The organism is Hymenobacter nivis, assembly GCF_006439025.1.
In the GTDB taxonomy this organism is placed as follows: domain Bacteria; phylum Bacteroidota; class Bacteroidia; order Cytophagales; family Hymenobacteraceae; genus Hymenobacter; species Hymenobacter nivis_A.
This window is the reverse complement of record NZ_RCYZ01000005.1, coordinates 1-56,590: the sequence shown is the minus strand read 5'-3', so window position 1 is coordinate 56,590 and position 56,590 is coordinate 1. Positions and strand designations below refer to the sequence as shown.

Genomic DNA, 56,590 nt, shown 5'->3' with positions numbered 1-56,590 from the left:
GGTGGCAGTATCGTAGCAATAGCCGCTTTGGGGGCCGCCAATTGCTGCGGGCGGGGCTGCTGATAGGCTAGCTTCGCCCCAGTCGTTTTCCGCTTGCTTTTCACTCTTATTTTTCTATTCCCTATCCACGTGTTGCCGTCTATACCGCTTACCGAACCTCACGAGCTCACCACGCTCATCGACCACCGCCGGGTGCAGACGCTGGAGAAGTACGAGCTGAGCATTCTCGAAACGCTCATGCCCGGCGACCAGGTAGCGCAGTCGTACAGCGACCTGGTGCTGACCAACATGCTGCGCGGCAAAAAGGTAATGCACCTGCGCGACCAGCAGGCCTTCGCCTACCTGCCCGGCCATACCATGGTGGTGCCCCCAAACCTGAAGATGCTGATTGACTTCCCCGAGGCCTCGGACGAAAACCCAACCCAGTGTGTGGCCCTTGCCATCGACCGGCTACAAGTCATCGACACGGTTGACTACCTCAACGAGTTTTACCCGCGCACCGAGGGCGAGAAGTGGAACCTCAGCCTCAGCCAGCACGCGTTTTATAACAACGAGGAAATCACGGCGCTCATCTACAAGCTGGTACGCATCGGCTTCGATAACTCCCAGAACAAGGACATGCTGGCCGACTTCGCGGTGAAGGAATTGCTGCTGCGCCTGATGCAGCTGCAACGCCTGCACCTGACCGAACACAACACGGCGGTGCTGGCCACCTCCAACCGCTTTGCCCACACGCTGCACTACATCAAGGAGAACCTGGCCGAGAAAATCAGCGTCGAGGAGCTGAGCGCGCAGGCCTACATGAGTAAGGCCAACTTCTTCCGCGCTTTCAAGCAGGAGTTCGGCCTCTCGCCCATCGACTACATCATCAAGGCGCGGATGCGGCTGGCCAAGCGCTGCCTGCAAAACCCGGCCATCAGCATCACCGAGATTTGCTTTAAGGCCGGCTTCAGCAATCTGGCGTACTTCACCCGCATGTTCCGGCAGCTGGAGCACATGACGCCCACCGAGTACCGGGCAGTTAGCCAAGGGCACGCGTAAGGTTGCTCCGGTTGGTAAGCCGCTGCCAGGCCGTGCTTTGTTCACCAGCCAAGCGTGGCGCTACAGTTGGCGGCGCACCCGGCTCAACGACTCGGGCGTAATTCCCAGGTAGGAGGCAATTACGTGCTGCGGTACCCGCTGCACAATAGTGGGGTACTTGCCTAGAAAGTGCTGGTACTTCTCCGTCGCCGTCTGGCTCAGCGAGGCGTTCACCCGCTCCTGCAACACCACGTAGCGACTCTGCATCAGCAACCGGAAGTAGCGCTCGAACACGGGGCACGCGGCGTAGATGGTTTCCAGGTCGGCCTGGTCGAGCAGCAGCAGCTGCGAGTCTTCCAGCGCGTCAATGTTCATCGTGCTGGGCTGCCGCGTAAGCAGGCTGTAGAGGTCCGATATCCACCAGTCTTCCGGCGCAAATTGCAGCGTGTGCTCGTGCCCCTCATTGGTGAGCGAGTAGCTGCGCAGGCAGCCCTGCGTAACGAAAGCGTAGTAGCTGCATACTTCACCCGCCTGAAGCAGGTGCTGGCGCTTACGCAGGGCCAGCGGGCGCAGGTACCCGCAGAAAGTAGTAAAGTCGGCGTCGGTTAGCGGCACGCGCACTTGTAGGTGGGCACGCAGCAGGTCGTAAGCGGGACTATGGTTAGGAGGAGTAGACGTTTCAGTCACTGTTCTTAGTATTTCGGCAGAACTGGTGGCCAGGCACGCCTTTGTAAGCCGTGCCTCCGGTTTATAGTCGGCATTGGCTACTAGCCCGGTCCGGGCAACTTGTCCCCGGCTACTAACTGCAATTTGCCTGTGGAGAGTACCAAAGGTATTGCCAGCAAGGTACGCTGACTGCACAGAAGACCTTTCGGAGCCATTGCATAGGTGACTACCGACAAGTCCTATTAGGTAGGATAAGAGTTAAAAATCGTACTTATCTTCCAATTAAGTGAATCAGAAAACAAGTTATGATAACCTTCACTTATCATAACTTGATATCGAAAGCCACTGCATACGGTGGCTTTTTTCTTTGCCCCGATAGCTGGCGATGAGAAGGCGCGTCGTTCCTGATGCGAACGGAAATTGACGACAACCGGTGTAGCAGCGCATGCTTTGCCGAAGCCTTCGTTCCTTGATTTATTCCTCCGCCTAGGCCACCCACGGGCCCCGCTAGGCCGGTGCTACCCCCTCGCGCTCCTGCCCAGCGCGCAGCCACGCCATGGCTTCGGCTTCGCTTTCAAAGAGCTGCGGGAAGGCATCCACCACGGCTTCGCGGCGAAAATAGAGTTCCATCGCGTCGCTCTCGGCCGCCGGGCGCTGGTGTGGTCCCGCTAGGTAGGCCGTGAACAAGGGCCCGCCGAGCGCGGCCGCAATCCGGGGCGAAAACTGGTCGCGAAACCACGCGTTCAGGTCAGGGCCAGCCACGGGGCGGCGGCGCAGGTCTAGCAGCCAAAAGCGGCAGTTGCCGTGGGCTTGGGCCGCGGCCAGCATGGCCTCGTAGGTGCCTTGCAACTCCGGCGGCGGTAGGTCCTGTAGCCACCGGCCGATGATGAGTCCCAAATCAGGGCGGTACTCGAGGGAGAAGGCGTTGGACGGAAAAACGGACATAACGGCTATAAATAGGTAGGAATGCAGGGGAAAGCCCGGCCACACGGCCCTCGGCAGGGCGTGACCGCGTTGGCGTCCCGCACCGGCCGCACGGGGCCTAGCCGGTCGCGCGGCTCAGGCGGGGAGCGCCGCGGGCAGGTAGTGGTGTAGGAGCGCCGCGAGCTCCGTTATATCCAGCGGTTTGGTCTTGACTTCCACGGCCAGGGCCTGCGCCCGTTTGCGCGCGGGCGTCTCGTGCGCCCCCGAAAGGACGATGACCGTCATGGCCTGCTGGTGGGCAGGGGGCAGCTGGCGCTGGTGTTCTAAAAACTCGAGGCCGTCCATGACCGGCATCTGCAAGTCGAGGAGCACGAGCAGCGGCACCGGCGGGGTAGTGCCGTGGCAATGCGCGTCGACGAGCGCCAGGGCGGCTTGCCCGTCCGCCGCTTCCAGCACTTGCCCGCGCACTTGCAAATGCGTCAGCCAGCGCCGCAAGGTCAGCCGCGTTGCTTCGTCGTCATCCACCACTAAAATCATTGCTTCCGTCATCGGGTACGCTCTACGTGCATTCGAAGCGTTCGACTGAGTCTGAGCCGCTGCTGGCGCAAACCAACCAGCATATCCGCGCCCACGACGGCCGCGCCCCCTCGTTAGGTAGTGCAGGGGGCTAGCCGGGTAAGCTTATCGGAGCTCTTTGATTTTCAAACTGCGAAAGGAGACGCGGTTCCCGTGGTCTTGCAGCAATAAGTGCCCGGCGGGGGCCTTGGCGAAGTGCGGCCAGACGTGGTATTTACTCCCGGCCACCAAGGCTTCAAAGGCCGGCGAGCCCCGTTCGTATGCCAGCACTTTTACCCCATTCAGATAATGTTCGACGTGATTCGTCGGGTAGACCACCACGCGCCCCACGTTCCAGGCCCCGATGGGTCGCTGGCAGGCCGCCGGTTTCACCGCCGGAACTAGGTCGTAGAGCGAAGCCAGGGTGCGGTCGCCGTTGATGCCGAGCTTGGCGTCGGGATGCCGGGCATCGTCCAGCAATTGGTACTCCAGGCCAATGGGCGAGCCCGGCGTTTGTTCGGCCAGGGTCACAAAATAGATAACGCCACTGTTGGCCCCGGGGGTGAGTTGAAACTCGAAGGAGAAGTCGAAGGCCCGGTACTGGGCCGTCGTAATAATGTCTCCGCCGTTGGCCGATTCCTTTCCGTCGGCCGCGAGCGTGGTCAGCTCGCCATTCTCTATTTGCCAGCCGTGCGTGGGAAACGCGGCGCCCTTGGCGCTGCGCCAGCCGGTGGCCGTTTGGCCATCGAACAGCAAGCGCCAGCCCTGGCGGCGCGCGGCCGCCGTCAACGTATTCGGCGCCGGCTCGGCGGCGGGCGTAGCGGCCCCTGGCTTGGCCGGCAAGGTCAGCGTGCCCAACAGGAGCGCGGCTCCCAACAGACACTGCGCAACAGGACGGGCCGGGGAAAGTATATGTCGCATCGCTTGGGGGAAGGAACCGCTACGAAAGTAGTGCGTTGCCGCCTAGTGGGGACTACCCCTGCCACGAGCTGTATGTGTAGCGCGACGAGCTTCGTCAAGGCGAAAGACTAGCCGGTTAGTGCGAGCCCTGCGTTTACCTCAACTCACAATAAGGACTGATAAGACCCTATTATCAGCATTGAGTTTGACAACCCGATGTCCGGAAGTTTAGGTACGATAAGGCTTACTTATCGTACCTAAACTTCCGGGCGTACATTTGACGGATAAAATCTGTTTTTCCCGGTTTGGACCGGTCGAAACCGGGTATTGCTACTCAGTATATATATAGGCACCAGTTGTCGGCTCCTGGCTGACCGCGACGCCTGCCCGAATGATGGAACTAAAGGGAAAGAAAGAACTGCTCACAACTATTGCGACTTCGATGCCGGCCCTGGCCCTGGCCGACCTCTCGGGCAACGTGGCCCCCGACGTGGCGCGCTTTCTGGAACTTGGTCTGGAGGGCGCGGAGAATACCCGCCTGGCGTACGCGACCGACTTGGTCACATTTGAAGCATACTGCCTGGCGCACCAGCTCACCCCGTACCCGGCCGCCGTCACGACGCTCGCCGGCTATGTCGCCCACCTGGCCAACCTGCCGCGCAAGCTGGCCACTATTACCCGACACCTGGCCGCTATTCAGAAGAAGCATCAGATGCTCGGGCTCCCCACGGCCGTGGGCTCCCCTTCTCTGGACGTGGTGCTGAAAGGCGTGGCCCGCGTGGTAGGCAAGCGGCAAAAACAAGCGCCAGCTTTCTCCGTGGCCGACCTCAAGAACGCTATCAAGGCGCTCGACCTGGAAACCGCGGCCGGCGTGCGGGATAGGGCTCTACTACTGCTTGGCTTCGCAGGAGCCTTCCGGCGCTCGGAGTTAGTGGCGCTTGACTTGGAACAAATTGAGTTGACGGATGCGGCCCTAGTGCTGCACATGGCCAGAAGCAAAACCAACCAGACAGGCGAAGTCGAAGACAAAGCCGTATTCTACGCCGGCAACCCGCTGTTCTGCCCCGTGCGGGCTTTTCAGGACTGGCATAGGCTGCTGGGCCGCACCTCGGGCCCAGTATTCGTATCGTTAGTGCGCGGTAAGACGGTCGGCGAAGCGGTGCCGACCACGAAGCGTCTTTCCGATGTGCGGGTAAACCGGCTGGTCAAGCTGCATCTAGGGGATAAGTATTCAGCACACTCCCTGCGAGCCTCGTTTATTACCACAGCCAAGCTCAATGGTCAATCCAATGAGTTTATTAAGAATCAGACCAAGCAAAAGACTGACGTAATGATTAGCCGCTACTCCCGCTTGGGGGACGTTATCAAATACAATGCAGCTTACTCGCTGGGCCTCTAGTTATCCAGAAGTCCAATGCTTTGAAAGCTTTAGCTCAGCCGTACTTTGCGGAAAGTTAGAGAAACGCGACGCTGGCGAGCACTGCGCGTTCCATTGACCATGTCTGCCTTAACGGGTTTAATGCCATGTTTCCATTGAAATCGAGCCTCCTCCTGAAGTATGATAGCACTGCCTGGCATCAAGACTTGGTCAAAGGTTATGGTTGGGTCATCAGCTCGTGACAGATTCATGATACAAGTAGAACCTAAGCTAATGGAAATGACTGTATCATCAAAACAAGGAGTACAGTCAATATGAGGAGCTATGCCTTGTCCGGGTTCGTACTCATTGACAATCACTTGGTCTGGGGGCGCATCAACGAAATATCCGGCAGCATGAAATTGCTCAGCATAATATTCACACCAAGTTGGCAATGGTCCTAAGTACTGAGCACGGTCAATGCGACGACTTTTATAATCGTACCGGTAACCGTAATGCTGTACCCGGCGCTTTAAATCATCCATCCAGGGGCTACTGTCAATTAGCTCTAACAGACGCGCTTGTAAGCGTGTAGTAATAAAATCAGGCAGATACTGCAAGCCCTTAATAGACGTGTCAACGCTGATTTGTCCGCCAATCGCACCACTTGGCTGCGTCAAGGCTAACACCTTATCCTCATTCTTGAAAAGAGAGTAATTCATAGTAGACCTCCTCTATACTTGGGGCTGCTCCTGACCTTGCGTTATTCTTATAGTATACCTGAGCCACAGACTGCTCTAATGTGCGGATAAACGGCAACCTACTTTTCCACTCGATATACTTCAGATTCCGGTCAGCCCGATTTGGATTCTGGAACACAAAAAACATTTTGGCATCTCGGCACCTCTGGCGCAGTGTACTTACAAACAAGGCGAGGTCGTCAACGTTCAATGAAGTGCTAGCAAAAAGATACGACGCATTTATGATAATAGGATTTGTTACTTGTACAAGCTCAGTAACAATCGGTTCTAGCGATTCCGTCCAACTTTCATGGTACTGCATTTTACTATCGACCGCGAATAGTGACGAGGCAGAAAACTCCTTGGCTTTCATCAGCATCGCTGGCGCAATGTCAATGCCAGCGTAACGGATAGTAAGTGGTTTTCCAAACCGCTCATGATACAAATCCGCGAATGCTAAGCCTGAAGTCATAGGCCCACAACCTAGGTCTATAAACACTGGCTCCGTGGCCGATGTAGTCAATAAAGCTTGTAAAGAGTCAATGACCTTAGCTAGCACATAGCGCGTTGTAAAAAAATGCTTACGCATGTTGTAGTAGCAGTAGAGTAGTACTCGGTCAGCTGGACTAGCTTCAGGTGTCACCTGCCGGCATGGTACTCGGAAGTCAGCTCGACCGTACTCAAGTATGCGCTCACGAGAGGCATCATTTGTATAGCCTAAGGGCAGCTGGTGAGGTGGTCCAGTGAAAACAGACAGTGTGAAGTCTTACCTTCCACTGCTCATGCCCGACAAAACCCTTCCGAGCGGCTCGCCGCTAACCCGCAAAAAATACACACCTGCCTTCAAAGCGGAGTGCGTGCGCCAAGTGGCCGCTGGGGCGCGGCAAACCGACGTGGCCCGCGCCCAGGGCCTGTCGCCTGCTCTGCTGGGCCGCTGGCAGCGCCAAGCATTAGCCGAGGCCGTGCCGAGTAGTGCGGAGCGCGACGAGATTAAGCGCTTGCGCGCCGAGCTTAAACGCGTGGAACAGGAGCGCGATATTTTAAAAAAAGTCGTGACCATCTTTGCGCAACCGCCTCAATTATGAGTCGTTATCAGTTCATCGAGCAGGAGGCGACCACGGAACCCGTGCAGGTGCTCTGCCGCGTGCTACACGTCAGCCCCGCCGGCTATTACCAGTGGTTGGGCCGGGCCGCGCGGCCTACGCCCAGTTGGGAGCCCGCTGCTACCGCCGCCTTTTCGCGCCATGCCCAGCGCTATGGCACGCGCCGCTTGCGAGCAGAGTTGCGGGCCGAAGGGCACGCCATCGGGCGCTACGCGCTACGCAGTTGGCTACGTCGTCGCGGCCTGCGGGCGCTGAGCACGCGGCCGCAGCGCCCCCGCACCACGGTGGCTGACCCCGCGGCCGTCGTGGCCGAAAACCTGCTCCTTGGCCAGCCCGCGCCCACCGCGCCCAATCAGGTCTGGGTGGGGGATATCACCTACCTGCCCCTCGTCGGCGGGCGCTGGTGCTATCTGGCCACCTGGCGCGATACCTGCTCGCGGCGCGTAGTGGGCTGGCACCTCGACCAACACATGCCCACTGAATTGGTGCTCACGGCCCTGGAGCAGGCGCTGACGCTACGCCAGCCGGCGCCCGGCCTGATTATCCACGCTGACCGCGGCAGCCAATACACCAGCGCGGCGTGCCGGGCACGCATCGAAAAAGCCCAGGCACTGGCCAGCTATAGCCGGCCGGGCAACCCCTACGATAATGCCCAGGCTGAGGCCGGCTGGAGCACGCTCAAAACCGAGCTGCTGCCGCACGGTGGCGCGTTTACCAGTCTCGAAGAGGCCCGATTGGAGGTGGCCTACTACCTCGACACTTACTTTAACCTCGACCGACGCCACTCCGCGCTCGGCTACCGCTCTCCCCACCAATTCGAACGCGACTTCCAAACCGGCTTATCTTAGTACACTGTCCGTTTTTACTGGACCACCCCACTTCGCCATCCAACGCCTAAACGCTCATTCAACTGAACGCCCCTTAGGACTTAAGATTTAGTAGCCGGTTGCCAGGCGAGTACGGCCCCCAGGAACACGACCAGCAGGACCAAGTAGAGAATGCTGGCACCAAAAACCCACCGGTGCGGCGTCGAATACCGCTGGGGTAGGAATAGGCCACGGCTCCTAGGAGCAACGGCGCCACCAGCACCAGGCACCCCACGGCCAGCGACGCCTGCCCCGACCACGTGCCAGCCGCACTAGCGGCCAGCACCGCCAGCGCCACGCCATAGGTGGCGAGGACGCCCAACAGGGCAACGGCGGGGTAGGGAGCGGCAGGTTTCGTCATGAAGGCAAGCGGAACGGTGAAAGTAAACGAACCGGGTACTCAAAGCCGCGTTTACCCTCCGACCGTTTAGCTGAACCTAGGCATAGACCGCCGGTAACTAACAGGGCCGTAGATTTATGCGCCTGTGCTGCACATAAGTGATTGGTATATGAGAAGCAAATGGCTTGGGATTGGCCTACTTTGGTTGCTCTCCGCCTGTGCGCCGAACCAAGCCTGCGAGATTCCCCCGGGCGGCAAGTTCTCGGGAACGGGCTTGTTGGTCGTTCGACGGGGGCAAGGGCAGGATGGCTCGTTTCACCTGGAATTCTTTCCCGTGTGCCACCTGGACACCGCCCACCTGCTCGCTTCGTTGCGCCAAGCGGAAACCGGATTGTTCTTTTTCACGAATCAGTGGGATTGGGTCATGGGGCCAACTACTTACGGGCAAATCCGGCGCCCTTTTAGGAGAAAAATGCTTGTTCTGACGGCCCCGGGCCCCGTGCCCCATAATGTTCATTGCTGGAATTGCGGGCTGAATGACATCTTCGTCGTTCCTGTTCACATTACTTTCTCGGACACCTTGAAAGAGTCGTTGCCCCCCCGCCTCCGGGTATACGATTACCCGTTAAAAGCAAGAGAGGCAACCATACCACTGCGGCTACGGGTGACAGGGCGAATACGAATTGAGGAGCTTTCTCCATTGTAAATAATCCTCCTTCAACTGAACAGCGCGCGTTTACGGCCCCACCGTTTCAATGGACTCCTAATCTTGACGAATACTTATGTGGGACCCTATAACACGTAGCGCGTTAGAAGTTGAAATCCAGCAAGGCGTGAACCAGATGTCGGAGGAGGTTCGACGCTTTTGGGACCGTATTAAAATTGCCCCGGAAAAGTGGCAAGAACCGTCAATGGGTGCCGAAGGAGGTGGTTTTTGGGTCGTGGCAGTCCTCGACAACGCCATCATCTGGTACAACGACATCGAAGAGGGATTCAACACCTCGCCTTTTACCTCCTGGGGTTCCTTTGAAGAGTACTGGTGTAACCAAGACGAGTTGCAATGGTCGGTACAGAACCTCTTTAAGATGGATAAAACATCGGCATAGCAGTAATATCGGCCGCCACTCTAACGCTCTTTCGTCTGAATACCTCGTCTACCTTGGGACCGTATTCGTGAACTCTTTAGGTACGCTAAGGCGTGCATCGCCTTTGCCCTGGGTTGGGTGGGCAAGCCCTTGGGGCCGCCTCGTCTTGAGAAAGAGCAGGCCCCGTTAGCCCTAAACGAGCCCCTTGCGCGGGTTCATCGCAGAGGCCAAGTAGTGATAGAATGTTGCCCTCAGCGCCACGCTCCTCAGCGGAACGGCCGCCGCCAGCCCTCGGTTACGGGCCCGTAGCGCCCAATACAAGGGGGCGAAAAATAGAACACCGCCATGGTAGGCAAGCCCAACAGCAGCCACAAAGAGTAAACCAAGTCGACGCCGAGTTGACACTAGTAGCTATTCCTCCTTCTATTCAAATACATAAGATTGGTTATAGCGCGGAGCTTGAAATCAGGATAATTTTTAGCCACCTAGTTGCTTGTAAGCTACTTGACAGATAGCTGAGCAGGTAAAAGCACGTGACGGGTGACGCAACGTCAGGTGGTGGGGAAGTCACTGTTGCGTGCGCACGTCCTTGCGCCCCTTATTGCCGCTTGCGCTGAACACCCCAGCCAAAGCCGTCTCTATGCTCCCCCTGACTCCTGGGCAGACGGCTGCCACGCCTTAATCCTGTGCCAGCACTTCTACCGCCGTCTTGGCTAACGGGATCGTCTGGAGGCCATTCGTCAGCACCAGCGACGCCTTCGTAACGTACTGATCCGTTTCCACGCGCAGCGTGAGCGGGCGGGTGGGATGCTGGTTGTGCAGGGCTGCAAAGGCCGCCATTGTTTCGGCCTCGTCAAAGGCGGTGGTCCGTAGCAAATGGGCGTGGCCGGCTTCATCGCGGATGTAGAGACTCATCCGGCTCGGCACTGCCCGCGCAGTTGGGTGTAGCAAGGCGCGCACATAGGGTGCCGTATCGCGCGCGTCGGGGCGCGCTACGTACTCGGCGCTCAGAAAATTAACGCGATAGTTGTCAAGCGTTATAGGCCGTGAGAATGCCACGTGCCAAGAATAAGTACGCAGGTAGTCCTCCCACTGGCGGGTGCTGATGGTACCCGTCGCAAGCTGGTGGCGCACGGCGGGGCTCAGCTTTGCCTGCTCTTCCCGAATAACCTGGGCCCGGCTGCCGGTTTTGTTGAACTGCTTGAACTCAACTGCGGAAGCGCTGCCCTGAAAGCGCCCAACCAGCACCTGTTTGCCAATGCCAGTGAGCCAGAGGCAGACCATGCCCTTCGGTAATACGCAAACCGTGAGCGTAGTATAGGTTAGCTGCTGTTTTTTGTCGGCATGCCAAAAGCCGGTTTTGAGCAACTCATACAGGCGCTGTTGCGCCAGGGGAAAGTGTCCGGCATAAAACGTATCTTCCGCATAGGAAAAGTACAGCAGGTCCAGGCTAGCCGGGACGGGTTGCCTTTCCTCGCCGACGGCCCACCCAATCGAGGAGGCCCCCCAGCTGCCTAACAAAAAGTGCCCGCTTGGGACCGGAAAGGTCAGCCCATCCGCACGCACGAACGCGCCTGCGTAAATCTTCATGGGGTAGCCTTCTGCGGCGCAGGGGCTAGCCGAAAGCGCGAACATTTCTGTTGGAGAAGCAAGCATAGGCGCAGGGCGAACAGCCGCCTGCGGCTGCGCGCAAGCGGGCAGCCGACAGGTTAGCCCCAAGGCTAAGCCGGCTAAACGGCAAGCAGGGTGGGCCATCAACAGAGAAGCTAATAGGGTAAAGGGAATGTTTCAGCCGTTCGGCGAAGTAAGGGGATAGGGCTCAACTGAGGTGGTCTAGCTAAGGCGGACACAATTGGGACGTGTTTTTGAGTTGGGTTTTGAAGTGGTTTGGTGAGCAGTAGCCGAGAGCGGAATGGCGACGTTCAGCGTTATAATAGGCGATGTGATGACTGATTTCTAACCGCGCTTCGGTCAGGCCGGGGAAGCTGCCGCCGTCGAGCAGTTCGGCCTTGAAGCGGCTGCAAAAAGATTCGGCGTGCGCGTTGTCGTTGTCGTAGCCGTTGCCGCGCCGGCTCATGCTTTGCAGGGCGCCATGTTTGGCAAGCAGTCCTTTGAATCGGGTGGCCGTGTACTGGCTACCCTGGTCGGAGTGTACGACGAGCCCAGCGGCGGGCCGGCGCACGACCAAGGCCCGGCGCGACGCTTCGCTGACCAGAGCTTCGGGCATCGTGTCACGCACGTCCTAAGTGCCGCCGTGGCGGCACCAAGCCTACAATCTTGCGCGAGCGGCGGTCGAGCCACACGGCCAGATACAGCCAATCCCCACCTTGTCGGGGCAAATACGTGCTGTCGCCCACCCAGACCCGGTTGGGGGCCGCGGGGGCCGGCTGGCCGAGCAAGCGGTTGGGCGCGGCCCGCACGGTCGGGTCCAAACCGGTGGTGCGCGGCACGAACGAACGAGGCTGTTGCGCGCGCAGGCCGTGAGCGTGGAGCACGCAGCGGACGCGCCAGCGGCCCACGGCGTGGCCTTGGGCCTGCACTTCGGCGCGTGCCATAGCGCTGGCTGTGGTGGACAAATGTTTCACGTAAGGCCACTTGTCAGGCCGACTCGGCCCGGGGCTGCTGCCGGTGGCGCTGCCAGGCGTAATACGCGGCCGGGGCCGCGTGCAGGACGCGGCAAAGCTGGCGCACAGGCACCTGTGTCTGGCGCTGGGCAATGTGTTGGTAGGTGCTCACCGGGTCGGTTGGCCGAGCCTGCGCCTAAAGCAGGCAACTGACCAAGGCTTTTTTCAAAATATCGAGTTCCCGCTCGGCCCGTTTGAGCTGGGCCCGCAGAGCACGCACCTCTGGGTCGCGGGCCACTTCTTCACTGCCCACCTCGGCCACGAGTTGCGTCTGCTACCAGCGGTAAAGCAACTTGGGGCTGATGCCCAGCTGGCGCGCCGCGGCCTGCGTGCTGCGGCTCTCGCCGGCTAAGCGCAGCGCTTCGGCCTTGAACGCCTCGTCTTAATTTACTCCGTTTGTCGGGCGACGCCCCGTTGGTTTTGGTTGCCATGACAGAAGGAATATACGTCCGTCTTCCGTCCGGCTTAGATAGACCACCTCATCGCACCCTAAGCTATCTAGCGTAATCCGAATGCCTCAACGAGTAGCAGATTCTTACCAGCAACTAGGAATTGACCGGGTACGTTGGCAGACTTGAAGGACCTATGAGTAATCCTTCAGCAAGCGTAATTAAGTAGGTTGATTGTCTAGCAACGTTTTTCAAAAATAGTACCTTATGACTACCTTCTCGAATGGCAATCCTGTACTCAATCCACCCGCTTCTCGGCAACAACTGGAAGCTGCCAGGCAGCAAGTGGGACGGGAACTACCGCGTGACTTGCTTACGCTTTGGCGTAGTAGTGATGGGTTATCCTTTCCTGCCTCAGGGGTGGTCATCTATACGGCTGCGGATATTGCAGAAAGAAATGTCACGTATGAAGTTGCCGCGTATGCTCCAGCACTACTTTTAGTGGGCGATGATAGCGGCGGCAGCGGCTTTTTTGTAAGCGCCGCTGGTCATGCAACCGGCGTGTGGAAGATTGATTTAGGCGCTTTGGGTGATACTGAAGGCCGCCAGGTAGGGCCTAGCTTATTAGCCTGGGCACAGGGGGGATGCCCCGCAGGCGACCCTTCTCCCGGTGATAGGTAGTGACCGACTACTTTGCGATGAAAGACCCCGAAGCACGTCATATCTTACGCCTGCCGCTGTCTGTGTTATGGGAATTTCCAGTTATCACGCTCAAACTAAAGCAGGAATCACCGATGCTAGCTGCTGATTTTACCAAGTGGCTCGCAGCGTATAGCCCAGAGGTGCAGCAGCAGCTACTGGCCCAGCTAGAGTGGACACTCGCGCATCCAGCGTATGATTTCCAGTCGATTTTGAAAAATGTTCGCACGTCTAACGCTGATATTTTAACGTTTTTCGCTTTTCTGCACCCCTTACTCGTCCAAGTCATTAAATAAGCGGCTACTTCTTAATATAAACAGTTGATTACTAATAGTAAAATCATCCATTAAAGGCCTCATATCCTGTAGCGTTAGTGCTTTACGGAATGCTCGGATAGGAATTGCTAACAGGACCCTGTACCACCCTGAAGCTACTAGTTGACCCTGATGCACGGTATTCAGTCAATCGTTGTTCTAGCAGCGCATTCCATACCTGCCATCGACAACCAATTATTGTATAATATACTGTGTATCCGAGATATACCACTTTGTATAGCTATCTAACTAAAGATTGCCAGCCATTGAATGAAGCAAAAGTGAAAAAATAAGTTGCTTTTCTGAAAAAGCAACTCTTACCTTTGGGCCACCAACTCCTGCTGATCCAGGATGGTTTTTATACAGAGGCGCGGAGAGACAGGCTCGACGAAACGCCGGCAACCCCCATTAGCTGGAACGGTGCCAAGTCCTGACCATATAAAAACAAGCCGTGGCTACTTTATTACCCCCGCAAACTTCGCTTACCCTCTCGACTACGTTGCGGCCGTGTTGTTGCCCCTCGGCTGACGCCTGCATGCGTTAGGCAAGCCGGAGGTGTAGCGCGTCGATTGCTTTACATTTCGGGTTTGCCGTTTCCGGTGCTTCAACCAGCCCGCCTGGTTGGGGCGCGCCTGCGCCACGCGGGCCACTGTGCCGCGCCTAATCGGCTGCTGGCCATGCTGTTCCATTCAAAGCAGCAACGTCCTTTTTTGGTGGGTTTTCGGTGCCCTGACCAGCTGCTGTGCACAAGCAGCCGGGCTATGGGCTAGGCCAACCCGCGTATTTTCTCCACCTGGTCTTGCGCTGGCAAGCTAGCTAATTAGCGGTGCCGCGGCGGTACCCGTCGCTACGCCTTGCCAGTCAACGGGGGCCTTAGGCCCGACCAGCCCTCAACTTCTTGACATGAAAAAATCTACCCTAACCCTGGGGCGGGCAGCTGTGCTTGCGCTTGGCCTGGGCCAGGCCGGCCTGGTGGCCGCACAAACCACCGGCGCGCCCCCCGCCACCGGTACCGTGACGGATGGTGAAAGCCACACCGCCCTGCCGGGCGCCACGGTGGTGGTGAAAGGCACCACCCAAGGCGCTTCGACCGACGCCGCCGGGCGTTTCTCGCTGCCCGGCGTGTCCCCCGGCGCTACCCTCATCATCAGCGCCGTGGGGTACGCCAAGCGGGAAGTGCAGGTGGGCCACGGCCCGCTCGCGGTGGCGCTGCCCACCGACGTGCAGCAGCTCAACGAAGTGGTGGTGACGGGCTACAGCGAGCAGAGCCGCCGCACGCTCACCAGCGCCATTTCCACCATTAAGGGCGACGCGCTCAAGGACATTCCGGCCGCCAGCGCCGACCAACTGCTGCAGGGCAGGGCCCCCGGGGTGCAGATTTCGGCCAACTCGGGCGTGCCGGGCGGGGGCATCTTCGTTCGCATCCGGGGCAGCAACTCGGTGAACGCCAGCAACGACCCGCTCTACGTGGTCGACGGCGTGTTCATCAACAACACCAACCTGGTGGCCACCGGCTTGGGCAACCAGGTGTCGTCGAACCCCATCGCCGACATCAACCCGGCCGACATTCAGAGCATTGAAATTCTGAAGGATGCCAACGCCACGGCCATCTACGGCTCGCGCGGGGCCAACGGCGTGGTGCTCATCCAAACCAAGCGCGGCAAGGCCAACACCAAAACGCGCATCACCCTGGACACCTACCAGGCCACCGCCAAGGCCCCCAAAACCTACGACCTGGTAACGGGGCCCCAGCTGGCCACGCTGGAAAACGAGCGGTTCCTAAACGACGGTGGCAGCGCGGCGGCGATGCCGTACCGCGCGGCATCGGCCGGCGGCAGGGGCCTGCCCGAGGAGCAGCCCACCTACGACCGGCTCAGCGACGTCTTTCGGCGGGCCCGCACCCAGAGCTACCAACTCTCGGCGGCCGGGGGCAGTGAGAAAACGCAGTTTTACCTGGCGGCGGGCTACTTCAGCCAGGAGTCCATCGTGCGGCCCAGCAACTTCAACCGCTTCAGCTTCCGGGTGAACCTGGACAACACGGTAACCGACAAGCTGCGCATCGGCACCAGCACGGCCCTCACGCGCACCCAGCGCAACGTGAGCAGCAACGACAACAACCCAGTGGGCGTCATCAACTCGGCCCTGTTTCCGCGCACCAACCTGCCGGTGTTCAACGCCGACGGCTCGTACGCCAAGTACGGCAGCTTCGATAACCACCTGGCCCTCATCAACAACCTAAACAACGACGCGGTGGGCACGCGGGTCATTTCGAACGTGTACGCCGAGTACAAGTTCTTGCCAAATTTGACCCTGCGCACGAGTTGGAGCATCGACTTCAACGACATGTACGAGAACAACTTCAACAACACGCTCATCCTGGCCGGGCAGCCGCGGGGCACGGCCTCCTCGTACCTCTCGCGCGACATCACCCTGCTCAACGAGCAGACCCTGAACTACCGCACCACCTTCGGCGAAAACCACGCCCTGCAAGCCGTGGTGGGCAACACCTTGCAGCGCAACACGTTCCAGCGCACGAGCCTGCTGGGGCAGCAGTTTCCGAGCAACGACCTGACCACCATCGCCTCGGCCGCGACCCAAACGGGCTCGTCGAGCCGCTCGCTGGCGGGGCTGGTGTCGTTTTTTGGCAAGGTTACTTATAGCTACAAAGACCGCTACACGGCCGATGTGAGCGCCCGCGCCGACGCCTCCTCGCGCTTCGGCACCAACAACAAGTGGGGCTATTTTCCGGCCGTGGGCCTGGGCTGGCGCGTGGGCGAAGAGCGGTTCATCAAGGACCTGGGCGTGTTCGACGAGCTGAAGCTGCGGGCCAGCGTGGGCCGCACCGGCAACCAGGGCGGCATCGGCGACTTTGCCGCGCGAGGCCTCGTGCAGGGCGGCGCCAACTACCTCGACCTGCCCGGCACCGCGCCCTTCCAGCTCGCCAACCCCGACCTGAGCTGGGAAACCACCCAGCAGTGGAACGCCGGCCTCGACGTGGCCGTGCTCAAAAACCGCCTGGCCCTGGAGTTGAACTACTACGACAAATCGACCACCGGCCTGCTGCTCAACGTGCCGGTGCCGCGCAAAACGGGCTTCGCCTCGGAGCTGCAGAACTACGGCGCGGTGAGCAACAAGGGCGTGGAGGCGCAACTAACGGCCAACTGGGTGAACAACAGCGCCGTGCAGTGGAGCACCACCTTCAGCCTGGCCCGCAACGTGAACCGGGTGGAAACGCTGGCGGCCCCCATCACGGCCGGCTCGCGCGACATTTTCCGGCTCGAAGAAGGGGCCCCGCTCTACTCGTTCTGGCTCTACCACCAAACCCGCGTGAACCCTGAAACCGGCGACGCCGAGTACCAGGACGTGAACGGCGACGGCCAACTCACGGTGGCCGACCGCCAGCTGGTGGGCAACGCCTGGCCCAACTACTTCGGCGGCGTGACGAACACCTTCACCTGGAAAGGCCTCGATTTTGGCTTCAACCTGTACTTCGAGCAGGGCGCTAAAATCATGAACATGAACCGCTTTTTCCTCGTGCACGGCGGCACGCAGAGCAACATTGGCTACCTCGCCAACCAGCTTGACCGCTGGCAGAAGCTGGGCGACGTGACCGACATCCCGCGCCTGACCACCAACGCGGCCAGCAACAACTACGGCGGCGTGGTGCAAAACCTGAGCGACCGGTACCTGGAAGACGGCTCGTTCATCCGCCTGCGCACCATTTCGCTGGGCTACACGGTGCCTAAAGCGGTGGTGGGCGCGGCGCACCTCAACTCACTACGCGTGTACGTGCAGGCGCTCAACCTCTTCACCGTCACGCCTTACTCGGGCCTCGACCCCGAGGTGAACTCGCAGAGTGGCGTGGCCAACACCAAAAACATCGACTGGGCCACCGTGCCCCAGCCGCGCACCTTCCAGGTGGGCCTGACCGTCGGTCTCTAATCCTGCTTTCAACCATGCTACCTACTTTTTCCGCCCGCCCGCGCTTCCTGCGGCACGCCGCGTTGCTGGGGGCCCTGGCACTCGCCAGCGGTTGCTCCAGCCTGCTCGACCCGCAGCCCGTGCAGCAGTTGGCCGACGACCGCGCCATCACCGACGCCGCCAGCGCCCGCGCCGCCACCCTGGGGGCCTACGACCGCGTGCAGAACTACTACCAGCTCGACTGGCCCACGCTGGGCTTTTTGCCCGCCGACAACGTGCGCTTCAACGGCACGCTAAACCAGTACCTGCAAATCGACCAGAACTCCCTGAGCGCGGACAACGTGGTGATTGCCGAAACCTGGACCTTCATCTACCAGGCCGTCAACGGGGCCAACAACGTCCTGGACGGCCTGCCCGGCATCAGCGACCCGCTGCTGACCGCCACCGAGAAAAACCAGCTGCTGGGCGAGGCCTACTTCATTCGGGCCCTGTCGTACTTCGACTTGGCGCGGGGCTGGGGCGGGGTGCCGCTGGTGCTCATGCCCACCCGCAGCAAGGAAAACGGCCAGGGCACCCGCCGCGCCACCCTGGCCGCCACCTACGACCAGGTGCTGGCCGACCTCACCCAGGCTGAAACCCTGCTGCCCGACGCCACCACCCGCAACCGCGCCGTGAAAGCCACCGCCCGCGGCCTGCGCGCCCGCCTGCACCTCTACCGCCAGCAGTGGCCCGACGCCGAAGCCTACGCCACGCAGGTGCTCAGCAACAGCACCTACGCCCTGGCAACGCCCTACCGGGCCTTTTCCACGGCCCCGTTCCTGACGTCGGAATCGGTGCTGGAAATCAGCTACAGCAACGCCGACGCCAACACGATGTGGAATAACTGGTTCCCGAGCGCCTTGGGCGGGCAGTACAACTTTCAGCCCGTACCGGCGGCCATCGCCCTGCTGAATAACGCCACGGTGGGCGGCGGCCGCTCGGCGCTGCTGGCCAGCACCACCATCAACGGCACGGCCGCTGTCTACGGCAACCTCTACAGCCGCGCGGCCCAGCGCGACGACCCCAGCTACGTGCTGCGGGTGGCCGAGCTGTACCTGATTCGGGCCGAGGCCCGCGCCCGTCAGGGCAAGCTCGCCGGGGCCCTATCCGACCTCAACGCCGTGCGCGCCCGCGCCGGCGTGCCCGCCAGCACCGCCACCACGGCCGCCGATTTGCTGCTGGCCATCGAAAACGAGCGCCGCGTGGAATTTGCCTTCGAGTCCGACCGCTGGTTTGACCTCGTGCGCACTGGCCGGGCCGGCGCCGTGCTGGGCGTCACGAACCCGCAAAAGTGGGTGTTCCCCATCCCGTACAACGACCTCGTGGCCGACCCCGACTTGGAGCAAAACCCCGGGTACTAATCCGCTTACTGCTGCAGACTAAAAAGAACGTCGTGCCCCGCCCGGGCGGGGGCTTCCTAATCGGGGTGGGACTTGAGGAGGGGCATTCCCGGCCGCTGCGCGCGGCACGACGGACTTTTTGCAGGCCACGCTTTCCCTACTAATAAAAACAAACGCAGATGTTGAAGCAATACCTCACCGCCGGGCTGCTCGCCGCGGGGCTGGCGGCCAGCGAGCCCGCCGGGGCCCAAAACCGCTACTTTTTTCCGGCCGCCAAAACCGAAGATTTTGACCCGGCCATCCCCACGCCCGAGCAGTTTTTGGGCTACCCAATCGGCTCGCACTACACTCGCTCTGACCAGATTGTGGCCTACTTGCGCGAGCTGGACCGGGTGAGCGACAAGGTGAGCACCCGCGTGATTGGCAAGACGTACGAGGAGCGCCCGCAACTGGTAGCCACCATCACCTCGACCGAAAACCAGCAGAGCCTGCCCCAGATCCACGAGCAGCGCCGGGGCCTCACCGACCCCAAGCTGCCCGCGCCCGCCTACGCCAAGCTGCCCGTAGTGGTGAGCCTCAACTTTGGGGTGCACGGCAACGAGAGCAGCAGCAGCGAGGCGGCCCTGCTGCTGGCCTACTACCTCACGGCCTCGCGCAGTGCCGAAACCCAGCGCTGGCTGCGCGAATCGGTGGTGACCATCGACCCGCTCGAAAACCCCGACGGCCGCGACCGCGCCAGCCACTGGTTCGACCAGAACAAGTCGTGGCCGCCCGTGACCGACCCGCTCGACCGCGAGCACACCGAGGCCTGGCCCGGCGGCCGCACCAACCACTTCTACACCGACCTCAACCGCGACTGGCTGGCGCTGGTGCACCCCGAAAGCCGCGCCCGCATGGCTTTCTACCACGAGTGGTACCCCAACGTGCTCATCGACTTCCACGAGATGGGCACCAACGGCACCTACTACTTCGAGCCCTCCAAGCCTTATAGCACCGAAAACGACTTAGTGCCGCGCTCGACCTACGAAGTGCTGAACGTACACCTGGCCAAGTACTTCGCCGGGGCCCTCGACCAGCTCGGCTCGCTATACTGGACCAAAGAACAGTTCGACAACCTCTCGCCCATCTACGGCTCCACGTACCCCGATTTTCAGGGCGGCGTGGGCGTCACGTTTGAAGTGGCCAGCTCGCGCGGGCTGGCCCAGGAGGGCGCCAACGGCGTGGTGAAATTCCCCTTCACCATCCGCAACCACGTGGCCACCGGCCTGGCCACCGTGCGCGGCGCGGTAGAGGAGAAAGATTTGTACCTGAAAGCCCAGCGCGACTTCTTCACTTCGGCCCTCACCGAAGCGCGCAAGTTCCCCACCAAAGCTTACGTGTTCGGCAGCGCCCAGGACCCCACGCTCACCAACAATCTGCTCGAAACGCTGCTGCTCCACCACGTGCAGGTGCACGAGCTGGGCCAGAACGTGACGCTTGACAAACAAAGCTTTACAAAAGGTGCGGCCTATGTGGTGCCCACCGCCCAGCCGCAGTACCGTATCGTCAACTCCCTTTTTGAGGAGCTCACGGCTTTCCACGACAGCGTGTTCTACGACGTGACGGGCTGGGCCCTATCGCACGCCTACGGCCTGCCCGTGGCCAAGCAGAAAACCGCGGCCCTGGTGAAGGGCGTGCCCCTGGGGGCCCCAAAAACGCTGGCCGGCAACGTGCTCGGCGGACAGTCGGGCTACGCCTACCTGCTGCCTTGGTCCGATTACCACGCGCCCCAGGCGCTGGTGGCCCTGCAGCAGGCCGGCGTGGTGGCCAAAGTGGCCTTCAAGCCCTTCGCCGCCGGCACCAAGGAGGGCGGCAAAACCGACTTCGGCTACGGCACGCTGGTGGTGCCGGTGGCCGTCCAGAAGCTGCCGGCCGACTCCGTGTTTCGGGTGGTGAGCCGGGTGGCGCAGCGGTCCCAGGTCACGTTCACGGGCGTGGGCACGGGCTTTAGCGTGGGCGGCATCGACCTAGGCAGCAACAACGTGCGCACCGTGCCCGAGGCCAAAGCGGCCCTGCTGGTGGGCACCGGCACCAACGCCTCGGAGGTGGGCGAAGTTTGGTTTCACGCCAGCCAGCACCTGGGCCTGCCGCTAAGTAAAATCGAGCTAAGCAACTTCGGCCGGGCCCCGCTGGGGCGCTACTCGGCGCTGGTGCTGGTGGGCGGCAGCTACACTGTCCTCGACCGCCCTGCCGTGGAGCGCTTGCGCCGCTGGGTGCAGGAAGGGGGCACGCTCATCACCATCAAAAATGCCTCGGAGTGGGCACTCAAGCAGGGCTTGGTGGCGGAGAAACTGCTCATCCCCGCTGGCAACGGCTGGGCCGATACCATGGCGGCCAAAGGGGGACCCGCCGCCCGCCGGGCCGATTTTGTGACCCAGGAGCAGGAGGGTACCCGCGCTATTGCAGGCTCCATTTACCGCGCCGACGTGGACCTGACCAACCCCATCGCGTTTGGCCTGACGAGCCGCAGCCTGTACGTGTTCCGCAACGGCACCACGTTCTTAAAGCCCAGCCGCAACCCCTACGCCACCGTGGTGCGTTACGGCGCCCAGCCGTTGGTGAGCGGCTACGCCTCAAAAGCCAACGTGCAGAAAATTGGCAATTCGGCCGCTGTGATGGTGAGCAAGCTCGGCGCCGGCCGCGTGGTGCTCTTTGCCGACGACCCAGTGTTCCGCTCTTACTGGCACGGCACCGCGCGCCTGCTCAGCAACGCCCTGCTGCTGGGGCCCCTGCTGAACGTGCCCGAGGGCGCCGTGGCCCCCACGGCCGCCGAAGAAGCCGAGTAATGCTCGCTGCTAGCCGCCGCACTGGTTGCGCAGTCGAACGGGCTTCACCCGCGTCCATCTGACAATGCTCCGGCTACTAAATCGGGGCGTTGTCAAATAAGCACGGCATTCGGGTTGCCCTCGTCCGGCTCTCTTGAGTCGCCGCTTTCGCCTAGCGCAAGCGCGCAGTAGTGATGGGTGTGGCTGGCGTAAGCGCAGGCCAAAATTGCAGGCCTTCCGCACCCGCGTACGCTTCGAGTTGGTGCTGGTCTGCCCCGATGCTCGCTCGCTCGCCGTTTACAATGCGCTGAGCCAGGTGATAGCTTCGCTGGCCCACGGCAGTGCGGTGGCCGGTAAGCGGCACCAAGCTGAGTGAGTGGTCGTGCAGGCCCTCAGCAAGTCAAGGTCGTCAAAGAGTAATAGGTCCCTAGGGTGCCAAGTGAGGTTCAAAAAAAGCGTCGGTCAGTAGGCCGGCGCTTTTTTGGTGTTAGGACTAGCCGAGGGGAGTAGGCCTTTGCTGTGCCCGAACGTGCGCGCATATCCTACAGCCGAGGCCTTGGCGGCTCAGTAATTGTATCCCCGCCGGTTATAGCTGCTTACCTACCAGAAGAGTTTATTTACAGAGAAGCTATTAAACTCTTAATTACTAATACCAATTATTCCAATAAGGGCCCGTTTAAAGGTCGCGAACCTTACTTTAATCTTAGCCAGCGGACTAGCGCGTCGTTACGGGAGGTCAAAGACCTGCACACTGGTCTTCGTCAGCGCCAGCACCTGCCCGCCGGCTCGTAGCGAGAGCGTGACCTGGCGCAGGTCTTCGTCCGGGTCTACGTAGAGCGTGACAACGGCCCGGGGATGCTGCGCGTGCAGGGCCTGGAAAGCGGCCATCGTTTGCGCTTCGTCGAAAGGCAGCACCTTGAACAAGCGCTGGCGACCGTCGGGCGCCGCCACGTAGAGCATGGCGCTCCGGGGCACGGCCTTCGGGCTGGGCGCCAGCACGAGCTGGGCCTGGGCCGCGGCGTCGGCACTGGCAGGGTCGCCGATGGCCTCGGCACTAAAAAACCCCAGGGCAAATCGAGTGAGCGTGAGCGGCCGGCTAAAGGCGAGCTGCCAGGGATAGGGCCTCAGGTAGGCATCCCATTTTTGGCTGCTGAACGCGCCCGTGGCAATCTCGTGCCGAACCTCGGCCGAGAGCGCCGCCTGGGTTTCGCGCACCGCGGCCGCCCGGTCGACGCCCGGCCGGAAGCGGGTGTAGTCGTAGGCGATTTCCTGGGCCTGGTAGCGGCCGATGAGCACCTTGTTGCTCTGCCCGGCCGAAAGCCAGACGACGACGCCCCCCGTGGGGATCACGCACACGTTGAGCGTACTGTACGTGAAGTAGCGCTGGCTTTCCCGCTCCCACAGCCCCCGCTCAAGCAGGGCGCGTAGGCGCGCCTGCGGCAGGCGGAAGTGGCCTTCGTAAAACTTGTCTTCGGGGTAGGAAAACCAGCGGATTTCCAGGCGGTCGGGCACGGCCTGGTAGTCGTCGCCCACGGCCCAATAAATGGCCGAGCCGCCCCAGTTGCCGCGCAGCAAGTGCCCGTAGGGCACGGGAAAGCTGCCCCCGTCGGGCGTGAGCAAGCGGGCCTCGTCGTAGCGGGCGGGGTAGCCGTCGGCCGTGCCGGGGGTGGCCACGAGGGCAAACTTGCCATCGGCGCGGCGGAGCTGGGCGGGGGTAGGCGGGCTAGCAGACATAGGGGGCGCCGGGGACTGCGGCTGGCCGCACCCCAGCAGGAAAGCCAGCAGCAGGCAGGGAAAAGGAAAAGAACGCATGAGCAACCGCTGGTGAACGCGCCAAGGCAAGGTAGGTGCTGCCCCGTTGATGAGGAAGGGCAACGAGCCGCAGCGGCCAGCTACTCTACCGCATAAACCACTACGGTAGATTTGTGCAACACTACCCGCTGCCAGTCATTCTGCAACACCAGGCGCGCCTGGCGCATGCTGGCATCGGTTTCCACGCCGAGGGTGAGCGGGGCTACCGGGTGCGCGGCGTGCAGCGTTTGGAACGCGGCCCGCGTTTCGGCTTCGTCCAGCGCCTTCACCTGAAGCTGCCAGTGGCGCCTGGGCCCCGCTTCGACCCGCAGCAGGAGGTTGCTGGGGACGGGTCGGCGCTGCGTCGCCAGCAGCGCCGTCGCCCGCGGCAGGGCCAGGGCCGCCGTGCGGGGGTAATTATCGGTTTCCGCATTGACGTACGAGAGGCCGTAGTCGAGCAGCCGCAGGGGCGGCCGCAAGGCGAGGCGCCAGCGGTACGTGGTGAGGCAGTCGTCCCAGCGCCGGCTGCTGAGCGTCCCGCTGCGAATCTGGGCCTGCACGGCGGCCGGCAGCCGGGCCTGCTCCTGGGCAATCATCCGGGGGCGGTTGGCCGCCGGGTTGAAGCGCTTGAAGTCAAAGTTGATTTCGCGGGCCTGGTAGCGCCCCAGCAGCACTTGGTTGCGGCCGCATAGCCACACGACAACGACCCCTTGGGGCAGCAGGCACATCGTGAGGTTGGAATAAGTAGCGTGCTGCTGCTCGTCCGTGTTCCAATAGCCTTGCCGCAGCAGCTCGTGGATGCGCCGCTGGGGCATGGCCCAGCGGCCCTGGTAAAACTTGTCTTCGGTGTACGAAAACCAGCGCACCTCTAAGCTGTCGGGCGCGGGGGCCGTGCCGTCGCTGCGCACCACCACGCTGTGCGAAAGCCCCCAATCCCCCTCCAAAAACTCCGCTCCGAAGGGGATGCTGTTGCCGTCGGAAGTAGGGAAGCGGCCCTCCTCGATTTCCATCGGGTAGCCCTCGGCGGCCGCGGGGCCGGCCACCAGCTCAAAGCGCTCCGTTTGGTAAGGCTCCAGGGCAGGCTGGCACCGGGGGAGCGCCAGTAAGACCAGTCCGCCCGTAAGCAGCGCTGGCAAGGAATAGGGTCGAAGAGGCATGCGCAACGGGCTGTGGGCCGGCAATAACGAGCCAAAATGCGCGCTTCTGCGTAGCAAGGCGCAGGGCGTGGCCCAAGTGGTGCCCAGGCGTCGTAACGTTGGTTGACGCTACGCGGGCGAACCGAGCTTCGCTTGGGGGAGCGCACTTCCCTTTTTACCCGATGCAACACCTCTCCTTCCCGGCCTTCCTCTGGCATACGGGCCTCACCGGCGAAGAGCTGTTTCAGCTCCTGGTGCTCAGTAGCGTGGCGTTGTTTGTCCTGGCCGTGCGGCGCAACTGGATTCCCTCGCCGCGCGCCCCGGCCGCCACGACGCGCTTCGAGCAGGTGATGGTTCGCCTCAGTACAGTAGGCCTCCTTGCGGTGGTCGGGTTTTTCCTCTTCACGAGCCTGCACACCCGCTACCTGCTCCGGCCGGGCGCAGGGCGCTACCTGCCGGGGGAGGTGTATGCGTATGGCCAGGCCAAAGGCGGCAAAATGTACTGGTACCGGTACCGCGTGGCTGGCGGCACGTATGAAAATCATACTTTCTGTGCTGACCGGGAGGTCTACCCGCCCCTGGGCACCCGCTACTATATTCTGTATTCGCTGGCCGAGCCGGCCGTTAGCCGCAGCACGAACATTCGGGTGCCCGATACTTTGCAATACGTGCCCTCCCTGGGGTGGGGCCGCTTACCGGCGGGAACGACCTCCTCCAGTAAAAGCACCGAGCGGAGGTCGCCGTGATGATGTAACCCCTGGCGCTAGCCTGGTTGATGCCGTCCGCCGGCTGGAGCGCGACACGCCGGTGAGGGTCCCCCAATCCGACAGCGTGGCCCACACCTACACTTAGGCCCTGGCAGGCAACTCAATGCTTACCCTGCGCCCGGTAGCCGGCGCAGCAAGCAGCCCGCCGGAACCACGGGTATTTCGGCGGCGCGTTATCAACACAGGGGCCGGGTAAGCCCGCCGCGGAGCCGCGTGTTGATGACGCGCCAGCCGATGCGGCTAGCGTGGCGTACCTGCCCTTGGGCCCGCTACCTACGTGTTTGACTGCCGCGAGCGGCCCCTGCTAGTGACGCCCGAAGAAGCCGAAGGCCGCCATAACCAGGCCCGCGATGATGAGCAAGGACCCCACCTTGCGGCCGGCGCCTTCCAGCAACCGGGTTCCGGTTGCCGCTTCGAAGGACTTAAATTCTTCCACCCCGGCCGCGTTGCGCCGGTTAAAGGCCCGGCGGTTCACCAAGTACTGCAACGCGTAGCCCAGGACGGCTAGCAGGATTCCAAAATACATCATGGCCAGGAGTAAGAAAAGGAGGACGTCACCAGGGCATAACGGCGGAGCTCCAGGGCGGGTTACCAGGGGGCAAAGCGGACCAAATGCCCCCGCTCGGCAATGGGAGCCGCGTTTTTGCCGGTCACGCCCGGCTACCTGGCCGTGGCGTTTAACTAGAAACGTGGTTTGTCGGCAGGTTTCGCAGTAGTTTGGCGGGTGGTAACCGGGCGAAGAATCGTGTCGTTCGGCGGTGTACTAGGCGACGTGGGAACTGAGTTCTCAAACCTCGCCGGGCCCCGCCGCCGTAGGCAACGGGGCTGCTCACCTACTTGGCGGCAGCTTTTTCCCGCCATGAATTACTTGCTTGTCGGCCTGTTGGTACTGACCCTTGCCGCCACGCTGCTGCTGGGCAACCACCGGGCCCGGGCGCAGCCGCCGGCGCCCGCCATCACGCCGGCCAGGGTGCCGTCCGGGCCGCTGGTGGTCAGCACGCTGGCTGGGCACCCGCTGCCGGACAGCTACGGCGATGGCCCGCGGCTAGCGGCATGGTTTTCGTCCCTGCGGGGACTGGGACTGGATGCCCACGGCAACCTGTACGTGGCCAGTTCCAGCGAAATCCGGCAGGTGACGGCTGCCGGGCAAGTGCGCACGCTGGCCGGCTCGCCACCGGCCCAGTACGTGCTGCTGCGCAACGGCTTTACCACCTACGGCGACAACAACCCGAGCATCGACGGGCGCGGCCTAGGGGCCCGCATGCTACCGAGCGGCCCGCTGGCCGTGGCCCCCGACGGTACCGTGTACTTTACCGAAACCAACGCCGTGCGCCGCCTCAGCCCCCAGGGCGAAGTGACGACGCTCGGCGGGGCCATGTGGGCTGGCAAGGCGGACGTGCCGGGCGACCACAAGGGCGGGCTGACGGGCCGGGCCCGCTTCGACCAGCCCACTGCCCTGGTGGCCGCGCCCGACGGCTCGCTCTACGTGGGCGACCGGGAGGGGCACGCCGTGCGCCGCATCTCGCCCCGGGGCCAGGTTGGCCGGCTGAGTGGCGAGTGGAAGTCCCCCATCAGCCCGCTCAGCAACGAGGGGCGCTACATATCGGCCTCGGCCGTGGCGGTGGGGCCCGACGGCGCGGTGTATGTACTGCAGGGCGCGTTGCGCCGCTACCCGGCGGGCGGCGGGCCGCCCGTGGTGCTGGCCGGCAGCGATGAAAACGACCCCGGCTACGTCGACGGGCGCGGGGCCGCCGTGCGTTTCAACCGCCCCGCCGGGCTGTGCGTGGACGCCGATGGCACCGTGTACGTGGCCGACCGGGGCAACCACCTCATCCGCCGCGCGAGCCCTGACGGGGAGGTCACGACCGTGGCCGGCCAGCCCGGCGTGCACCCGTTGCACCCGGCGGGCTTCGAAGACGTGCTGCAGCGCTATTGCCCCGACGACAACCAAAGCGGCGTGGCCCCCGGCCAGCTGGGCGACTACCACGACGGACCGGCCGTCGAGGCGCACTTCAATCACCCGGCGGCCGTGGCGCAGGGCCCGGGCGGTACGCTCTACGTGGCCGATCAGGACAATAACTGCATCCGCGTTATCCAACCGGCACGGCCGTAGCTGCTGCCAATAACGGGTAAGCGAAAAAGAGCAATTGCGTTTACCAAGGGCGCTGCCGCTCGTGGCCCGTGGACGCAAAAAGACGCCTTGCTTCGCACGTAGCTCATCGCCGCGCCGCCGCGTCAGGGGGATCCACGAAGACCAGCCAGTTGGACTGCTGGGCAGTATCGGTCCGCCAGTGGCCCAGCACGACGACGTTATTCCCCGCTCGGTACCAGCCTTCGTCCCAGCCGCCCATGTCCAGGTACAGGGCGTTGCGGGCCCCCAACGCCACCAAATCTTCGCCGAATTGCTGCATCGTCACGTCGTCCGCCAGACTTTCGACTACCGCAAATCGGTGGTCCGCCCACTCCACCAGGGCCCGGCGTTGAAAGGTGCTGCCCCCGGCCAGTTTCTGGTTCTTCCCCTGGAAGACCAGCAGTTCCTGCAGCAGCAGACTTCCGTGCCGGCGCGCCACGTTTTCCAGTTGCGCGCGGGGCGGCGCCTGGCCCCGGGGAATTTAGGCAATGGCCAGGGTGTCGCCCGTGATGGTCAGCGCGCCGTCCAGAAACCCCACGGTGGCCGTCGTTTGCCGCAGCTGGCCATTGCAGACCAGCAAGTCCAGGGGCTGGTCGGTGTCCAGGTCGGTGTACGCCGCGGCGACGCTTAACTGGGTGCGGCGGTTACCTGCATCCGGGCGATGGGTAACGACCTGCGGGGAGAGGTGCTGGGGATAGAAGAGCGCATACCCGTGCCCGCTGGGCGTGGTGCGTTGCTCGGTTCGGACCGGCTGCCCCTGCTGGCTGCACGCCAGCAGGCCGAGGGATAGCCCCAGTAGGGCAGCGCCAAGTGCGCCGCGGCTGCTACGCATGGTCCGCGTAGGCCATCGCCTGCGGCGCAAAATCAAGGGGAGCAGCCGGAGCCCACGGCACCGCGGGGGCGGTGCTCAGGCGCAGGGCGGTGTACAGGGCCGCGCTTATTTCTTGCTTAAGCGCCGGGGGCGTGCACCGCTCCCCCGCCGCTACCCGCTGCGCCAGGGCCCGCAGCGTGGCCAGCAGCACCGGCGCGCCGGGGTGCTGGCCGGCCACGTGGCCGGCTTCCGCCAGCAACTGGTCGAAGTAGTCCAGCACGCAGGCCTCGCCATCGGAGGCGCGGGCGTCCACCAGGTGTACCCGGTGGAGCCACACCTGCAGCAATTCGGCAAAGGTCAGGTCGTAAAAACGCCCCATGGAATGTGGTTATGCAAAGGTTTTTTAGGGCAATGTACAGGCACTAATGCACTGGTATACAATGTTAACCCCCTAAGCATTTTCGTTAAAACACCCGTTTGCAAAAACCCGTCCAACGGCCCCTGGGGCCCTGCAAAAGGCCGCCCGTGCTCGACCAATGAACGGTGCCTGCTGGGCATTGCAGGGCAGCGGACCGGCAACTGGGACTCCGGCCGCCCGTCCGGTCCGTCTGCCGCCGCAAAGCCCATGGCCTTCGCTTTTCCGCTTCCGCGCCGCTGCTGCAGCCCGTAGCGTTGAACCCGCCGCGCCCTTGCTTGCCATGGGCCCCATCCGCCCGCGTTCCCGTAACCGGGCCGCCGCCAACCTTTTGTTTACCGGGCTGGGCTTCTCCCTGCTGATCGTACTGCTTGAGGCGCCCGACCTGCTCCGCCGCCCGGCCGTGCTGGGCTTGCTCTTGGTGGGGTACTTGCGGCAAGCCGCCGCCGTTTGCTTCGTCCGGCGGGGCCACGCGTGGGCCAAGTACCTGGTGCTGCGCCAGTCCCGGGTCCTGGCCAGGAGCAGGGCGTACCCGGCCGTTTTCCACCACGGCCTGCGCAGCGTTGGCCGTGGCCCCTGGGCCTTGGCGCATGACGCGGTGCCGCACGGCACGCGCACCGGCGCCCTGGTACTGCTCTTTCGCACGCCGCAGCCATGAGCCGCGGCTACGCGCGCGCTGCCAGGGCATGGTTGGGGGTGCGCGGGCCGTTGCCGTCCGCACCGGTTTACGGGCCCTTGTCGCCCTTTACAAAAATCCACGTGCAGAGCCCCGCCCCGCGGGAAACCGTGCTCTTGAGCGAATAGCCTTCTTGGTAGAGCTGGGTAAACACGCGCTGGTAAGCGACGGCTTCCGCTTGGCGACTCGGCATGTTTTTGAACGCCGTCTCGCTGGTGCCCGTGGGCCGGGTCAGGCTGAGGTGGTCGTTGCTGAAGCCGCCGTTGCCCCCGGTGAAATACAGTTGCAGCACCACTACCTCCGGGCTACCCGTCTGGGCCATTGCGGGCGAAGAAGCCAGTGTTAAAAAGCAGGCCCCCAAGAAGAGTTTTTTCATGGCTCGAAAATAGGGCCCTCTCGCTGATTGACGGAGGAGTCCCGCTGCCCCGCGCGCCCCGCCCAAACCCAAGCCGTGCCGCCCCTTACTGCAACGGCCCGGGCAGTAGCTGCTCGTGCCCGTCTATTCCCTCGCCCCGCAACGATGGCTAACCAGGAGGCCCATTAATGTAAAATCCAGGCCAATGAAGCATTGGCCTGGATTTTATCAAGCGTTTGATCGGGCTATAGCTTGAATGCCTCCCGGGCCTGCTCCGCATTGGCCACCGCTTTCACGTGGTACTCCCCCGTCTCCGCCTTTCTGATCGCCACCAAAGAACCTGCGCCCGAAAGGGCGCTCGTAACGGGCAGCAGCAGGGGGACACCCTTATTCAACTTGGCGAGCGCTATTTCTGGAAACGCCGCTTCAAAGGCATTGACCGCAGATTTCAACGTTTTTCGAAGGGCTTCCAAGCTGCCATTCTTGGCGGCATAGGCCGCTTGATCCTCCTGGTAATTGGCCAATGTCTTTGGGGTGATGAAGCCATTTTCCTCCTGCAGTTCGGGCTCTTTCGGCAGCTCTTTCTTCGCCAGATTGATGGTGTCGCTGGCGCTTGCCAGGTCTGCGATTAGGGAATCGAGCTTATTTTCTTCTGGGGTCATACCGCGTAAGACTAAGGGTGAAAGGAAGGGGTAAACGTGCCGTGCTAAACCAAAGAAACGGTTCAACACCTAAAGCCATACGTGCGCACGGCCTCTCGCGTCGATGCCAACCAGCCCCGGTTATTGGCCCTGGACGAAAACGAGCGTGTTGCTGCTGGCGGGGCCAAAGGTGGTTTTCAGCGCATAGCCTTGCTGGTAGAGCTGGGCGATCCGCTATTGGTACGCCGTGGCGGCTTCGGTTTGTGCCTTAGCGGTGTAACCGGCCGTGAATGGCTGTTCCTCGATTTTGCCGTCGGGGCAAGCGATTACCCCCGCACCGTGCCCGCGCCATTTTCCTTTAGCTGCACCATCACGACGTCCGGCCCGCCCGTTTGGGCCCGGACGGGGGAAGCGGCCAACGCCACCAGGTAGGCCCCGAATAAGAAGCGTTCTTTCATGACCCCAAGGCATTGCCTTGCGCGTAATGCTTGGGGGAAGGCCGTCCCCCGCAGGGAGTTACTGCGGCGCCCGGTAGCCGGGCAGCTGCTTCACCCCGTCCAGTGTCAGCGGCCGGTACTCGGTGCCCAAGCGCTGGGTGTTGGCCGCTACGGTCTACTCAAAGCCGGCCTTTTTGCGGCGCGCGTTGACGTGGGCCGGGTCTTGGGTGGGCCAGATGATGCCCTTGCCCCCGGTGTAGGTCATCCCCTGGGTGCCGTACACCGGGGGCTGCTGCGTGTACATCAGGTGCCGGTCGAGCATCATGGCGCACAGGCGAAACGGCGACTCCCCCTGCTGGGCGGCCCGCTCGACCAGGGGCAGGTACTGGGCGATGCAGGCCGAGTGCTACAGCACGTAGAAGGGGCCCTTATCGAATTAATTTATATCGATAATCAGAATTTTATATTGCCTGCTATGAGCGCAGGGGCGCGGTCTTAATTTAGCCATCATTACACCCCACACCAATTATCCAAGCTTTCGCAATGGCTGATTTCACTGGCATTCCAAAAAACGGCAGCCAAAGAATACCCCCAAAACCCGCTCTTTTGCCTCCCTTGAGCCCTCACTACAGGCCCCATTATTCGGTCGTGGCGGTTGCAAGAGTCCGCGGCGACGCCTGCGCAAAGCCACTTGCGACTGGGAGGGCACAAGCACCCCGACCGTAAAGCTGTTGCCTGGATGCTTTTGTAGCCAACGCGACGACTTGCTGCACGGGGGCAAGACTTCTACACCAGCCACAAACCGCTCAAAATGATTTAGTTTACTGTTGTCATTTTGAGAATGAGCCTTGTCGCAGCTTTGCCGTCAGGTGCTGGTGCAGACGCAAAAAGCCCGGCTACCGCACGGTAACCGGGCTTGCACGGACCCTTGGCAACGGCTTCTTATTGAACCGTGAGCCGCAGGGCCTGCGTGCCAGCGCGTACGATGTAGACGCCGCTTTGCCCAGGCGGCAGGGCCAGTGCCGCCGTGCCACCCGCATCGGCCGTGGTCGCGAGCACTACCCGGCCCACCGCACCGAGCACCGTTACGGGCGCCCCAGCCGCCGCCCCGGTGCCCTCGCCTTCGGTCTTCACTCGTCGGTCTTTCTTAGAGAGTAAAGAGTATGTATTACAAAGTGACGGCGTACTATCTGTATGAGGTTACGCCGTTCTGCAGCAATGTCATAAGCAACTATGTTAAGACTGTCTGCCGGCTCATTTGATTAGCTTTCTCGCTTCTCATTATTGATTACTTAATGCCCTCTTATGCTGTAGCGTTGCGCTACGGGAAAGTGAGTACAGGACAAGTTATCCTTCCCACCTTGCTACTGTTATTTATTTATGAACTTGAAGCGATAATGATTGGCTATTCGCGCTGATGGCCCTTCTGCTTGACTGGAAATACCCGTTTCGACCACTTCAGGTTACTTCTTGGTGGCGTAGCGTACCTCAATCGCCACTGGGTAATGGTCAGACGGCGTTTTACCACCGCCATACGTATCAGTTAAAATGCCGTAGCGGGTGGGAGCAAAAGTTGAGGTTAAAAAGATGTGGTCGATACGCGCATCCGTTTTACGTGCAGCGTCAAAGCCATTAAAGGTCCCATTGGGTGCGTACACTACCTTGGCCGTCGTATAGGCATCTTTCAACAAGCCCGAGGTGTTCAACAGCGTATAGCTTTCGTTGCGCTGGTCCACATTTAAGTCGCCGCTCAGAATGACGGGCGCGGTACCGGCCATTTCCTTTACCTTGGCCAAAATCAGCTTCGCGCTCTCTCGCCGGGCCTCCACGCCGCGGTGGTCGAAGTGGGTATTAAACATGTAAAAGGTGAAGCCCGTGGCTTTGTCCTGAAATTGGCCCCAGGTGCAAATGCGGGGTAGGGCAGCATCCCAGCCCTTAGTGGGCGCAGTAGTCGTGGGAGCCAGCCAGAAGGTGCCCTGCTTCAGCAACTTGTACTTGTCTTTTTTGTAGAAAATGGCCGAAAATTCCCCCGCTTGCTTGCCGTCGTCGCGACCCACCCCGATATATTCATAGCCAGGGAGCTTCACCGTCATATCCAGTAATTGATTGTAAAGCACTTCCTGCGTACCAAATAAATCAAAATCCTGAAATTTAATGAGGTCAGTGAGGTAGGGCACCCGCTTGAGCCAAGCGTTGGCCGTGTCTTGCTTGTTGTCGTAGCGAATGTTATAGGTAGCTAACCGCATCGTTTGAGCCGACAAGTTTGCCGCCCCAAAGAGTAGAAAAATCGCGGTACTAAAGAGCTTTTTGCGCATGTAAAAGAAGGGTGTTTAAAGGTGAAGATCTGCTGGTGAGGCTCCATGCCAGGTCCTTTTCCTGCTGGAGCGGGAGGGAGTGCTACACCCGAAAGGCCGGCACTAGCCACCCTAGGTAGGAGTGCCACCCTACCAGCCAGGGTTTTGTCCGAGCTTCGGATTGATGAGGCGGTCGGTTTCGGGGATAGGGTAGAGGTAGTACTTCTCCTCCCATTTGCGGGGCACGTTGTTCAGCCAGATGATTTCGCCCGAGGTGCCGTTGCTGAGCTGTTGTGGGTTGACGCCGCCGCTGATGGTGGGCGCCACATTCACGTAAGTCACCCCAGCCGGCCGGGTAGCGGGTAGCGCAGTGTAGAAAGCTACGTCTAGCACGCCGTCTTCGTTTAAATCGAGCGGTTGGTTGAGGGCGGGCACGTAGAAGCCGTTCCACGGCATTTCCATCAGCTCGCCCCGCCGCCAGCGCACGAGGTCGTAGAAGCGAAAGCCTTCCAGGACTAGCTCAATGCCCCGCTCCCGGCGCACTTCCAGCAAGGTAGGGTCGGAGATGCCAGGAAAGTACTTGCTTTGTAGGTAAGGGTCGGCCACGGTGGGCTTGGCAGCGAGGCCGCTCGTAATGCCGGCGCGCTGCCGCAGGGCTCCCACAGTCTTGGCCCAATCGGCGTCAGTAAGGGTGCCTAACTCGGTTTTGGCCTCGGCGTAGTTGAGCAGCACCTCGGCGTAGCGCATAATGGAGATAGAGTTAATGTTGCGGCTGCCCCCGTCATAGTAAGTGTCGTCGAGCGTCCACTTGATGGGCTGGTAGCCGGTGTACGTATAGGAAAACACCGGCGGGGCTGCTTCCAGTGCGCCACCATTCAGGCGCTTGTAGTCGCTCATTCGAATGGTTTGCTGCAAGCGTCGGTCGCGGCCTTTCACTTCCTGGGCAAAAGTTAGCGTTTGGTAGCCCAGCTTATTGGTGAAGGGTGTGCCGTCCTGGTTCAGGTACGTGTTCACGAACGTGCGAATTAGGCTAACGCGTGAACCGTAGGTAGCGCTGGTCCACCACCAGTTGGCGTCGTTGTACACGCTCAGGGCTGGATCGGCTACGGCCGCTAGGATAATCTCCGACGCTACCGGTGCTTGACTGGTGAAGAGCTGGCGATACGAAGTACTGGGGCCGCCAGTTGTATTCAGGCTGAAGCCTCCGGTAGTCATCACCACGTTGGCGGCTGAAGCAGCTTCATTTAACCAGGTAGCGGCGCTGCTACCTAAATTATAGCTGGTTTGGTACTTCCGAAACGTACCCTCAAACAAGCACACCCTGGATTTGAAAGCGTACGCGGTTTGCTTCGTAATAAGACTGCGGCTATTATCGGCGGTTGCGGTGATGTTGGCGCAGGCAAAGTTCAAGTCGGCGAGCACCGAGTCCATGACCAGGGTGCGGGGGTCGCGGTTACTATAAAGCGATGGGTCGTCCACGGCGAGCGGATTGCCAACCCACGGCACATCCCCGAAGCGCTTCACTTTGTCGAAGTAAAACCAGGCCCGGAAGAACCGCGCTAGGCCGAGGTAATTGCTACGCACTGCTGGCGAAATAGCCGGATTGTTACAGTTGGCAATGAAGTAGTTGATATTGCGCAGCTGCGTCCAGTCCCAGCCGCTGCTCTGGCGGGCGCTAAAGGCACCGGGCCGCAAAAAATCGGGTACTTGCGTGCGGGCGGCGTAATCGGCCATGGCGTCGCCTTGGTGAATATCATTGCCGGTGGGCAGCCCATTGTAAAAGGAGTTGGCGTAGAGCTGCAGCCCGTTTTCGCTGCTGAAAACAGCCTCCCCGGTTACGGTGGCCTGCGGCTCCTGGTCTAATTTTTCGCAGCTAGCCAACCCAATGCTAAGTAAAACGAGCCAACCTAGGTATCGCTTCATAATGAGATAAGTCAATGTTGGTGTGTGAGTTTCACCCCCAGTCCTTTTCTATGTAACGGGAGCAAAGCAGCCGTCTGGCCTAGCTCTTCTGAAATGCATTGTTTCCCGCAGTAAGGGGGGAGGGGAAACCGTTCGTTAGAATGTTGCCGATAGGCCGAGCGTGACGCTGCGCAGGATGGGGTAGTTGTTGCCGTTGCCGCTGCTGTTGCTGTTGGGGTCGGTGCTGTTGGGCGGACTCAGCAGTGCGTCCGAGCGCCACACGCTTTCTACGTCGAGGTCCCGCGTGATTCGGTAGAGTGGCGACCACGACCACAGGTTCTCACCCGATAGGTACACCCGCGCCGCGGTCAGTTTCGCCTTACTCGCGAACGCTACCGGCAGGGCATAACCCAACTGGATGTTTTTCAGTCGGATGTAGGCTACATTTTGCAAATACCTCGTCTGCGTCTGGGTGAGCTCACCGGCCCCATTTTGGGCTACGTAGCCGCGGTAGCGCGGGAAGTAAGCGTTCGGATTATCTTCCGACCAAATGTTGCCGAGCTGCGACTCCGGCACCTTGTTGTACGGACGGTTGTACTGCCCCCAGAACGTGCCCGCTTCCGCGCCCGGATACCAGTCTTGGTGGCCCACCCCCTGGAAGAAGACCGAGAAAAAGAAGTTGTTCCAGCTCACATCGGCGGCGGCGCCATAAGTGTACCGCGGCAGCGAATTGCCAATGACGCGGCGGTCGCCGGGGCTGGCCACGGTATTGTCACCGTTATTAATCACGCCATCCCCGTTCGTATCCTGGAATTTGATATCGCCCGGCAGCAGTTTGCCACCGGTAGATGCGCGAAACAGGGCCTGCGAAGGCGCGCTGTTAATCTGGTCCGGCGACGTAAAGAAGCCATCGGTCGCATAGCCCCAGATTTCCCCTACTTGCTGCCCTTCGTAGTAATCACTAAGGCGCTTGTCCGGGTTATTGTACTTGGTAATGCGCGCCGTATAATCGGCCAGGGTGAGGCGGACGCCGTAGGTCAGGGGTTTGCCCCCTAGGTGCAGGTCGTCGCGCCAGTTTAGGGCCACTTCCCAGCCTTTGGTTTTAAGGTCGGCGTAGTTGCCCTTTGGCACGGCCGTTCCAAACACGGCCGGCAGCGTTAACCCCACCGTGAACATGTCGGTGGTATTGCGAATGTAGCCATCTGCGTTCAGCGTCAAGCGGTTGTTCAGCATGCTCAGGTCCAGGCCTAAGTCCTGCGTAGTCGACGTTTCCCACGTCAGCCCATTGGGAATAACGCCGGGCTGCGTCGTGTACTGAGGCCGCACGCCGTTCAGCACCCGCCCCGACTGCGTGATGGCAAACTGCTCCTGAAAAGCGTAGGAACCGATGTTGCCATTGCCCAGCGACCCGTACGAGCCGCGGAGCTTCAGCTCCGAAATCAGGTTGGGCGAGAGTTTCCAGAACGATTCGTTGGAAATGCGCCAGCCGGCCGAAAAGGAGGGAAAGTAGGCGAACCGTTGAGTGGACGGAAACTTCGACGAGCCATCGTACCGGCCGCTGGCTTCCACCAGGTAGCGGTCCTTAAAGGAGTAATTCAGGCGGTAGAAGCCCCCCAGGATGTTCCACCGCTCCCAACTGCCCAGCGTTGAAATCGACTGCCCTAAGGCCAGGTTGATGTTCTGAGCATCGGGAAAAATCAGGCCGTTGCGCTGGGTCTGTTGCCCTTGGTAGGTCGACTGCTCATAGTTGTAGCCCGCCATGGCCTTGAAGTAGTGCACCTGCCGGAAGCGATTTTCGTACTCGCCGTAGAGGTTGGCCGCCAGGTAGCGCGTTTGGCCAAAGCCGCGCAATAGGTCGTTGGTGTTGGTGCCCACGTACTCGATCACGCCGGGTTTGCGGCTGTAGGGCACTGGCACCCGCGTCTGGGTGCGGTCGTTGTCGGTGTTGCGGAACGTGAAGTTGCCGTTGAGACGGAATTTATCCTGGAAAAAGTGGGCCAGGAAGGCCGTCGTGTTGCGGGTCACGCGCTCATCCAGGTCGATGCCGTTCTTGCCGTACCAAAAGTCGCCCACGGTGTACGCTGCGGAGTAGGTAAGCGTGCCATCGGGGTTGAACATGGGCGCCACCGTGTGGCCCTCGTCGGCAATGTTGCGCCAGATGCCGCCGCCCTCACCCACATTCAGTGGGTTGTGGTAGCGCATGCTGGAGTAATCAGTGTTGTTGTCGACGCGCAGCCACGGGAACACGTCAATAGAACCCTTCGCCCGGAAGTTGTACATCCGATAGTCATCGGAATTGTAGCGAAAGAGGCCGCCCTGCCCAAAGTAGCGTCCCGTCACGTAGAAGCTAGCCTTGCCACTGCTGCCCGAAAGCGACAAATTGTGCTCAGTGGCACTAGTGCGCTTCTTGTACAATTCCTGGTACCAGTCGGTGTTGTCGTAGTACACGTATTCCCCAGCGGCATTTACCTCCACCTTCGGCAGGCTTGGGTCTTCGGAGCGGCGTTTCAACTCAGCCAGGTAATCCGGCGAAAACTTCACCGTTTTGTTGATGTTCTGGGGCGTCTGCGAGTAGTCGTTCCACGCCGACCACGCCTCATTAAACATGCTGGCAAACTGGTAGCCGTTTGTCACGAACTTCGGTACTGCCGTGGGGCTCTTCAACGACTGGTTGAAGGAGTACGTGAGGCTAGTTTTCTCTTTCGTTGGGGTTTTGGTCGTGATCAGCACCACGCCAAACGCGCCGCGTGCTCCGTAAATAGCGGCTGCCGACGCGTCCTTCAGCACGGTCACGGTGGCCACGTCGTTTGGGTTGATGCGGCTCGGGTCGCCCTCTACCCCGTCGATGAGCACCAGCGCGTTGCCGCCCTGCCCGATAGAAGTGGTACCCCGAATGTTATACGCCGGCGATTGGATTGGTTTACCGTCGCCGGGCACTAGGTTTAGGTTGGGCAACACGCCCTGCAGCCCCTGCGTAAGGTTTGGTACGGAGCGGTTTTCCAGCACTTTCGAGGTTACCTGGTCAACGGCGCCGGTCAGGTTGGCCTTCTTCTGGGTGCCGTAGCCCACCACCACTACCTCGTCTAGTGCTTTGCTATCCGGCGCCAGCGTCACATCGATAGCAGTCCGCTGATCGAGAGCCACTTCCTGCGACTTATACCCTAAAAAGGAAATAACTAACGTGGTAGCGCCGGTAGGCGCTTGCAAGCTATACTTCCCTTCTCCATCCGTGACGGCGCCCGCTGAGGTGCCCTTCGCTACGATGGTTACACCCGGTAAGCCTTCGCCAGCCGTATCCGTAATTCGGCCCGTAATTGGCCGAACTTGTTGTGAAAATGCCGCTACACTGTAACATATTGCTACCGGTGTAAGCAAACTCCGTTGCCAAGTACTAGCGCGAGTAAATGTTTTCATGCATTTGCCAAATTGTTTAATGAAAAGCAATAGGAAAAAAGCAAGCACACAGAGCTACCAGTCGCTAGTAATTACCGCGGGTTGAAGGTGGTGCCGGAAAGAAGTTTGGTAGTAAGCAAATACTATTTGCTTATCATTAAGGAGGAAATCAACCCTCTTACAGTGCTATTTGGTCTTAAGCCTGTACAAATATACCTGCCTGATTTATGGTTTATTTGACATTAACTAAACTTCATAAATTGGTATTTTTTCTATTACAATTCATTCTTATTTTCATAACGTATGGTGCTTTCAAAATGAATTGAAAACCTTTTATTCGGCGTATAAAAAAATAAAAAGTGTGTAAGAGTCGAGTAAAAAAGTTGCCCTCCCGCCTAGTTCCTTCAATAAGCTACGCATAGGTTTAGCTCACGTAGTTGCGTCCGCACTGCGAGGCTGCTGCCTCTGCTATCAGAGGCTTTCCTGCTACACGCTGCGCACTAAAAAGCTCAGTACGAGCCGTACAAGTCCTGCGCGAGGGCCGTAGGGTTTGATCAATGTACAAGATGGCCGCCAGCGTCTGGTTGAGGTTTCGGAGTTGGCTCACGGTTACTTCGCAGAGGTTGGGGTTGGGAGCGGTCAGCACCACTGCAAGGCCGCACGTTTCCCCGGCCAGTAACGTGACGGGCGGGCTGGCAGCTTTGTGCCCGAGTGCGCCACGCTATACTTGGTAGCTCCCAGCCGTGAGCCCCCGTAAGCCAAAACTGCTCGGGTGCACTTATAAGCGTGCCACCGGGCTGGCTCACTACTGCCATGCGCACACCCGCCAGTGGTAAGCCTGAGAGCAAACTTGAGAGCAAGTCCATCACAGTGCTGCGCAGAGTGGTTACGTGTTGGCCAATTGCTGGCCGCCCGAAAGTTAACATCCCCAGTAAGCTGCCAATTAGCCGCGCAGCCAGTACCGCTTGCCTGGGAAGACGCATGATAAGGCAGTTGCCTCCTTATTTAGTTGCCTGCCCATTGGGGGACAATGGCCATCAATCGTAGGCACTCCCCAGCGTGGGCTTCGAACGGCTAGTCTGCCGCTCAGCTTTTGCACATTAATGACTGCTAGCTCCACTACCTTCAGCCTAACCGCACTTAGCTCGCACGCCAGTCTGCATCGCCAGGTTACGGCGGCAGGCTCACTCGTTGCCCTTGGCATCTTGTACGGTGACATCGGTACTTCGTCCCCTTTACGGTGTGCAGCGTGTTTGTCAACCGGCTCGTGGCGGAAGAGGTGGTACTCGGCATCGCCAAGCAGGCCGATAACCAGGGCGAGGTAATGTCGCCTTATGCCTTGCTACGTCGCCTCAAATTAAGCTGGGCCTATCTGCGGTCCCTTATTGGACTAATTAATGTTAGTAATCAATACTATCCAAATATTAGCAAATAGCCAAGACTAACGCGTCGGTCGGCTATACGAGGGTTTTTGTAACCTGCTACCAGTGATAAGTGCTAAAGTCTATTATGCACTTTCGAGCTTTTTAGGCGTTGCCGAAAAATGGTCGATATGGAAGGAAGCTTGCTGCGACGCTTTCTCAGCCTCAGTGGACATGCCATAGGGTAAAAAGCAACACAGTAGCCAAAAAACTGCCTCAACTTGCTGGAAAGCGCATAACTAGCTCTACTGGCTCTACGACACGCCCATCCAGCGCTTCGTGCTCAACCAAGCCTTGAGCAACGGCGACTATAAAGTCACGTTCGACGACGCGAAGAAGCAGCTTGTGACCGACAGACGCTTTTCGTGCTGCGAGCACCAGACCCGCGCCTATGCCTTCGAAAACGAGGCACTGAAGCTTGGGGGTTGTTAAACAAATAGGGGAAAACCTCCGAGTCAGGCGAGTAACTGCATGATTCCATCTGTTGTTGCTTTAGTTTATAGATGGTTATCTACAAGGAAAGTAAAAGCATAGCCTTAATATTAGTTTTCGCTACCCTCTTCCGATGCTTTAAGGGGCGATAAAACTATCGTTCCTCGCTACTCTTACGGCACATTTTTACCTCATCATTAGTGTTTAAGCTGCTTGGATTGCGAGTCGGCGGGTTTCCCCTATTTGTTTAACAACATCGCTCCCTCTCAGGGAGGTTGCCCTCTTTGAAAAGTGTACTAATTGCTTTGAAAGCTGTACAAACGAGGGCGTGAGGGGCCAGTACCTTTACGAATAGCCCGCGTATAACCCTCACTGCCTTTTACTTATTCCTGATAAAATGGATAAGCTGCTGCCCGCCAAGTAGACCCTTGGGCGGCACCCCGGCGCGATTCGCCTGGGAGAGCAGCAAAAAGTGGGGGACAGGTAGGGCAGCAAACTATTGGTAGCGGTTGCACTGGCTTTTAGCGGCGCTGGAATGATAAAACAAGTAGCTGATTTATAGTTATTTATGTGAATAAAGAACTTGCTTCTCAAATAACGCACACAACGTATCGACCATGGATGAATCAAACGATTATCTGTTTAGCCGGCGGGAGATGCTGGTTAGCACGACCCTGGCCGTTACGGGCCTGGCCCTGCTGAACGTGACGGGCGCAGAGGCCGCCCCGGTGCCGGTTTCGCTGGCGAAGGTGTCGTTTGCCGTAAACGGCAAACCGCACCAGCTGGAACTGGACACCCGGACGACCCTGCTCGACACGCTGCGGGAACACCTGCACTTGACGGGTACCAAAAAAGGCTGCGACCATGGGCAGTGTGGGGCCTGCACGGTCCTGGTCAACGGCCGGCGCATCAACTCGTGCCTGTCGCTGGCCCTGCAACATGAGGACGATGCCATTACGACCATCGAGGGCCTCGGCACCCCGGATAAGCTGCACCCCATGCAGGCCGCCTTTATCAAGCACGATGGCTACCAGTGCGGCTACTGCACTCCCGGCCAGATTTGCTCGGCGGTGGCCGTGCTGGCCGAAATCAGGGCCGGCATGCCCAGCCACGTCAGTGCCAGCCTGCTGGAGCCGCCGCGGGCGACGAATATGGAACTGCGGGAGCGGATGAGCGGCAACATCTGCCGGTGCGGGGCCTACTCCAATATTGCCGAAGCGATGAGCGAAGTGGCCGGTAAAGACGCCTAAAACCAGCGAATCATGCAGACATTTACTTATGAGCGCGTGCGCACGCCCGCCGAAGCCGCCGCTGCCGCCGCCCGCACGCCGGGGGCGAAGTTCCTGGCCGGGGGCACCAACCTGCTCGATTTAATGAAGCTCGAAATCGAAACCCCGGCCCATATCATTGACGTGGGGAAAGTAGGGCTCGACAAAATCGAGCCTACCCCGGCTGGTGGCCTGCGCATCGGGGCGCTGGTCACCAACACCGACCTGGCGGACCACCGCACCGTGCGCCGGGATTACGGCCTGTTGTCCAGGGCCTTGCTGGCGGGGGCGTCGGGGCAGCTCCGCAACAAAGCCACCACCGCTGGCAACCTTTTGCAGCGCACCCGGTGCCCTTATTTTTACGACACCAACCAGCGCTGCAACAAGCGAGAACCTGGCAGCGGGTGCGCGGCCATCGCCGGCTACAGTCGCCAGTTGGGCATCATCGGGACCAGTGATGCCTGCATCGCCACCCACCCCAGCGACATGGCCGTGGCCATGCGGGCCCTCGACGCGGAAGTGGAAACGGTGAAAGCCAACGGCACGACCCGCACCATTCCCCTGGCCCAGTTCTACCGGCTGCCGGGCCAAACGCCCCACCTGGAAACAACCCTGGAGAAAAATGAGCTCATCACGGCGGTGCTGCTGCCGCCCCCCGTGGGCGGGGTGCACATCTACCAGAAGGTGCGCGACCGGTCCTCCTACGCCTTTGCGCTCGTCTCGGTCGGCGCGATTTTGCAGCAGGACGGCTCCGGCCGGATAGCCGTGGGGGGGGTAGCCCCCCGGCCCTGGCGCGTAGAAACGGCCGAAAAGCTGCTGCCGGCCGGCGCGAAAGCATTCACCGCGCAGCTGCTGCAAGGCGCCCGACCCACGAAAGAAAATGCCTATAAGCTGGCACTGGTGGAAAACACGGTAGCCGCCGTTTTAAACGAGGGGAAACACTAAGTATGAAATTTGAAACCCCCGCCGGCGTCAATCCCATTGACCAGCAGAAGGTTATTGGCCAGCCAGCCAGCCGCCTCGAAGGCCCGCTGAAAACGACCGGCACGGCGACCTATGCCTACGAGTACAACCGGGCCGCGCCGAAGCACGCCTACGGGTACGTGGTCGGGGCCGCCATTGCCAAAGGGCAAATCCGACGCATCGACCGGACCAAAGCCAAGGCCGCGCCCGGCGTGCTGGCCATCGTGACGGCGGCCGATGTCGGGCAGCTGCCGCCGGGGCAGTTCTACGTCGACCGCCTGCTGGCCGGGCCGGCCGTGGACCATTATCACCAGGCCGTGGCGGTGGTCGTAGCCAAGACCTTCGAGCAGGCCCGGGCCGCCGCGGCCCTGCTTAAGGTGACGTACATCGCAACGAAAGGGGCCTTCGACCTCGCGGCGGCCAAAGACGCGGCCCCCTTGCCCAAACCAGGGCCGTATTCAGGACCGTCGCAGACGAATGTCGGGGACTTCAAGGGCGCGTTCGCCGCGGCCCCCGTCAAGCTGGACGCCACCTACACCACCCCCGACCAGTCGCACGCCATGATGGAGCCCCACGCCACGATGGCCCATTGGGAAGGCGATAAGCTCACGTGCTGGTGTTCCTTGCAGCAGCTCAACTGGGGGGCGCGGGACCTGGGCACCATTCTGGGGATTCCGAAAGAAAATATCCGGCTCATTTCCGCGTATATCGGCGGGGGGTTCGGCGGGAAAGGCACGGCGCTGTCCGATATCGTGCTGGCCTCGTTGGCCGCGCGGGCCGCGGGCCGACCGGTGAAAGTAGCCTTGCCCAGGCCCTTGATTTTCAACAACACGACCCACCGGCCCGCCACCATTCAGCGCATTCGCCTCGGGGCCACGGCCGACGGCACCATCACCGCCATCGGGCACGAAAGCTGGTCGGGAAACATTCCCGGTGGCGGCACCGAGTCGACCACGGCCTCCACTAAGCTGCTGTACGCGGGGGCCAACCGGTTCACCGAATTGCGCCTGGCCGTGCTCAACCTGGCGGAAGGCAACGCCATGCGCGCGCCGGGCGAAGCCACCGGGATGATGGCCCTGGAAATTGCGATGGACGAGCTGGCGGAGAAACTGCAGATGGACCCGGTGGCGTTCCGCATCAAAAACGACACCCAGGTAGACCCCGAACACCCCGGTCGTCCCTTCTCCAGCCGGAAACTGGTCGAGTGCCTGCAAACGGGGGCCGACCGCTTTGGCTGGAGCAAGCGGGTGGCCAAACCCGGCACCGTGCAGGAGGGGCAGTGGTTAATCGGCGTGGGCGTGGCGGCGGCCATCCGGGGTGCGCCCGTTATGACGTCGGCCGCGCGGGTCCGCCTGAACCGCGACGGTATCGTGACGGTCGAAACGGACATGACCGACATCGGCACCGGCAGCTACACGATTATCGGGCAAACCGCGGCCGAGATGCTGGGCGTGGGGTTGGATAAGGTCGTCGTCAAACTGGGTGATTCGACTTTCCCGCAATCGCCGGGCTCGGGGGGGCAGTGGGGCGCGGCGTCGGCCACCTCGGGCGTTTACGCGGCCTGCCTGAAACTGCGCGAAGCCGTAGCCAAAGCTCTCGGCCTCAACCCCGAAGAAGCCCAATTTGCGAACGGGCAGGTGCTGGCGGGCAACCGTCACTACGCGCTGGGGGAGGCCGCTAAGGCGGCCGAGCTAGTGGCTGAAGATGCCATGACTTACGGCACGCTCGCGAGACAATATGCCCAGGACACGTTTGGGGCCCACTTCGTGGAGGTCGGCGTGAACCGGTACACCCACGAGATACGTGTCCGGCGAATGCTGGCCGTTTGCCACGCCGGGCGCATCCTGAATCCCAAAACCGCCCGCAGCCAAGTAATTGGCGCGATGACGATGGGGGTAGGCGCCGCGTTGATGGAACACTTGGTGGTAGACAAGCAAGTTGGCTTTTTTGTCAACCACGACCTGGCGGGGTACGAGGTGCCCGTTCATGCCGACATTCCGCATCAGGAGGTGGTGCTGCTGGAGGGCCTCGACCCCACCATGTCACCGATGAAAGCCAAAGGCATTGGCGAGCTGGGCCTAGTTGGCGTAGCCGCCGCCATCGCCAACGCGGTGTACAATGCCACCGGTGTCCGGGTTCGTGACTACCCCATCACCCTCGATAAGCTGCTTGGTAAAGTGAGCCTGATTTGATGGCTGTACAATTCCGAGGGGTAAGGGTGTATTTTCTGAGTCGAGATTCCGTACAATCTTAAGGGACAAGCAACTAGACGCCTTACTTGGAAAAAATGGCCCCTCGCCCAAGCCTGCACAAGCGCTTGAGCGAGGGGCCATTTTTTCAAGACGCCCAAACACTGCCCAGACGGCCTGAGCGCCATCCACGACTAGCATCTGCCCGACTACGCCGGGCTTCGAGGCCCCGTAGGCACCGCCCAGCGTACCGGGCCAACACGCTCGTGAATTCGGAGCAAGCTTTTTAGGCGCGTGCTCGGGATGCCACAGGTAACGGATGTTAAATCTGCCTGGCACGAGCCAACTGCCCTCGTCAAAGCCCGGCGGCCGCAGCTTCCCGAGCGCAAATGGCGCTACTTCCCGTTTGCTGATAGGGCCCCAACAAGGACCATCTTATCCCGGCGGCCTGCAACGCAACCCAATTCTTTGATTTGTATACAAATCCGTTTGAATTGCTTTTCTCTGGGGAGGAAAGCTAGGCTGACCTTTGCGCTACCCGGCCAGCAGGAGCGCAAGCCGTTGCGCTAATCGGATTTTCTGAGCGCAGGACGTGAGTTAGAGAAACCGCTGCTCCTGCCGTGCACTATTGCAGCCCCGCCTGGGGGCCCCACTTATCCTTTCTCCTTCGACCATGAGCGACGCCTCTCACACCCCCTCCTCTTCCCCGGCCGGCACCAAGCGCGGCCCGGCTGAATACTTCTCGGGCACGGCCTGGGTGACGATGCTAGCCGGCGATAACCCCACCGACTGCACCGTAGGCGACGTGACTTTTGAGCCGGGCTGCCGCAACAACTGGCACTCGCATCCCGCCGGGCAGATTCTGATTGTGACGGCAGGGCGGGGTTACTACCAGGCAAAGGGCCAGCCCGCCCAGCTGCTGCGAGCCGGCGACGCGGTGAGCATTGCGCCCGGTATCGTGCATTGGCACGGCGCGGCCCCCGATAGTCTCTTTACGCACCTGGCCATCAACCCCGCCACCAGCCAGGGCGTGGCCGACTGGCTCGAACCCGTGACGGACGAGGAATACCGGGCCGCGCACGGGTAACCCGTTTCTATTTATCAGCCCCGCCAGCTGTTTGCACTGATAATGAGTGTATTAATTCTGATTCTATGGAGCACCCCCGGCTGCTGGCCCGCGCTTTTCTGGCCATTTTCCTTCTCTTCCTATCTATGACTACTTCCGCCCAATCGTCTACCCCCCTTACCGTGCGCCAGCAAGCCCTCGTAACCGTTTCGGCCTACACCGCCACCGGCAATTTGCCCCGCCTGCACGCAGTGCTAAGCCAGGGCCTCGACGCGGGGCTGACGGTGAACGAGGCGAAAGAGGTACTGGTGCACCTGTACGCTTACTGCGGCTTTCCACGCAGCCTAAGTGGTATCAATACCCTGATGAACGTGCTGGACGAGCGCAAGGCCAAGGGCCTAAATGATGTGATGGGCAAAGAAGCGTCGCCCATCACCAGCACCGCGCCCAAGTACGAGCGCGGCAAAAAGAACCTGGAGCAGCTTACCGGCAAGCCCGAAACCGGGGCCAAAACCGGGGCCAACGCCTTCAGCCCGGAGAGCGACGTGTTCCTAAAGGAGCACCTGTTTGCCGACCTTTTTGAGCGCGACGTGCTCACGTTTCAGGAGCGGGAACTGGCTACCGTGGCGGCCCTTGTGAGCCTGGGTGGCGTCGAGCCGATGCTGGAGTTTCACCTCGGCGCGGCCCGGCACGTGGGCTTCACGGAAGCGCAGCTGCGGCAGCTCATCGGGCTCTGCGAAGCGGCCGTGGGCCAGCCCAAGGCCGAGGCCGCCCGCGCCGTACTGGCTAAAGTGCTGGCGACTAACCAGAAGTAAGCCACACACCTCTTCCGCTCTCCTTTCACCCATAGCTTATTCTTATGAAACGCTTTGCCCTAATCACCGCCCTGGCCCTTGGCATCGGCCTGGCCAGCTTCGCCCAGACTACGCCGAAAGCGCCCGCCGGGCCCCTAAGCGGCCCCTTTCAGAAGGGCGAGCGGGCCCCGGTGGCCAACTTTACGGGCGTGGTTTATGTGGCGACGCTGGTGAAAGACGCCCCGACTTTTAACTGCGCCAGCAGCAACGTCACGTTCACGCCGGGCGCCCGCTCGCACTGGCACACCCACGCGGCGGGCCAGATTCTTCTGGTCACCGAGGGAGTGGGCTACTACCAGGAAAAGGGCCAGCCCATCCGGCTGCTGCGCCAGGGCGAGGTGGTGCAGGCCCAGCCAGGCGTGGAGCACTGGCACGGCGCTTCGCCCCAGCAAGGCATGACGCATATCTCGCTCAACGTCAACACGGAGAAGGGCATCGTGGACTGGGGCCGGGCCGTGACCGACCAGGAGTACAACAGGTTTAAGTAGCCGGCCTCCAGCAAGCTGCTGCTCCCCAATCCCTAACCCGTTCATCCCATGGCTAAAACCAAACCGCAGCCCGCGCCGTTGGCAGAGGACGCGCACCAGCGCCGCTTGCTGGCCAAAGCGTTAAGCAACCCCATGACCGACTCCCGCGCCTTCACCGAGCCCTCCCGCTACCACCTCGGCGAAGACGTGGAGGTGCTGACCATGCACGAGGCGCGCTGCGGCCTGAGCAATTTCAACCGCCGCGATAAATTCAAGGTGGTGCTGGTGCTGGAAGGCACCAACGAGCTGCACTATGCCAACCGCAGCTACCTCGTGGACCGGCCCGCGCTGGTGTTCACCAACCGCCTGATTCCGTATGCCTGGGAGGTGCCCGCGGGCTTCCACGAGCAGCAGGGCTACCTGTGCTGCTTTTCCGAGTCGTTTTTGCACTCGTCGATGCGGGGGGTGAGCCTGAAAGACCTGGTGCTGTACAAGGTGGACGGCAACCCCGTCTACTTCCTTAACAACGAGCAGGTGCGCTACTTCACCGACGCCTTCACCCGCATGCGGCGCGACCTGGAGTCGGACTACGCGCACAAGGAAGACTTGCTGCGCAACCAGCTCTCCATCATCATCCACGAGGCCGCCCGCCTCGAGCCGGCCACGCCCCAGCACGCGGCGGCCAATGCCGCCGAGCGCATCACGGCGCTGTTTCAAAACCTGCTGGAAGTGCAGTTTCCCATCACGGCGCAGCTGCGCGAGCCGGTGCTCAAATCGGCCAGCGACTACGCCGACCGCATGGCCGTGCACGTCAACCACCTGAACGCCATGGTGAAGGAGGTCACGGGCAAGTCCACCAGCACGCACATCAACGAGCGCCTGGTAATGGAAGCCCAGCTGTTGCTGGCCCACACCGACTGGGGCGTGGGCGAAATTGCCTACAGCCTGGGTTTTGAGTACCCCACGTACTTCAACAATTTCTTCAAGAAGCACACCAGCCTCACGCCGCTCACGTTTCGCCGCGCGCGGGTACCGGCCACCCAGTAGGGGCCTTTTTGCCTCGGGGTGTGCACTCTTCGAAAAGTGTACTAATCCAGTTGAAAGTTGTATAAACGAGGGGATAAGGGGCCAATACCTTTACGAATAGCCCGCGTATACTCTTCACAGTCCTTTGCTTATTCCTGCAGAATGGATGAGTTGCTGCCCGCCAAATAGCCCCTTGGGCGGCGCCCCGGCGCGGTTCGCCTGGGGGGAAATTTTCTTGTTATTTAGTCACTATCCCATGTCTGATTTATTCCCTGACGCCCAGCCCGAGGCGGCGCGGCCGAATGACGGTTCGCGCCGCACGTTCATGCAGCAAGCCGGCGGCATCCTGGGTTTTGCCCTAGCCTCGCCCATTGCCAGCCAGGCCGAATCGCTGGCTGGCAAGCTGGCCCCGGTCAATCCCGTCGTGTCGGGGGCCAGCCCGTTGCAGCTCAGCATCAACGGCCAAGTGCGCAACCTGACCCTGGAGCCCCGCGTGACGCTGCTCGACGCCCTGCGCGAGTACCTGGACCTGACCGGCACCAAAAAAGGCTGCGACCACGGCCAGTGCGGCGCCTGCACCGTGCACGTCGATGGCCAGCGCGTCAACTCCTGCCTGACCCTGGCCGTGATGGCCAAAGGCAAGGAAATAACCACCATTGAGGGCCTGGCCAAGGGCGATGCGCTGCACCCCATGCAGGAGGCCTTCCTCAAGCACGACGGCTTCCAGTGCGGCTACTGCACGCCGGGCCAAATCATGTCGGGCGTGGCCTGCGTGAAGGAAGGCCACGCCACCACCGACGGCCAGGCCCGCGAGTGGATGAGCGGCAACATCTGCCGCTGCGGCGCCTACCCCAACATTCTGGCCGCCGTGCGCGAAGTAGCTGGCCAACCCACTAAAGGCTAACATTGTGAATAATTTCAGCTACACCCAGGCCACTGCGGCCAAAGAAGCTACCGGCCGGCTCAAGGACCAGCCCCAGGCCGCCTACATTGCCGGCGGCACCACCTTGCTGGATATGATGAAGGCCAACCTGACGGAGCCCCCGCAGCTGGTTGACATCAACCTGCTGCCTTTCAAGGGCATCGAGCAAACCAAGGACGGGCTGCGCATCGGGGCGATGGAACGCATGAACGCCGTGGGCGAGAACCCGCTGGTGAAGTCGCAGTACCCGGCCGTGTCGGAGTCGCTGCTGCTGGCGGCCTCGCCGCAGCTGCGCAACATGGCCAGCATTGGAGGTAACATCTTGCAGCGCACGCGCTGCGGCTACTTTCGTGACGAGGCCTTTCCGTGCAACAAGCGCGTGCCCGGCTCGGGCTGCCCGGCCCTGACGGGCGATAACCACAACCTGGCCGTGCTGGGCGTGAGCGATACCTGCATTGCCAACGCCTACCCCGGCGACTTGTCGGTGGTCCTGGCCGCGCTCGACGCCGTGCTGACCCTGGAGAATGCCAAGGGCAAGCAGCGCCAGGTGCCCGTCACCGAGTTTTACCTGTTGCCCGGCAAAACCCCGGAAAAGGAAAACGTGCTGGAGCCCGGCGAGTTGATTGTGGCCGTGACAATTCCGGCCGCGGCCCACGCCCAGCGCTCCACCTACCTGAAGGTGCGTGAGCGCAGCAGCTACGCCTATGCGCTGGCCTCGGCCGCAGTGGGGCTCGATGTGCAGGGTGGTACCATCCGCTCGGCGCGCGTGGCGCTGGGGGGGGTAGGGGCGCAGCCCTGGCGCTCGCGCGAAGCCGAAAAGGCTTTGGTAGGGCAACCGGCCACGGAAGCCACGTTTAAGGCCGCCGCCGCTGCTGCGCTGCAAGGGGCCCAGCCCCGCAAGGAAAACGCCTACAAAGTGGAGCTGGCGCAGAACACGCTGGTGCGCGCCTTGCAGCAAGTGGCGGGGGTTTAGCCAGCTGCTATCTCCTTATTTATCAGCTAGTAATTCTTAGTATGGATACCGAAACAGCCTTCTTCGAAACGCCCCCCCAACTAGTGGCCGTGGGCCAGCCCCTGAGCCGGGTCGATGGCCGGGCCAAAGTGACGGGCGCCGCCAAGTACTCGGCCGAGTACAACCACCTGCCCGGGTTGGTACACGCCGTTGTTAAAACCAGCGACGTGGCCAAGGGCCGCGTGACCAGCATCGACGCCAGCGCGGCCCAGCGCGAGCCGGGCGTGCTGGCCATCCTCACCCACCAGAACTTGCCCAAGCCGGCCAAAACGGCGGAAACCAAAGAAGGCCAGGAAGCCATCGGCATGGCGGTGCAGATGACGTTTATGCCGCTGCAATCGGACCAGGTATTCTACGCCGGCCAGCCGGTGGCCATCGTGGTGGCCGATACGCTGGAGCACGCCCAGCACGCCGCCGCCAAGCTGCGCGTGACCGTGACCCCGGAAGCGCCCGTGGCCTCGTACCAGGACCCCAAAGCGAAGCTCTTCAACCCCGGCGGCAAGCCCGATGCCGATGCCGAGGGCACCAAGCGCCGCGGCAAGGCCGCCGCAGCTTTCGCCGCCGCGCCGGCCCAGGTGACGGCCACCTACACCCACGCCACCAACCACCACAACCCGATGGAGCCGAGCGCCACCATCGCCCACTGGGAGGCCGCCGACCGACTCACCGTCTACGACGCGACGCAGGGCGTCTCGTGGCAGCAGCGCGCCCTGAGCGGCTACCTGGGTTTGCCACAGGACCAGGTGCGCGTGATAACCAAGTACTTAGGGGGCGGCTTCGGCTGCAAGGGGCCCATCTGGCCCCACAGCGTGCTCACGGTGCTCACGGCCAAGGCGGTGGGCCGGCCGGTGAAGCTGGTGCTTACCCGCCCGCAGATGTTTACCAGCGTGGGCCACCGCGAAGACCAGGAGCAGACCCTGCGCCTGGGCGCCACCAAAGAAGGTAAGCTGCTGGCGCTGCTGCACGAAAAGACGTCCACCACCTCGCAGTGGGACGACTACGCCGAGTCGAACAGCAAGATGATGGGCATGCTCTACCAGTGCCCGGCCTTCGAAGCCACCACCAAGCTGGCGCGGGCCAACGTGATGACGCCCACCTGGATGCGGGCCCCCGGCGAAGCGCCCGGCTCGTTTGCGTTGGAAAGCTCGATGGACGATTTGGCCTACCAGCTGGGCATCGACCCGGTGCAGATTCGGCTGCGCAACTACGCCGACAAAGACCCGAGCACGGGCAAGCCCTGGAGCAGCAAGAGCCTAAAAGAGTGCTACGAGCGCGGTGCCGAGCTGTTTGGCTGGAGCAAGCGCAACCCCAAAAACGGCCTGACCCGCGACGGCAAGTACCTCGTGGGCTGGGGCATGGCCACGGCCACCTACCCGGTTAATAACTCGCAGGGCAATGCCCGGGTGCGCCTCTACGCCGACGGCCACGCCGTGGTGCAGGTGGCGGCCACCGACCTGGGCACGGGTACCTACACCGTCATCACGCAGGTAGCGGCCGACTGCCTGGGCCTGGCGCCCGACAAAGTGCGCTTCGAGTTGGGCGACTCGGTGCTGCCGACCACCAACATCTCGGGCGGCTCGATGGGGGCCGGCACGTTCGCCTCGTCGGTGTACACGGCCGCGCAGGACTTGTGGCAGAAGCTCACCAAAATGGCCGTTATGGACGCCAAATCACCGCTCTTCCGCGCCAAACCCGCCGATGTGGCGGTGGTGAAAGGACGCTTGCAGCTCAAGGCGAATCCGAGCAAAGGCGAGGAGTTTGCGGCCCTGATGAAGCGCGGCAACATGACTGACGTCGAAGGCTTTGGCCAGGGCAAATATGGCGCGGGCTACGAGACGGGCCTAGCCACTGGCCCAGCCAAATCGGATGACGCCGGCAAGGAAGATGGCGGGGGCCACGCCATGCACGCCTTCGGGGCCCACTTCTGCGAGGTGCGCGTGGACCCCGAGCTGGGCACCATCCGCGTAACCAAGTGGGTAAGCGTGGTGGCCGGCGGGCGCATTCTGAACCCCAAAACGGCCCGCTCGCAGGTGATTGGCGGGGCTACGATGGGCATCGGCGCGGCCCTGATGGAGCAAACCGTGCGCGACCCGAACCTGGCCCGCTACACCAACGCCAACCTGGCCGACTACCACGTGCCCGTCAACGCCGACATCCCGGACCTGACGGTGGAATTCATCGACGAGCACGACCCCTACGTGAATGCGCTGGGCGTGAAGGGCATCGGCGAAATTGCCATTGTGGGCACCGCTGCGGCCGTGGGCAACGCCATTTTTCACGCCACCGGCCGCCGCCTGCGCGATTTGCCCATGACGCCTAACAAGGTACTGGCCGCGATGAGCCAGCCCGTGTAATCGCCCCCGGATTTACGGTCCAACAACCGACCGTCATGCGTTGCTTTTACGCCGCATGACGGTCGTTGGGGCCCCTGGCCACCGGGGTCTAGCCCGGGGCCCTTTGAGATGCATACATAGTCCGTTGAATGCTGTAAGACTACTGGTTAAGCCGGCGGGCGGCTTTGTATTGCCCATTCACAGCATCCATTCCTACGTCATGAAACGTCCCCGGCTGCTCTTGCTGTCCTTTCTGCTCCTGTTGGTGCTGGCTGAAGATTGCAAAAGCAATACCCCCGAACCGGACATTTCCACCTTGCCCATTATGAGCCGTCAACTTCGCATTCGGGTTGGTTCCGATACGTTCACCGCGACGCTGTTTGACAATCCGACCAATACCGCCTTCGTGGCCCGCCTACCCCTCACCGTTTCGATGACGGAACTCAACGGCAACGAGAAGTACTGCGACCTGCCCCAAGGCCTGCCCACCAGCGCCGTTAACCCCGGCACAATTCAGGCGGGCGACCTGCTGCTCTACGGCTTCAACACGCTGGTAATTTTCTACGAAACGTTTTCGACCTCGTACCGCTACACCCGCATGGGGCGCCTCGACAACCCCGCCGGGCTGGCCACGGCCCTGGGCCGGGGCAACGTGACCGTCACGTTTGAGGTGCAGCCCTAGCGCCGCCGCGCCCGATTAGGCTGGCTCCGGGGCCCCATCGTGCGGGCACAGGGGGGCAGGCGGGCCGGGGTCAACTTTAAATGTTTAATCGACTTAGCCACAGTGGCTAACGGCAGCGCCTAGCTTCCCGCTGTTTTGATCTCACTTTCGACAATGCGCTTATGCTAGCTACCAGTTGGCGGGAAACTGTCTGGCAGCAGGCCGTGCGCTTGCTGCCCCCGGCCACGGACAAGCGGCAGCCACGGCCAGCCACGCGGCCCGATTTCGGCCTCGATGCGCTCGACCTCGTGGAACTGGTGCAGGTAGAGCAGCATTCCATCGGCCACCGCAACCCGCAGGGCCTGGCCATTCACCCCACCACCGGGGAGGTGTGGCAAAGCGAGCACGGCCCCCGCGGCGGCGACGAGCTCAACCGCCTCCAGGCGGGCGCCAACTACGGCTGGCCCACCATTGGCTACGGCCTGGAATACAGCGGCCAGCCCGTCGGGAGCGGCAGAACGCAACGCCAGGGCTTGGAGCAGCCGGTGTACTACTGGGACCCGGTGGTGTCGCCCAGCGGCATGGCCTTCTACACCGGCAACTGCATCGCCGAGTGGCAGAACAACCTGTTCATCGGCGCGCTCAGCGGCCAGCACCTGCTGCGCCTGGTCATCGACAACAACCGGGTGGTGGGCGAAGAACGGCTGCTGGCCAGCGAAGGGCAGCGCTTCCGCGACGTGACCCAGGGCACGGACGGGGCCCTGTACACCGTCACGGACCAGGGCCGCTTGTACCGGCTAGACCGCCCGTAGGGCTTTGTATTAGAAAACACTAAAAGGCCTCTTGCTTGCTAGCAAGAGGCCTTTTTTGGTAAACGAACTGGTCCAGCGAGGTGATTCAGTGGCCCGCTATATGCATCGGGCCACTTGCATTTAGCGAGCCACCAGTTCAGCCGGCATAGGTTGCGCCGCGACCACTCGGGTAGTCGCCTTCCGGAAAGCCAGCCAGGCCACCAGTGCGGCCAGCAGGGTAATTACGCTGCTACCCACGTATACCCCGACCGCGCCCGTCAGGTCGAAGAGCAGCCCCCCCACGGCCGCGCCGATGGTGATGGCCAATTGCGTAGTAGCCACCTGCAGGCCGCCGCCGCTTTCGGCCTCGTCGGGCAGCGTGCGGGTCAGCCAGGTGGGCCAGCCCACCTGCACTACCCCAAACGTCAGGCCCCAAAAGGCTACCAGCACCGACGCCACCACCGGCTGCCGGCCAAACAGCACCAGCCCCGCTACCACCAGGCCCATCAGCAGCGGCATGAGCACCAGCGAGCGGGCCAGGCTGCGGCTCAGCAGGTGCCGGGCCAGCACCGTGCCCGCCAGGTTGGCTAGCCCAAACCCGAGCAGCATCGTGGTTAAGGTATTGACAGTAACACCGGTTACGGTTTCTAGAAAAGGCCGCAGGTAGGTGAAAAACGTCGCGTAGCCCATGAATACGAACAGCGTGGCCAGCATGCCGGGCCAGACGCTGCGCCGTTTCAGCAGCTGCACCAGGGTGCCCAGGCCCGCCGGCTGGTCGGGGGCCATGGCCGGCAAGGTGAGGGCCTGCCAGGTAAAGGCCAGGGCCCCCAGCCCGGCGGCCATCTCAAACACCAGGCGCCAGCCCAAAAGCCCCCCTAGGAAGCTGCCCAGCGGCGCGGCCACCACCGTAGCCACCGACAACGCCCCAAAAATGGTGGACAGCGCCTTGGGCACGTCCTTCGCCGGCACCAGGCGCAGGGCCACGGCCGCCGACATGGCCCAGAACCCGCCAATGGCCACCCCCAGCAGCACCCGCCCGATGGTGAGCACCAGAAAGTTGGGCGCAAAGGCCACCAGCGCATTCGACAGCACCTGCAGCACCGAAAACGACAGCAGCACCCAGCGCCGGTCGAGGCCCTTGGTCAGCACGGCGATAAGTAGGCTGGCTACCATGGCTACCACCGCCGTTATCGAAATGGCCTGTCCGGCCAGGCCTTCTGTAATGGCCAGGTCACGGGCCATCGGGGTGAGCAGGCTCACGGGTAGAAACTCGGAGGTAATCAGGCCCGCTACCCCCAGGGCCAGAGCAAACACCGCGTTCCAGGCGGGCTTTGGGGGCTGGGCAATAGTATTGGGTTGTTGTATCATAGCAGGTTGAGTGATTGTCTGGTAAAAAGGTTGCGCCGCCCCGGCGTACGAACGGTACCGTTCGTACGCCGGGGCGGCGCAGCGAAAAGGGAGGTTAGGCCGTCTGGCCGCCGTCCACCACCAGGGCGTGGCCCACGGTGAAGCCGCCCAGGTCGGAGCACAGCCAGAGCACTGCGCTGGCGATTTCCTCGGGCTTGCCGGCGCGGCCAATCGGCTCTTCCTCGTTGATTTTTTCGCGGCCTTCGGGGGTGCCGCCGCTGAAGCGGTCCATCATCGGGGTGTCGATGTAGCCGGGGCACACGGCGTTGATGCGGATGTTGTGCTTGGCGTAGTCCAGCGCCGCCGACTTGGTGAGGCCGATGATGCCAAACTTGGCCGCCGAATAAGCGGCTTGCCCGGGAATCCCCATCACGCCCGCCCCCGACGAGGTGTTGACGATGGCCCCGCCGCCCTGCTTAAGTAGCAGCGGCAACTCGTACTTCATGCACAGGAACACACCCCGCAGGTCCGTATTCACAATGCGCTCCCACTCGTCCTCCTCGATGGCGTCGATGGGCATTTTTTCCTGCTCCACGCCCGCGTTATTGAAGGCGTAGTCGAGGCGGCCGAAGTGCTCGATGGTTTTGTGCAGCGCCGCCTGAATGTCGGCCGAGTGCAGCACGTCGCACGTGACGGCCAGGGCCTGGCCGCCGCCGGCCTCAATCAGCCGCACGGTTTGCTGGGTATCTTCGGCCGAGATATCGGCGGCTACCACGCAGGCTCCTTGCTGGGCAAAAGCCAGCGCCGTGGCGCGGCCAATGCCGGTACCAGCGCCCGTAATAAACGCCACCTTGCCGGCGAATTCTCCTGTTTGGTTGCTTGACATAGCTCCTTTGATTAGGGTTGATGGCAATAAATGCCGGCAATGCGCGGCGGCTTCCTGCTGCCACGCGCTACCCGTTCGCCGCCGGCTGTCTCAGCCTGCGAACGACCTTACAAAGGTCTCGCCCCGCAAAAGCAACTGGTAACGACAATCAAAGGGGTTTGTAATGGTTTCAAATAACAAGACCGGTGTGTTGTTCGTGTCTCATCCTAAAATCATACCCTCCTTCAACTGAACGGAGCGCGTTTACCTTCCGACCGTTTTCTTGAATTAGAGAGTCTACTTAGGCAGCGAACTCCGAGAATCCCAAACTGAAGCGCAATCCCTGCGGACTGACCTCTTTGAATGCCTCCTTCAGGGCTTCCGAGACAAATATTGACTCTTCTCCGAAGCGGTACATGTCCAACCCACGGCCGCTGTAGGCTTCAATGGCATCGGTTTCAAGCGAGCGGTGGATGCGGACTTCTAAATAATTGTCCCGGACGAGGTGGCGCACGCCATCCGTCACCGTGACCGCACG

The 56,590-nt window shown here is 61.4% G+C and carries 52 protein-coding genes, 3 pseudogenes and 1 riboswitch; of the genes and pseudogenes, 27 read left to right on the top strand and 28 right to left on the bottom strand.

The window, feature by feature from the left end; translation table 11 throughout:
• The first annotated feature begins 129 nt into the window (after window positions 1-129).
• Window positions 130-1,041 (top strand): AraC family transcriptional regulator, encoded by a 912-nt coding sequence (locus EAH73_RS12755; RefSeq protein WP_140467121.1) that lies wholly within the window; start codon window positions 130-132, stop codon window positions 1,039-1,041.
• 60 nt (window positions 1,042-1,101) lie between these two features.
• Here the strand turns inward: EAH73_RS12755 and EAH73_RS12750 are convergent, their stop codons facing one another.
• From EAH73_RS12750 to EAH73_RS12735, 4 genes are all read right to left on the bottom strand, one after another.
• On the bottom strand, window positions 1,102-1,707 hold the full coding sequence (locus EAH73_RS12750) for a Crp/Fnr family transcriptional regulator (RefSeq protein ID WP_240047236.1): 606 nt from the start codon (window positions 1,705-1,707) through the stop codon (window positions 1,102-1,104).
• 486 nt (window positions 1,708-2,193) lie between these two features.
• A complete protein-coding gene (locus EAH73_RS12745; protein ID WP_140467119.1) occupies window positions 2,194-2,631 on the bottom strand; it encodes a hypothetical protein in 438 nt (145 codons plus the stop codon).
• Between the two features lie 114 nt (window positions 2,632-2,745).
• Window positions 2,746-3,159, bottom strand: a complete 414-nt coding sequence (locus EAH73_RS12740; protein WP_140467117.1) for a response regulator — start codon at window positions 3,157-3,159, stop codon at window positions 2,746-2,748.
• Window positions 3,160-3,291: 132 nt separating this feature from the next.
• Window positions 3,292-4,023, bottom strand: a complete 732-nt coding sequence (locus tag EAH73_RS12735; RefSeq protein ID WP_240047235.1) for a DUF1080 domain-containing protein — start codon at window positions 4,021-4,023, stop codon at window positions 3,292-3,294.
• Between the two features lie 433 nt (window positions 4,024-4,456).
• Between EAH73_RS12735 and EAH73_RS12730 the strand changes: the two genes are divergently transcribed.
• Window positions 4,457-5,464 carry a hypothetical protein gene (locus tag EAH73_RS12730; RefSeq protein ID WP_240047234.1) on the top strand — a complete coding sequence of 336 codons (1,008 nt, stop codon included), beginning with the start codon at window positions 4,457-4,459 and terminating at the stop codon, window positions 5,462-5,464.
• Window positions 5,465-5,493: 29 nt separating this feature from the next.
• Here the strand turns inward: EAH73_RS12730 and EAH73_RS12725 are convergent, their stop codons facing one another.
• Window positions 5,494-6,144, bottom strand: coding sequence for an alpha-ketoglutarate-dependent dioxygenase AlkB (locus tag EAH73_RS12725; protein WP_140467113.1), 651 nt, complete (start codon window positions 6,142-6,144; stop codon window positions 5,494-5,496).
• A complete protein-coding gene (locus EAH73_RS12720; RefSeq protein WP_140467111.1) occupies window positions 6,119-6,751 on the bottom strand; it encodes a hypothetical protein in 633 nt (210 codons plus the stop codon). The genes EAH73_RS12725 and EAH73_RS12720 overlap by 26 nt, the downstream gene beginning before the upstream one ends.
• 193 nt (window positions 6,752-6,944) lie before the next feature.
• On the opposite strand from EAH73_RS12720, the gene EAH73_RS12715 reads away from it, so the two are divergent.
• Both EAH73_RS12715 and EAH73_RS12710 read left to right on the top strand, forming a co-directional pair.
• Entirely contained in the window at window positions 6,945-7,247 is a 303-nt protein-coding gene (locus tag EAH73_RS12715) for a transposase (protein ID WP_140467109.1), read from the top strand.
• Window positions 7,244-8,113 (top strand): IS3 family transposase, encoded by an 870-nt coding sequence (locus EAH73_RS12710; protein ID WP_240047233.1) that lies wholly within the window; start codon window positions 7,244-7,246, stop codon window positions 8,111-8,113. The genes EAH73_RS12715 and EAH73_RS12710 overlap by 4 nt, the downstream gene beginning before the upstream one ends.
• Before the next feature lie 73 nt (window positions 8,114-8,186).
• Here EAH73_RS12710 and EAH73_RS12705 read toward each other — a convergent pair whose 3' ends face one another.
• Window positions 8,187-8,492 carry a hypothetical protein gene (locus EAH73_RS12705; protein ID WP_140467105.1) on the bottom strand — a complete coding sequence of 102 codons (306 nt, stop codon included), beginning with the start codon at window positions 8,490-8,492 and terminating at the stop codon, window positions 8,187-8,189.
• A gap of 761 nt (window positions 8,493-9,253) precedes the next feature.
• Between EAH73_RS12705 and EAH73_RS12700 the strand changes: the two genes are divergently transcribed.
• Complete coding sequence (locus tag EAH73_RS12700; RefSeq protein ID WP_170214085.1) at window positions 9,254-9,577, top strand: hypothetical protein; 324 nt, start codon at window positions 9,254-9,256, stop codon at window positions 9,575-9,577.
• A gap of 657 nt (window positions 9,578-10,234) precedes the next feature.
• On the opposite strand, the gene EAH73_RS12695 is transcribed toward EAH73_RS12700, so the two are convergent.
• The 5 genes and pseudogenes from EAH73_RS12695 to EAH73_RS24020 all read right to left on the bottom strand — a co-directional run.
• Window positions 10,235-11,212 (bottom strand): DUF2931 family protein, encoded by a 978-nt coding sequence (locus EAH73_RS12695; protein ID WP_240047232.1) that lies wholly within the window; start codon window positions 11,210-11,212, stop codon window positions 10,235-10,237.
• 181 nt (window positions 11,213-11,393) lie between these two features.
• Complete coding sequence (locus EAH73_RS12690) at window positions 11,394-11,783, bottom strand: integrase core domain-containing protein (protein WP_140467101.1); 390 nt, start codon at window positions 11,781-11,783, stop codon at window positions 11,394-11,396.
• Between the two features lie 4 nt (window positions 11,784-11,787).
• Window positions 11,788-12,141 carry a DDE-type integrase/transposase/recombinase gene (locus EAH73_RS12685; RefSeq protein WP_140467099.1) on the bottom strand — a complete coding sequence of 118 codons (354 nt, stop codon included), beginning with the start codon at window positions 12,139-12,141 and terminating at the stop codon, window positions 11,788-11,790.
• Between the two features lie 13 nt (window positions 12,142-12,154).
• Window positions 12,155-12,292 carry a hypothetical protein gene (locus EAH73_RS23110; RefSeq protein ID WP_161599534.1) on the bottom strand — a complete coding sequence of 46 codons (138 nt, stop codon included), beginning with the start codon at window positions 12,290-12,292 and terminating at the stop codon, window positions 12,155-12,157.
• A 162-nt stretch (window positions 12,293-12,454) separates the two neighbouring features.
• A pseudogene (locus EAH73_RS24020) lies at window positions 12,455-12,547 on the bottom strand (hypothetical protein); the annotation flags it as partial.
• A 289-nt stretch (window positions 12,548-12,836) separates the two neighbouring features.
• Here EAH73_RS24020 and EAH73_RS12675 point away from each other — a divergent pair.
• The 6 genes from EAH73_RS12675 to EAH73_RS23105 all read left to right on the top strand — a co-directional run bounded on the left by EAH73_RS12675 (window position 12,837) and on the right by EAH73_RS23105 (window position 22,062).
• Window positions 12,837-13,250 carry an SMI1/KNR4 family protein gene (locus EAH73_RS12675; RefSeq protein ID WP_140467097.1) on the top strand — a complete coding sequence of 138 codons (414 nt, stop codon included), beginning with the start codon at window positions 12,837-12,839 and terminating at the stop codon, window positions 13,248-13,250.
• Window positions 13,251-13,267: 17 nt separating this feature from the next.
• Complete coding sequence (locus EAH73_RS12670) at window positions 13,268-13,564, top strand: hypothetical protein (protein WP_140467095.1); 297 nt, start codon at window positions 13,268-13,270, stop codon at window positions 13,562-13,564.
• A 373-nt stretch (window positions 13,565-13,937) separates the two neighbouring features.
• Window positions 13,938-14,027: riboswitch (SAM riboswitch) on the top strand.
• Window positions 14,028-14,485: 458 nt separating this feature from the next.
• Window positions 14,486-17,524, top strand: a complete 3,039-nt coding sequence (locus EAH73_RS12665) for a SusC/RagA family TonB-linked outer membrane protein (RefSeq protein WP_140467093.1) — start codon at window positions 14,486-14,488, stop codon at window positions 17,522-17,524.
• 14 nt (window positions 17,525-17,538) lie between these two features.
• Complete coding sequence (locus tag EAH73_RS12660; RefSeq protein ID WP_140467091.1) at window positions 17,539-18,903, top strand: RagB/SusD family nutrient uptake outer membrane protein; 1,365 nt, start codon at window positions 17,539-17,541, stop codon at window positions 18,901-18,903.
• A 158-nt stretch (window positions 18,904-19,061) separates the two neighbouring features.
• Window positions 19,062-21,707 carry a M14 family zinc carboxypeptidase gene (locus EAH73_RS12655; protein ID WP_140467089.1) on the top strand — a complete coding sequence of 882 codons (2,646 nt, stop codon included), beginning with the start codon at window positions 19,062-19,064 and terminating at the stop codon, window positions 21,705-21,707.
• A gap of 205 nt (window positions 21,708-21,912) precedes the next feature.
• Window positions 21,913-22,062, top strand: coding sequence for a hypothetical protein (locus tag EAH73_RS23105; protein WP_161599533.1), 150 nt, complete (start codon window positions 21,913-21,915; stop codon window positions 22,060-22,062).
• Between the two features lie 350 nt (window positions 22,063-22,412).
• On the opposite strand, the gene EAH73_RS12650 is transcribed toward EAH73_RS23105, so the two are convergent.
• A complete protein-coding gene (locus EAH73_RS12650) occupies window positions 22,413-23,420 on the bottom strand; it encodes a DUF2931 family protein (RefSeq protein WP_240047231.1) in 1,008 nt (335 codons plus the stop codon).
• A gap of 158 nt (window positions 23,421-23,578) precedes the next feature.
• Window positions 23,579-24,613, bottom strand: coding sequence for a DUF2931 family protein (locus EAH73_RS12645; RefSeq protein ID WP_161599532.1), 1,035 nt, complete (start codon window positions 24,611-24,613; stop codon window positions 23,579-23,581).
• 182 nt (window positions 24,614-24,795) lie between these two features.
• Here EAH73_RS12645 and EAH73_RS12640 point away from each other — a divergent pair, with 182 nt between their 5' ends.
• Window positions 24,796-25,359: a hypothetical protein gene (locus EAH73_RS12640; protein WP_140467083.1), complete on the top strand. Its 564-nt coding sequence runs from the start codon at window positions 24,796-24,798 to the stop codon at window positions 25,357-25,359.
• A gap of 325 nt (window positions 25,360-25,684) precedes the next feature.
• Here the strand turns inward: EAH73_RS12640 and EAH73_RS12635 are convergent, their stop codons facing one another.
• On the bottom strand, window positions 25,685-25,909 hold the full coding sequence (locus tag EAH73_RS12635) for a molybdenum ABC transporter permease (RefSeq protein ID WP_140467081.1): 225 nt from the start codon (window positions 25,907-25,909) through the stop codon (window positions 25,685-25,687).
• Between the two features lie 330 nt (window positions 25,910-26,239).
• Here EAH73_RS12635 and EAH73_RS12630 point away from each other — a divergent pair, with 330 nt between their 5' ends.
• Complete coding sequence (locus tag EAH73_RS12630; RefSeq protein ID WP_140467710.1) at window positions 26,240-27,493, top strand: hypothetical protein; 1,254 nt, start codon at window positions 26,240-26,242, stop codon at window positions 27,491-27,493.
• Between the two features lie 103 nt (window positions 27,494-27,596).
• On the opposite strand, the gene EAH73_RS12625 is transcribed toward EAH73_RS12630, so the two are convergent.
• From EAH73_RS12625 to EAH73_RS12615, 3 genes are read right to left on the bottom strand one after another with little or no spacing between them, the layout of a single operon-like run.
• The gene (locus EAH73_RS12625) at window positions 27,597-27,950 is read right to left on the bottom strand and encodes a hypothetical protein (RefSeq protein ID WP_140467079.1); all 354 of its coding nucleotides are present in this window, start codon (window positions 27,948-27,950) and stop codon (window positions 27,597-27,599) included.
• Between the two features lie 42 nt (window positions 27,951-27,992).
• A complete protein-coding gene (locus tag EAH73_RS12620; protein ID WP_140467077.1) occupies window positions 27,993-28,343 on the bottom strand; it encodes a hypothetical protein in 351 nt (116 codons plus the stop codon).
• Window positions 28,336-28,701 (bottom strand): hypothetical protein, encoded by a 366-nt coding sequence (locus tag EAH73_RS12615; protein ID WP_140467075.1) that lies wholly within the window; start codon window positions 28,699-28,701, stop codon window positions 28,336-28,338. Before EAH73_RS12615 ends, EAH73_RS12620 begins: the two co-directional genes overlap by 8 nt.
• Window positions 28,702-29,020: 319 nt before the next feature.
• Here EAH73_RS12615 and EAH73_RS12610 point away from each other — a divergent pair, with 319 nt between their 5' ends.
• Window positions 29,021-29,395 (top strand): hypothetical protein, encoded by a 375-nt coding sequence (locus EAH73_RS12610; RefSeq protein ID WP_140467073.1) that lies wholly within the window; start codon window positions 29,021-29,023, stop codon window positions 29,393-29,395.
• Between the two features lie 67 nt (window positions 29,396-29,462).
• On the opposite strand, the gene EAH73_RS12605 is transcribed toward EAH73_RS12610, so the two are convergent.
• The 7 genes from EAH73_RS12605 to EAH73_RS12585 form a co-directional block, all read right to left on the bottom strand.
• A complete protein-coding gene (locus EAH73_RS12605) occupies window positions 29,463-29,789 on the bottom strand; it encodes a hypothetical protein (RefSeq protein WP_140467071.1) in 327 nt (108 codons plus the stop codon).
• A gap of 224 nt (window positions 29,790-30,013) precedes the next feature.
• The gene (locus tag EAH73_RS12600) at window positions 30,014-30,430 is read right to left on the bottom strand and encodes a hypothetical protein (RefSeq protein ID WP_140467069.1); all 417 of its coding nucleotides are present in this window, start codon (window positions 30,428-30,430) and stop codon (window positions 30,014-30,016) included.
• 305 nt (window positions 30,431-30,735) lie between these two features.
• A complete protein-coding gene (locus tag EAH73_RS23890) occupies window positions 30,736-30,867 on the bottom strand; it encodes a hypothetical protein (RefSeq protein ID WP_262711085.1) in 132 nt (43 codons plus the stop codon).
• Window positions 30,868-31,021: 154 nt separating this feature from the next.
• On the bottom strand, window positions 31,022-31,171 hold the full coding sequence (locus EAH73_RS23100; protein WP_161599531.1) for a hypothetical protein: 150 nt from the start codon (window positions 31,169-31,171) through the stop codon (window positions 31,022-31,024).
• Window positions 31,172-32,309: 1,138 nt separating this feature from the next.
• Window positions 32,310-33,161 carry an endonuclease/exonuclease/phosphatase family protein gene (locus tag EAH73_RS12595; protein WP_140467067.1) on the bottom strand — a complete coding sequence of 284 codons (852 nt, stop codon included), beginning with the start codon at window positions 33,159-33,161 and terminating at the stop codon, window positions 32,310-32,312.
• A gap of 129 nt (window positions 33,162-33,290) precedes the next feature.
• Window positions 33,291-35,063: a RagB/SusD family nutrient uptake outer membrane protein gene (locus tag EAH73_RS12590; RefSeq protein ID WP_140467065.1), complete on the bottom strand. Its 1,773-nt coding sequence runs from the start codon at window positions 35,061-35,063 to the stop codon at window positions 33,291-33,293.
• Between the two features lie 135 nt (window positions 35,064-35,198).
• Window positions 35,199-38,456 carry a SusC/RagA family TonB-linked outer membrane protein gene (locus EAH73_RS12585; RefSeq protein WP_140467063.1) on the bottom strand — a complete coding sequence of 1,086 codons (3,258 nt, stop codon included), beginning with the start codon at window positions 38,454-38,456 and terminating at the stop codon, window positions 35,199-35,201.
• A gap of 1,658 nt (window positions 38,457-40,114) precedes the next feature.
• Between EAH73_RS12585 and EAH73_RS23095 the strand changes: the two are divergent.
• The 13 genes and pseudogenes from EAH73_RS23095 to EAH73_RS12525 all read left to right on the top strand — a co-directional run.
• A pseudogene (locus EAH73_RS23095) lies at window positions 40,115-40,288 on the top strand (hypothetical protein); the annotation flags it as partial.
• A gap of 617 nt (window positions 40,289-40,905) precedes the next feature.
• Window positions 40,906-41,538 carry an aldehyde dehydrogenase iron-sulfur subunit PaoA gene (paoA, locus tag EAH73_RS12580; protein WP_140467061.1) on the top strand — a complete coding sequence of 211 codons (633 nt, stop codon included), beginning with the start codon at window positions 40,906-40,908 and terminating at the stop codon, window positions 41,536-41,538.
• Window positions 41,539-41,550: 12 nt separating this feature from the next.
• Complete coding sequence (locus EAH73_RS12575) at window positions 41,551-42,501, top strand: FAD binding domain-containing protein (protein WP_140467059.1); 951 nt, start codon at window positions 41,551-41,553, stop codon at window positions 42,499-42,501.
• Between the two features lie 2 nt (window positions 42,502-42,503).
• Window positions 42,504-44,711 (top strand): aldehyde oxidoreductase molybdenum-binding subunit PaoC, encoded by a 2,208-nt coding sequence (paoC, locus tag EAH73_RS12570; protein WP_140467057.1) that lies wholly within the window; start codon window positions 42,504-42,506, stop codon window positions 44,709-44,711.
• 670 nt (window positions 44,712-45,381) lie between these two features.
• Window positions 45,382-45,795 (top strand): cupin domain-containing protein, encoded by a 414-nt coding sequence (locus tag EAH73_RS12565; protein WP_140467054.1) that lies wholly within the window; start codon window positions 45,382-45,384, stop codon window positions 45,793-45,795.
• A gap of 125 nt (window positions 45,796-45,920) precedes the next feature.
• Window positions 45,921-46,589: a carboxymuconolactone decarboxylase family protein gene (locus tag EAH73_RS12560; protein ID WP_205012998.1), complete on the top strand. Its 669-nt coding sequence runs from the start codon at window positions 45,921-45,923 to the stop codon at window positions 46,587-46,589.
• A gap of 44 nt (window positions 46,590-46,633) precedes the next feature.
• Window positions 46,634-47,116, top strand: a complete 483-nt coding sequence (locus EAH73_RS12555; RefSeq protein ID WP_140467050.1) for a cupin domain-containing protein — start codon at window positions 46,634-46,636, stop codon at window positions 47,114-47,116.
• Between the two features lie 48 nt (window positions 47,117-47,164).
• The gene (locus EAH73_RS12550; protein ID WP_205012997.1) at window positions 47,165-48,142 is read left to right on the top strand and encodes a helix-turn-helix domain-containing protein; all 978 of its coding nucleotides are present in this window, start codon (window positions 47,165-47,167) and stop codon (window positions 48,140-48,142) included.
• A 235-nt stretch (window positions 48,143-48,377) separates the two neighbouring features.
• A complete protein-coding gene (locus EAH73_RS12545) occupies window positions 48,378-49,025 on the top strand; it encodes a (2Fe-2S)-binding protein (protein ID WP_140467048.1) in 648 nt (215 codons plus the stop codon).
• A gap of 4 nt (window positions 49,026-49,029) precedes the next feature.
• Window positions 49,030-50,016 carry an FAD binding domain-containing protein gene (locus tag EAH73_RS12540; RefSeq protein WP_140467046.1) on the top strand — a complete coding sequence of 329 codons (987 nt, stop codon included), beginning with the start codon at window positions 49,030-49,032 and terminating at the stop codon, window positions 50,014-50,016.
• 41 nt (window positions 50,017-50,057) lie between these two features.
• On the top strand, window positions 50,058-52,409 hold the full coding sequence (locus tag EAH73_RS12535) for a xanthine dehydrogenase family protein molybdopterin-binding subunit (RefSeq protein ID WP_140467044.1): 2,352 nt from the start codon (window positions 50,058-50,060) through the stop codon (window positions 52,407-52,409).
• A 304-nt stretch (window positions 52,410-52,713) separates the two neighbouring features.
• Complete coding sequence (locus EAH73_RS12530) at window positions 52,714-53,070, top strand: cyclophilin-like fold protein (protein WP_240047230.1); 357 nt, start codon at window positions 52,714-52,716, stop codon at window positions 53,068-53,070.
• Between the two features lie 305 nt (window positions 53,071-53,375).
• A pseudogene (locus EAH73_RS12525) lies at window positions 53,376-53,861 on the top strand (PQQ-dependent sugar dehydrogenase); the annotation flags it as partial.
• Between the two features lie 120 nt (window positions 53,862-53,981).
• Here the strand turns inward: EAH73_RS12525 and EAH73_RS12520 are convergent.
• The 3 genes from EAH73_RS12520 to EAH73_RS23090 form a co-directional block, all read right to left on the bottom strand.
• The gene (locus tag EAH73_RS12520) at window positions 53,982-55,208 is read right to left on the bottom strand and encodes an MFS transporter (RefSeq protein WP_140467038.1); all 1,227 of its coding nucleotides are present in this window, start codon (window positions 55,206-55,208) and stop codon (window positions 53,982-53,984) included.
• Between the two features lie 94 nt (window positions 55,209-55,302).
• Complete coding sequence (locus EAH73_RS12515; RefSeq protein ID WP_140467036.1) at window positions 55,303-56,073, bottom strand: SDR family oxidoreductase; 771 nt, start codon at window positions 56,071-56,073, stop codon at window positions 55,303-55,305.
• Window positions 56,074-56,353: 280 nt separating this feature from the next.
• The coding region (locus tag EAH73_RS23090) for a hypothetical protein (protein ID WP_161599529.1) at window positions 56,354-56,590 on the bottom strand (237 nt) is incomplete at its 5' end.

Bases quoted from the DNA above. Each gene is read 5' to 3' on its own strand.
- EAH73_RS12595 (WP_140467067.1), bottom strand. From the start codon at position 33,161: ATGCGCAAAAAGCTCTTTAGTACCGCGATTTTTCTACTCTTTGGGGCG.
- EAH73_RS12635 (WP_140467081.1), bottom strand. From the start codon at position 25,909: ATGATGTATTTTGGAATCCTGCTAGCCGTCCTGGGCTACGCGTTGCAG.
- EAH73_RS23890 (WP_262711085.1), bottom strand. From the start codon at position 30,867: ATGAAAGAACGCTTCTTATTCGGGGCCTACCTGGTGGCGTTGGCCGCT.
- EAH73_RS12655 (WP_140467089.1), top strand. From the start codon at position 19,062: ATGTTGAAGCAATACCTCACCGCCGGGCTGCTCGCCGCGGGGCTGGCG.
- EAH73_RS12670 (WP_140467095.1), top strand. From the start codon at position 13,268: ATGAAAGACCCCGAAGCACGTCATATCTTACGCCTGCCGCTGTCTGTG.
- EAH73_RS12745 (WP_140467119.1), bottom strand. From the start codon at position 2,631: ATGTCCGTTTTTCCGTCCAACGCCTTCTCCCTCGAGTACCGCCCTGAT.
- EAH73_RS12665 (WP_140467093.1), top strand. From the start codon at position 14,486: ATGAAAAAATCTACCCTAACCCTGGGGCGGGCAGCTGTGCTTGCGCTT.
- EAH73_RS12620 (WP_140467077.1), bottom strand. From the start codon at position 28,343: ATGCGTAGCAGCCGCGGCGCACTTGGCGCTGCCCTACTGGGGCTATCC.
- EAH73_RS12615 (WP_140467075.1), bottom strand. From the start codon at position 28,701: ATGGGGCGTTTTTACGACCTGACCTTTGCCGAATTGCTGCAGGTGTGG.
- EAH73_RS12710 (WP_240047233.1), top strand. From the start codon at position 7,244: ATGAGTCGTTATCAGTTCATCGAGCAGGAGGCGACCACGGAACCCGTG.
- EAH73_RS12640 (WP_140467083.1), top strand. From the start codon at position 24,796: ATGCAACACCTCTCCTTCCCGGCCTTCCTCTGGCATACGGGCCTCACC.
- EAH73_RS12605 (WP_140467071.1), bottom strand. From the start codon at position 29,789: ATGAAAAAACTCTTCTTGGGGGCCTGCTTTTTAACACTGGCTTCTTCG.
- EAH73_RS12700 (WP_170214085.1), top strand. From the start codon at position 9,254: ATGTGGGACCCTATAACACGTAGCGCGTTAGAAGTTGAAATCCAGCAA.
- EAH73_RS12630 (WP_140467710.1), top strand. From the start codon at position 26,240: ATGAATTACTTGCTTGTCGGCCTGTTGGTACTGACCCTTGCCGCCACG.
- EAH73_RS12705 (WP_140467105.1), bottom strand. From the start codon at position 8,492: ATGACGAAACCTGCCGCTCCCTACCCCGCCGTTGCCCTGTTGGGCGTC.
- EAH73_RS12535 (WP_140467044.1), top strand. From the start codon at position 50,058: ATGGATACCGAAACAGCCTTCTTCGAAACGCCCCCCCAACTAGTGGCC.
- EAH73_RS12650 (WP_240047231.1), bottom strand. From the start codon at position 23,420: ATGTCTGCTAGCCCGCCTACCCCCGCCCAGCTCCGCCGCGCCGATGGC.
- EAH73_RS12695 (WP_240047232.1), bottom strand. From the start codon at position 11,212: ATGCTTGCTTCTCCAACAGAAATGTTCGCGCTTTCGGCTAGCCCCTGC.
- EAH73_RS12550 (WP_205012997.1), top strand. From the start codon at position 47,165: ATGGCTAAAACCAAACCGCAGCCCGCGCCGTTGGCAGAGGACGCGCAC.
- EAH73_RS12730 (WP_240047234.1), top strand. From the start codon at position 4,457: ATGATGGAACTAAAGGGAAAGAAAGAACTGCTCACAACTATTGCGACT.
- paoC (WP_140467057.1), top strand. From the start codon at position 42,504: ATGAAATTTGAAACCCCCGCCGGCGTCAATCCCATTGACCAGCAGAAG.
- EAH73_RS12545 (WP_140467048.1), top strand. From the start codon at position 48,378: ATGTCTGATTTATTCCCTGACGCCCAGCCCGAGGCGGCGCGGCCGAAT.
- EAH73_RS23100 (WP_161599531.1), bottom strand. From the start codon at position 31,171: ATGATGCTCGACCGGCACCTGATGTACACGCAGCAGCCCCCGGTGTAC.
- EAH73_RS12610 (WP_140467073.1), top strand. From the start codon at position 29,021: ATGGGCCCCATCCGCCCGCGTTCCCGTAACCGGGCCGCCGCCAACCTT.
- EAH73_RS12585 (WP_140467063.1), bottom strand. From the start codon at position 38,456: ATGAAAACATTTACTCGCGCTAGTACTTGGCAACGGAGTTTGCTTACA.
- EAH73_RS12715 (WP_140467109.1), top strand. From the start codon at position 6,945: ATGCCCGACAAAACCCTTCCGAGCGGCTCGCCGCTAACCCGCAAAAAA.
- EAH73_RS12520 (WP_140467038.1), bottom strand. From the start codon at position 55,208: ATGATACAACAACCCAATACTATTGCCCAGCCCCCAAAGCCCGCCTGG.
- paoA (WP_140467061.1), top strand. From the start codon at position 40,906: ATGGATGAATCAAACGATTATCTGTTTAGCCGGCGGGAGATGCTGGTT.
- EAH73_RS12575 (WP_140467059.1), top strand. From the start codon at position 41,551: ATGCAGACATTTACTTATGAGCGCGTGCGCACGCCCGCCGAAGCCGCC.
- EAH73_RS12660 (WP_140467091.1), top strand. From the start codon at position 17,539: ATGCTACCTACTTTTTCCGCCCGCCCGCGCTTCCTGCGGCACGCCGCG.
- EAH73_RS12560 (WP_205012998.1), top strand. From the start codon at position 45,921: ATGACTACTTCCGCCCAATCGTCTACCCCCCTTACCGTGCGCCAGCAA.
- EAH73_RS12690 (WP_140467101.1), bottom strand. From the start codon at position 11,783: ATGCCCGAAGCTCTGGTCAGCGAAGCGTCGCGCCGGGCCTTGGTCGTG.
- EAH73_RS12590 (WP_140467065.1), bottom strand. From the start codon at position 35,063: ATGAAGCGATACCTAGGTTGGCTCGTTTTACTTAGCATTGGGTTGGCT.
- EAH73_RS12725 (WP_140467113.1), bottom strand. From the start codon at position 6,144: ATGAATTACTCTCTTTTCAAGAATGAGGATAAGGTGTTAGCCTTGACG.
- EAH73_RS12565 (WP_140467054.1), top strand. From the start codon at position 45,382: ATGAGCGACGCCTCTCACACCCCCTCCTCTTCCCCGGCCGGCACCAAG.
- EAH73_RS12555 (WP_140467050.1), top strand. From the start codon at position 46,634: ATGAAACGCTTTGCCCTAATCACCGCCCTGGCCCTTGGCATCGGCCTG.
- EAH73_RS12740 (WP_140467117.1), bottom strand. From the start codon at position 3,159: ATGACGGAAGCAATGATTTTAGTGGTGGATGACGACGAAGCAACGCGG.
- EAH73_RS12675 (WP_140467097.1), top strand. From the start codon at position 12,837: ATGACTACCTTCTCGAATGGCAATCCTGTACTCAATCCACCCGCTTCT.
- EAH73_RS12515 (WP_140467036.1), bottom strand. From the start codon at position 56,073: ATGTCAAGCAACCAAACAGGAGAATTCGCCGGCAAGGTGGCGTTTATT.
- EAH73_RS12720 (WP_140467111.1), bottom strand. From the start codon at position 6,751: ATGCGTAAGCATTTTTTTACAACGCGCTATGTGCTAGCTAAGGTCATT.
- EAH73_RS12600 (WP_140467069.1), bottom strand. From the start codon at position 30,430: ATGACCCCAGAAGAAAATAAGCTCGATTCCCTAATCGCAGACCTGGCA.
- EAH73_RS12530 (WP_240047230.1), top strand. From the start codon at position 52,714: ATGAGCCGTCAACTTCGCATTCGGGTTGGTTCCGATACGTTCACCGCG.